The following is a 57,671-nucleotide window of genomic DNA, read 5'->3' as shown; positions in this document are numbered from 1 at the left end:
GGCAGCGCATCGGCATCGCACGCGCGCTGTACAAGGAAGCCCAGGTGTTGGTGCTCGACGAGGCGACCAGCGCGCTCGACAATTCCACCGAGGAATCGGTCATGGAGGCTATCCGCGGCTTGGGCACCGAGCTCACGATCTTCATGATCGCGCACCGGCTTACCACCCTCAGCGTCTGCGACACGGTGATCGAGCTCGACCACGGAAAAATCACTGCGATCGGCAGCTATGACGAAATTGTCCAGCAGCGCCTCCACCGGCCCGCGGCTTGATGCCGGCGAGCTGCAGGCGATGACGCGCGAAGAGGTCCGGGCCTTCCTGGCCGGCATTGCGGACGCCGTATCCGCGGCGATGCCGCAGATCGAGGCGACGCGCTACGACATCGTTTTCAAGGAGGACGACAGCCCGGTCACCACCTCGGACGTGTTCCTCGAGGAGCTGGTTACCGCGCATGTCACGCAGCGACTGCCCGGCGTCACCTTCATCGGCGAGGAAAGCTATCGCCCGGGCAGCCCGATCGGCGACGGCTATGTCGCCGTGCTGGACCCGATCGACGGTACCGAGAATTTTTGTTCCGGGCTGAAGGAATGGGGCCTGGCGTTCAGCCTGTGGCACGGGGGCGTGCATCTCGGCTCGATGCTGATGCTGCCGGAACTCGGCGAGGGGCTGATGACCGGCGATGCGATCCGGCCGATCCGTTCGCGCATCACCGGCTTTTCCTCGTCGGTCTCGCCCGCGCTGTTGCAGGCGATGGGCGAGGCGGGCGAATGCCGGATGATGGGCTGCGCGGTCTATAATCTCTACAATGTCATCCGCGGCGCGTATCGCCGCTTTTGCAACCCGAAGGGCGCCTGGATCTGGGATCTGCTGCCCGGGCTGATGCTTGCGCTCGAACACGGGTGCGAGGTCGAGGTAGATGGTGAGGCATATGATGGACGGTTTCTCCAGCCAGATCGAAAATATCGCATCGACATACGTCACCGATACGATCTTCATCCTGGGTAAGGGGCCCTCGATCGATCAGATCCGTCCGGAGACGTTCGCGGGATCGCTGGTGATCGGTCTCAACGATGCGGAACGCATCGTGCCGGCCGATATCTCGATCTTCCATGCCGATTGGGTGCAGGCGGCGCTGGCCGAGTCCGGCTTCCAGTCGCAGCTCTACGTCACCTCGACTAACTTCCACCCGCTGCGCGGGCGGGTGGCGCGCGCGCCCTATGTTCCGATGTCCCAGGATTCGTCGGACCTGATGATGCAGCGCTTCCTGACCGACGAGTTCGTGATCGAGGACGTGTTGTTCCTGTCTGCGCTGAAGATCGCGCGCATGGTGGCCCGGATCCGCAAGCGGCCGCAGGCGGTCTATATGGTCGGCTTCGATTTCTCGTCGGGCCAGGGATACAGCCACGCGATCGATCGCGATTTCGCGCTGGACGATGCCGAGGAAAAGTCGGCGCGCATCTCGCTTCAGGAATATTTCTTCGTCAACACGCTGTACTTCCTGAAGAACTCCGATCTGAACGTGATCCACGTCGGCGATCGGCCCTTTTCGGTCATGTCGCCGGTCGAACTGAACGCGCAGTTCGGCCCGCCCGCGCACCATCATGCGGTGGATGGCGGCAGCCGCGCCGCGATCGTCGCGGAACTGACGACCAATCATTTCGGCGATCGCACGCGGCTTGAGCGGATGATCCGCGCCGCGCGCGCGGCCGGCGCCGATTACGTCAAGCTCCAGAAGCGCGATGTCGAGAGCTTCTACAGCAAGGAGCAGCTTGATTCGGCTTATGTCTCGCCGTTCGGTCCTACGTTCCGCGACTATCGCAACGCGCTGGAACTGTCGCTGGAGGACTTCGGCTTCGTCGATGATCTCTGCAAGTCGCTGGGGATCAAATGGTTCGCCTCGGTGCTGGACGAGCCTTCGTTCCGCTTCATGCTGGAAATCGATCCGGGGATCGTGAAGCTGCCCAGTACCATTTCGGAGCACACCGACTACCTCGCCTATGTCGCGCGCAACTATCGCGGCGAGGTCGTGCTTTCGACGGGCATGACCGGACAGGAATATGAGCGCTGGGTGCTGGACACGTTCGTCCATTCGCCCAAGCTGCACCTGCTCCAGTGCAACTCCGCCTATCCCACCCCGCACCGGGATTGCCATGTCGCGGTCGTGCGCCACTATCACGAGCTGTCGCGGACCGAGCCGCGCATCGTGCCGGGCTATTCCAGCCACGATCACGGCTGGCTTGCGTCGGCGCTGGCGGTGGCCGCAGGCGCGCAGATGCTGGAGAAGCACGTCAAGCTCGGTAACACCGAATGGGCGCATTTCGATGCGGTCGCGGTGGACCTGACCACACCCGCCTTCAAGGAATATGTCGATCGCGTCCGCGAGGCGGAGATGATCGTGGGGCGCGAGGAGAAGCAGGTCACCGAGAGCGAACACCACAAATATTTCCGCAGGGCTTGATCGCACATGGGCGCAAGGGGTTCAGAACCAGTCATCGGCTTCGTGCCCTGCCGCGCGGGCAGCGAGCGCGTGCCGCGCAAGAACATGCGCCCGTTCGGCGGCCATGAGAACGGGCTGATCGAGCTGAAGCTCTGCCAGCTCCAGGCGATGCCCGAGCTCGACAAGATCGTTGTCTCCTCGAACGACGAGGAGGTGCTCGACTATGTCGATCGCTTCGCGCGCGCGCACGACAGCCGTTTCGTCGCCTCCGAACGCCCCGACGAGCTGGGGCGCAGCAGCACGTCGATGGACGATTTCATCCTCTACATCGCCGAGATGGAGCGCGAGGGGCTGATCTTCTGGACCCATGTGACGTCGCCCTTCGTCACCACCGAAGTCTATCAGGCCGGGCTGGCCGCCTATTATGCCAAGCTGGCCGAGGGCTATGACAGCCTCGTCTCCGTAACCGCGATCCACAAGTTTCTGTGGGACGAGAACGGGCCGGTCAACTACGACAACAAGGTCGAGAAATGGCCCCGCAGCCAGGACATCCGGCCGCTGTTCGAGATCAACCACGCCATGTACGTCATGCCCTATGCGCTGATGCGCGAGATGGGCGATCGTATCGGGCGCCGGCCCTATTTCCATCCGCTGCCCGAACAGGTGGCGATGGACATCGACTGGGAAGACCAGTTCACGCTGCTCGACCGCATCGCGCATATCCGGCGCGCTGCGGGGGAGCTGTAGGTTGGCGGCCAAGCCCAAGGGATTGGCGCGGCTGCTGCGCAAGCTCGACAGCATCTCCACGCGCCTGGGAATGCGGCTCAAGCGCCGCTACCTGCTGGCGCTTGGCCAGACGGCCATCGCTGCGGATGCCAGCGTCTCCTGGTCCGCCAACATCAACCTGCGCTGGTCGTCGAGCGGCGGTACGGTGCTCAAGATCGGCGGCCGCACCAAGATCCGCGAGAACACCTATCTCAGCACGCGCGGCGGATCGATCACGATCGGCAAGCGATGCACGGTCAACCCCTTCTGCGTCATGCTCGCCGAAGGCCCGATAACGATCGGCGACGACGTGATCATCGGCCATTCCAGCAGTGTGATCGCGTTCGATCACCGGTTCGACGATCCGGAGACGCCGATCGCGCAACAGGGCGATATCGCAAAGCCGACCACGATCGAGGACAATGTGTGGATCGGCGCCGGTGCGCGCATCCTGGGCGGAGTAACCATCGGCCGCGGCGCGATCGTCGCGGCGGGCAGTGTGGTGACCAAGCCTGTTCCCGCAGGGGCAATCGTCGGCGGCGTGCCGGCCAAGGTGCTGCGCAACCGCCTGCCTCAGCCGCCAGCCTCGCCGGAAGATTGACGAGATGCCAAACCTGACCCCGCCGTGGACGGACGATTACCCCGCCTCCCGCAAGCCGCTGGCGTGGCTGCGCTATAACCTGCGCAGCCTGCGTATCCGCGGACTGAAGCTGCGCGATCCGCGGCTTACCGCGCTGCACGACAAATACCGCGGGCGGCGCTGTTTCATCATGGGCAACGGCCCCAGCCTGATGAAGCGCGACCTGACCGCGTTGAAGGACGAGATCACGTTCGGCGCCAATGCGCTGTTCAAGCATTTCGACGAGCTGGGTTTCGTGCCCACCTTCTGGTGCCAGGTCGATATCAGCCAGGCCGAGGATTGGGCCGATGAGCTGAATGCGGCGCGGGGCTTCACCAAGTTCGTGTCGCTCAAGAACAGCTTCGCCTATGCGCTCTCGCCCGAGGTGATAACGCTGAACAGCAAGTTCACGACGCGCCATGACGATCCGGACGACCCCGGCGAACCGATGTTCTCAAAGAACGCCGCGGCCGAGGTCTATCATGCGCAGACGGTGACCTATGTCGCGCTCCAGCTCGCCTATTACATGGGCTTTTCGGAGGTTTATCTGATCGGCGTCGATCACGACTACGGCATTCTTCCGGAGCTGTTCCCCACCGGCAAGCCGATCATCACCGCCGAGAATATCGAGCTGGCGAACAAGTTTCACTTTGCCGGCAACCACTACAAGATCGGCGACCGGCTGGGCATTCCCAAGTTCCACATCATCGAGGCTGGCTATCGCCTGGCGCGGAAGGTCTTCGAGGCTGACGGCCGCCGCCTCGTCAACATCACCGATGGCGGCAAGCTGGAAATATTCGAACGCGATTCGTTCGACGCCGTGCTTGCCCGCCCGGCTCCCACCAACACCCAGGTCGAAGGCATAACGGCATGAAGAAGACGCTTCGCAAGGCCGCGGGCCGCATCCTGCGCAAGGCGGGGCTCGATACGGGCACGGGCACCCGCGATCTGGCGATCAAGCGCGGCGGCAAGACCACCGGCGATGGCCCGGTGTTCGAGGCTTCCGACGGGCGCCGCTACACGATCAGCACGAAGCAGCGCTATGGGCTGAAGCCCACCTGGCAGGTGATTTCCGGCCTGTCGCTGCTCCAGGAACTGAAGGGCCGCGGCCTGCTGGACGAGGCGGGAGAGGCGCTGCTCGTCCGCCTGCGCGGCGAATATACGATCACGGCGCCGATCGAGGAGATCAACGCGGCGGTCGCACCCTATGTGGAGCGGCATCGCGACATCATCATCGGCGGCGGCATCTCGAACATCGGCAAGCGGGTGCTGAAGCCGCTCCGCGAAGAGGTGGAGGCCAAGATCACTTCGAGCACGGCCAGCCATCGCCGCCGGCTGGAGGAGTTCGCCGCGATCGGCCGTCCGGTCGATCCTGCCGCTTCCTCGGTGCTGGAGATCGGCTTCATCTCGGGCGGGGAATCGATCGTCGCGTTCGATCGCATGGGATTTCGCGCCTCCGGCCTCGACTATTTCTATGACGGCGCTTTCGACACGGTCTCGCGGTTCCAGGAGGTGCGCGAGATGACACAGACCGGCGCGCGCTTCGCCTTCGGCGACCTGACCAAGCGCACCGAGTTCGAGGAGGGCGAGTTCGACGTCATCTATTCGGCGCAGGTGCTCGAACATATCGTTGATCTGGGCGCGGCGTTCCGCGAGATGTACCGGCTGCTGAAGCCCGGCGGGGTGATGTTCCACAACTGGGACCCCTATTTCCATCCCCTTGGCGGCCATTCCTTCGGTACGCTCGATTTCGCCTGGGGCCATCTGCGGCTCTCGGAAGCCGATTTCGACCGTTATCTGGCGGAACTGCATCCGCATGAGGCGGAGCATGCCGCACCGTGGGTCCGCGGGTCGCTCAACCGCTGCAACAGCCAGCAGGTGATCCAGCGGCTGCTGGTGGAGGCTGGCTTCGCGGTGCGCCGCTGGCGGACGCTGCCGATCCCCAGCCGCGCCGGCATCGTGCTGGACAGCGAAGTGGTGCGGGACTGCCTGGAAAAGAACCCGCATGTCGCGCTGGACGATCTGACTACCCAGGCCGTACACCTTATCGCCGAGAAGCCGGCCTGAGGCGTCAGGCCAGCCCGTCGAGCACCAGCTCCGCGCGGCCTTTCCAGGTATAGTGCGCCTCGAACTCGGCCTGCGCGCGCGCGCCCATGGCCTTGCACGCGGCGGGATCGGCGAGCAGCGCGTCGAGCCGCTCCGCCCATGCTGCCGGATCGTCCGGCGGGCATAGCGCGGCCGTATCGCCGTCGCGCAATATCTCGCGGATCACGGGCAGGCCGGATGCCATGATCGCGCGGCCCTGGGCCATATATTCGAAGATCTTGAGCGGCGACATCCAGCGGGCCACGTCGGTCTTGCCGTCGGAGACCTGGACGCGGGCCGAATAGGGCGCCAGCACCACATCGCAATCGCCCAGGTGGCGGGGCACGTCCGCATGGGGAACCATGCCGCGGAAGAACAGGTTGGACTGCCCCTGGGTCTGGGCGGTCCACCGGGTGATATCGTCGGGCCGGCCGCCCAGCACGACGAAATCGACGTTCGGCCGCATCGCCGCCAGCGCGGCGATCGTCTCCATCCCCTTGCCGGGATAGAGATGCCCGGCGTAGCCTGCGCAGGGCCGGCCGGGGTTGGGCCGCGTGATCGGGACAACGCCTTCGCCTGCCGGATCGGCGCCGTCATGGGCCACGATCGTCCGCCCGGCCGCGGCGGGCCATTCGGCGGCCAGATCGTCGGCCAGCGCCTGGGAGATGACCACGATGCGCCGCAGCCGCGGGCTGGCCAGCATGCGTGCGAACGCGCGGCGCTGCGCCGGCTGATCGGGGCCGATCAGCGTGTGCAGCTCAAGGACCAGGTCGAGCCCCAGCCGCATCGCGGGGAGGAGCTGGATCGGCTTGCGGCCATAGACGATCGCCGGGCGGGCCGCGCGCATGATCGCGGCGGCGGCGAGCGAGAACAGCTTCTTGCGCACGCCGAGCCGCGCCGGAAGCGGCACCGCGACGGCGCGGAACGGATGGGACAGATGGTAATGCGCGCCGATGCCGCCGCCGGAGCCCTTCAGGTGGACCAGCAGCGGCGCATGCCCGTTGGCGGCGAAGGCGGCGCACATCTTGGCGACGTTGACCGTGCTCGCCTCCGGCCCCGGCATTTCCGAATCGTGGATATAGCCGATCCGCATCAGCGATCGCGCCCGAGCAGGTGGTCCGCAAGGCGATAGGAGACGGCCGCGATCGTCAGGAACGGGTTGGAATAGCCATAGGTCGGGAACACCGACGGCCCGGCGATATAGAGGTTCGCGGTGCCATGAACCTTGCAGTCGGCGTCCACAACGCCCTGGCGCGGATCGTCCGCCATGCGCGTGGTGCCCATGAAGTGGGAGTGGATCGCGGTGATCGGCCAGTCCCCTTGCGCCTTCAGCCCGCCGAACTCGACATGGCCGATGCCGCGCGCGCGGACCACGCCGTCGAGCAGCTCGAAGAAGCGCAGGATGGAGGCGCGGTCCTCCTCGGTCAGCCGCCAGGCGATGTCGATCAGCGGCACACCGTTCGCGTCGCGCTTGCCGGAAAGCGTGACGCGGTGCGTGGCGTCGGGGATCTGGTCCAGGAAGCCGCGCAGGATGAAGGTGCGCGCGCGGAGCTGAAGCCCTGCCAGCTTGCCGATCGCTTCGAACGCCAGCAGCCCGAGGCTGGGCAGCAGCTTGCGCATCACCTTGTTCTTCTCGATCAGCGGCGACGCGATAGCGCTGGAGCCCCGTGCCCGCTCGAACGCCTTGCTCGACTGGAATTCCAGGAGCGGGGAGAGCTGGACATAATGGTTCGGGAGCTGGTGGCGGCGCTGGAACTCCGCGGTAAAGCCGATTCCGGCGCGCGCGAGCGTGGGGCCGATCCGCTGATCGCTGTAGAGCGGATGATGCACGCCCACGCCGCGGCGCAGAACCAGCGCGGCCATATCGGCCTTGGGGTGGGTCGAGAAATAGCGTCCGACCAGGTCGTGCGCGTTGCCGATGCCGGCTTGCCGGACGTGGTTGGACGCCAGCAGCAGGCGCGGCACCTCCAGCCCGCCGGCGGCGAGCACATAGCGCCGGGCCTGGATGCGCGCGCGCGAACCGTCCGGCCGTGCGACTTCCGCGAATTCGATAGCGGTGGCATCCGCATTCTCGCGCAGCGCGACGACGGGCGCGTCGAGCATCAGGCGCGGGCCGCCGGGCCGATCGCCCTTGGCCTTCACGATCTCACCGATGTTGAACGGCGGCTTTGACCAGGCGAAGCTCTTGAGCTCGAAGCCGTCGCTGGCGATGGCCTGCTTCAGCCCCTCGGGCCGTTCGGGAACGGTGATGCCGGGGTCTTCGGCCAGCCCCATCAGCGCGAAGGCGCGCGAATAGCCGCTGGCCAGCGCATCGCGCGAAAAGGGCCAGCGGGTATCGGCCATCCATTCGCGATGATCGAAGTCGATCGCCTCGAACGGCGCGACGCGGCCCGCCCACAGGTTCGACGAGCCGCCGACCTGGAACGCGCGGCCGAACTGGAGATCGGCGTTGCCTGCGACATCCAGCCGGTCGATCGTCGCCTTCGCGGCGGCACCCGGATCGCGATTGCCCGCTTCGACGAGGAGCACGTCCTCGCCCGCGGCGGCCAGCTCGAGCGCGACGATCGCGCCCGCCGGCCCCGATCCGATCACGCACGTCCCGCAGGTGACCGGTTCGTTCATGCTGCCCTCCGATCGCGCGGCCTGGCGCGTTACTTCACCGCCACGGCGTGCATGTTCGACGGCAGCATCGAATCGGTCAGCGTCGTGCGATCACGCGGGCTCACCGTGTTGTACTGCGCGATCACGAACAGATCGAAGAAGCGCATCGTGAGCGACATCAGCGCGACGATCGGCCGCATCGGCGGAAAGATGTCGCACTGCATGTTGATCCGCTGCAGCAGGATGCCGATCGTCTCGAACGGCTGGCTGGCGCCGCGCAGCATCTCGATATGATCCCAGTCCTTGAACAGGAGCCGGAAGCCATAGGGCGTGAAGTGGAAGAAGTTGTCCGGCGCCTCATGGAAAGAAAAGATTGCACTGGCGCCCAGGATCAGCTTGCCGCCCGGCTGAAGAATGCGGTGGAATTCGCCGATCAGCACCGAAGGATCGGGCACATGTTCCAGCAGGCCGGTACACAGGATGACCGGATAGCTTTCCGACGGGATCTTCGACATTTCCAGATAGTGGATGTCGACATGCATGTCGGCCGGAACATCCCGGCGCTTCGTCACCGTATAGGCGTTCGGGAAATAGGGTGCGTAGTCGACGTCTTCGGAATGCACGACCAGCGTCCGCTCCGTCGTCGCGAAATCGCGGCAGAGACGGTCGAGATTGCGCGTCGATAGCTTGCCCTTGTTCATCGGAAGCCGGCAAAGCTTCCGCCAAATCTTGTTCTTCGGATAGGTGTCCTTAACCGGCGGGATGGTTGCTGTCACGGTCCGGCTGCCCCCTGGATGCTGCGCTGCGATACCAGCGATGACATCCCCTCGCGCGATCGTCAACCGGGCTGTTCCGGCGCATTTGTGCAGATTTCCGGCGATCCGATGCTGCACACCAAATTCGTAGGAATAGGGGGTTCGTGCTGCTATGCAGAATCATCAAAGAGTCGCAGTAACGAACCTCGGGAGTAAAACCGGATGGGGTCGAACGAGCGCGCAGGCGGGCTTGCCGTCAAGGTAGAGGAAATCGCGAAGCATCGCGATCGCGATTGGGCGGTGAAGAATTTTCAGCGCACCGTGATCGATCTGATCGGCTGGAGCGGAGCCAGCTCGGTGCTCGAGGTCGGCGGCGGACGCAGCCCTTTCCTGAAGCAGAAGACGATAGAGCAGCTCGGGGTCGCCTATACTTCCAGCGACATTCTGGCCAGCGAGGTCGCGCTCGCGCCCGATTGGATCGAGAGCATCGTCCTGGACGTACAGACGCCGGACAAGTCGCTGATTGCGCCCTATGCCGGAAAGTACGATTTCGCCTTCTCCAAATGGGTGATGGAGCATGTCGGCAACTACAAGCGCGCCTACAGCAACATCTATGACATATTGCAGGAGGGCGGCATCTATATCGCGCTCCACCCGATCCTCTATTCGTTGCCGTTCGTGGTGAACCGGATCGCGCCGGACTCCGTCACCGCGCCGGTGCTGCGGCTGTTCTTCCCGCACCGTAACGATGCGGAGACGCCGAAATTCCCGGCGCTCTATTCGGGCTGCCGGATTTCCGGGCGGGTGCGTGAAGACATCCGCGCGATCGGGTTTCGCCAGGTTTGGCAACTGCCCTTCTATGGGCATAATTACTATTCGAAGATCCCCGTGCTGCGGGAGATGCACCGGGCCGTCACCGCCGGCGTGCGTGGCCTGAACCTAACGCCGATGGCTTCCTTCGCTTATACGATCGTGCAGAAGTAGCGGGGGCTGTCGGCGGGGCGATCCGCCGTCGAAGGGTCAGGACCGACGAGGCCGATCACGCGGTGCCCGGCGCGGCCGCTAGCTGGTTCGAAGCACGGGCCGTTGCCGCGTTCCAATGCGGACGACGCCCAGGCAGAAAGCGAATATCAGCAACAGCAGAATGGTACGCGCCAAGTCGACGAAGTCCTTCGTCGAGCCGTCGAACTCGGACAGCATGATTATGTATACGACCCAGAAGAACGGAACGCCGCGATAGACGCTTGCGGCCCTTGCAAGATGCTGGTGCAGCATGCCGAGAAGCCCAAACACCAGAATCACGCCAAGATAGGAGAAATTCCAGAAGGCCTCGGTGACCGCATTGACCGGGAAGCCATAGAAGGACACGTCATCGAAGGTGATGTTTCGTGAAAAGCCCCTGTAGTTATAGATGTAATTGTAGGAGTCGGCGGAGCGGGGCTTGTCCGGCCATATCGCGCGCGGCACCCAGAAGGAGACGGCGTAGACATAGGTGGTACCCCAGAGCAGGCCGTCCTTGTTGGCACCGGCGAGCGCGGCGAGAGTGGAATCCTCCTGGCCCCGGTTCTTGATATCCTCCAGCGCCCTAGAGAGCGTCGCGCCATAGTTCAGGGGGTTGAATGCTTCGGTGTTGACGGTGTCCGACGAATAGTCCTGACGGATCGCGCCGAACCCGCCCAGGATCAGCAACCCGAGCAGTGCGGCCCCCATCGTCGGCAGAATGAGGACCTGGCCCCTTCGTTTCCACCACAGAAGAATGATCGACAGCACCGCTAGAATCGCGCCGCTGCGCGATCCCGTGGTGATGATGCCAAGGACCACCGACAGCGCAATGGCGGCTAGTAGAAACGGGTTCTTCCATGGCTGGTCCTCATACATGAACCAGACCGCGACGATCGAGATCATCGCGGCGGCGGCGAACAGATACTGGCCGGAGCCTTCGAACAGTTCCGATCGCCCGCCGCGCATTGCCACCAGCAGCGTGTTCACGCCGCCCTGGCTGAGAATGAAACCAACGACGATCAGAAAAAGCGTGCCCGCAAAAGCGATCGACACCATTCGCACCCGCTTTGGCCGGTAGAGGGTTAGCAGCGGCACGGTGATCTTCGGCCCGAACAGGAACGCCGCCAGATAGGCGGCCTGCGCCAGGCACAGCAGCAGCGTATATTGGAGATTGAGCCACGCAAGGTCGATCAGGGGAAGCTGCATGGTGACCGCGCGGCTGATGCTGGCGACCGACAGGTCCACCACCGGGCTGTCAAACGGGAAGAACAGCGAGAAGGGGTTCTTCGTCAGGCTCTTGCCCAGGTTCAGCACCAGCGGCAGGACCAGCGGATGCAGCCAGCCATATTCGCGCTTGGCGAACAGGAACGGGTAGGCGAGCAGCAGCGCGTAGACGAGCTCGGCTGTCACCCGCAGGCCGAGCAGCGGCTGGGCGTCGGGATTGAACATCGCGGCGGCGAAGGGCAGTACCACGCGGTAGATCAGCAGATATGCGACGATCAGGATTCTGACCGCGGGCGAAATCGGCAGGAATATGTCGGATCCGCTGAGCTTTCCGGCGATGCCGCGGCGGATGCGTATCCGGAAATTAGGCTGAAATTCAGTCGCTTCGCGGTCGATGGCCGATGTCACCTTGCCGCCTCCGCCGCTAGCCGGTCGAGCAAATCCCCATAGGCGGTAGCATTGGTGTCCGGTGCGAACAAGCGCGCGGTAAGCAGCGGTCCCGCCGCCCGATAGCGGGCGAGCCGCGCCTCGTCGGCGAGCAGGGCGGCGATCGCGTCGGCCAAAGCGGCATAGTCGCCCAGCGGCACGGCGACGCCGCAATCATGCCCCTCCACGATCTCGCGGACCGAGCAGACCGCGAAGCTGACGAAACCGCTGCCGCACGCCAGCGTCTCGATCATGCAGCGCGGCAACCCCTCGCGGCGCGATGCCAGAGCGACGATGTCCGCCGCGCGATACCAGTCGGCGACGCGATCCGAATATCCGGCGAAACGCACCGAATCCTGCAGGCCGTGCTTCTCCACCTCGGCCAGGCAGGCTGCGGCATAGGGATCGCTGCCGGGCTCGAAATCGCCGACGAAATAGGTGATCGCCCGCGGCGCGCGATCGCGCAGCGCGGGCAAGGCCTGGGCGATGAAATCGAGCTGCGCCTTCTTGTCGTCGAAACGGCCGACATAGACCACCGCCGGCCGATCCGGATCGATGCCCAGCGATGCGCGGATCGCCTGCCGCTCCGGCTCCGGCACCGGGAAATAGCGCTCTGGATCGACGATCGAATAGAGATGGGCGAACTTGTCGCGCTGTCCCGGCTCTTCCGAGGTCGGGTGCAGGTCGGCGCGCCAGGCCTCCTCCATCTCGCGCGAGAGCACCAGGAAACGGTCGCACAGCCGCAGCGCGCGGTGCCAGCGCGGGCCGGCGTGCTGCTGGTTGCTGGTATCGCGGACGTTGTAGATCACGGGAACGCCCGCCAGCCGCGCGCCATATACCGAGTTCCAGAACGCGCGCTGTTCGTTCGCATGGACGATGGTGATGCCGTGGCGCTTCACCGCGCGGAAGGTCCGCCAGTTGTTGCGCAGCCGGGACAGGGCCTGGCGCAGGCGATAGAGCGGGGAGGGCGATCCGTCGCGATACGCCCGTTCGGTCATCTCCCACATCTCGACCGGGGCGGCCGCGCGCAGCATTTCGGTCACCGAGCTTTCGCGGTTGGTGACCACCAGCCGGTCGATCGCGGGCGTCGCGCGGACGATCTCCGCGATGCTGCGGATGCCGCCGTCGGCGCCGCTGCCGATCTGGTGGATGACGAACAGGACCTTGCGGGCGCGGGTTCCGGTCATGTCAGATCAGGCCGCGCGCCTGGAAGAGCTGGCGATAGGATTCGGCGATGCGATCGAGCGAGAAATCGGCCGCCCGTTCGCGGAGCTGGGCGGGATCGATCTTCGAATCGATCGCCTCGCCCATCGCGCGGGCAAGCGCAGCTTCGTCGCCGATCGGCACCAGCGTGCCGTGCCGCCCGTTCTCCAGGATCTCCGCCGGGCCGCTCGGGCAATCGGTGCTGACCACCTTAGTCCCGCAGGCGAGCGCCTCCGCCACCACATTGGCGAAGCCTTCCCAGCGCGAGGAAAGGACGAACACGTCGCTGGCGGCCATGGCGGAGAAGGGGTTGCTCGAAAATCCGGGCATCAGCAGGTCGTCGCTGATCCCCAGCGTGGCGGCGAGCGCCTCCAGCGCGGGGCGATCCGGCCCTTCGCCCAGGATGATCAGCCGCGCGTCGCGCTCCTTGCGCAGCAGCGCGAAGGCCTTGAGCAGCGTGGGCACGTCCTTCTGGCGGACCAGCCGGCCGACGGCGAGGAGGACCGGTGCCTTCTTGTCGCGGAGCCAGGCATATTCGGGCTCGGACGCCGCCTTCTCCTGTACGCTCGCGATATCGACGGGGTTGTTGATCACCGGAACCGAACCCGCAGGCCGCTTCATGATCCGCTCCACGTCCTGCGCCACGCCTTCGGAGATGCCGTTGATCGAGGCGGCGAAGCGATAGAGCGTCCGGATCAGCGTGGGCCAGTGGCGGGCGATCGCGTCCTGCGACACGCCAGCGCTGGCGCTGGGCGAGTTCTGGACGGAGATATGGACCTTGCTGTCCCAGCGGAACAGCGCCTTGCCGAGCAGCACCAGCGCATCGGTGCCCACGATCGGCGAGACGATCAGCCGGGGCTTCGCCGCGCGGACATAGCGGTTGAGCGGAAACAGCGCCTTGCGCAGCTTGCCGGCGCCCAGATCGACGATGCGGATCGCGGGATCGATATCGTCGAGGAAGGGGCCGGTCTTGCGCACCAGCGCGATCTCGACCGAAATCCCGCTACGCGCCAGGCAACCAGCGACTCCGATCATCGCGCGCTCGGCACCCCCGCCGTTCGCTGCCGGCAACACCACGCTTATATCTACCAAAGCGGCTCCCCCGATTCACGCAGTTATATTGCATTGCAGCAGAGCCTTCGCACTAACTGCCTCGCGGCAAAGATTCAACGGGCGCCGCGGACCCGGCGGAACGCAGACGGCTATTGGATCGCGCCGATGTCCGGAACAACCGGCGCGCGCCCGGCGATCTGCACATTGTCGAGTTGGATGGTTGCGCTGGAGCGGGTCCGCGCGGTGCGCAGCGTCAGGCTCTGGGCGGTACAGCCGCTTGCGGGAACATCGAAAACGATCGTCTCGGTCGTCCAGCCGGGAGCCGATGTGCTGCGGACCGGGGCCTTCATGATCACGGTGCCGCTGTCGTTTCCGCAGTTCAGCCGCCAATTGAACCCCGCCCGTGATCCTTCGGTCAGCGAAACCTCATAACGCAGCGCGTGGCGCCCGGGGGGCAGGAGCAGCGTCTGGCGCGCGGCCACGACCTCGCGATCGCCCGTCGCCGCGATCTGCAGAACCGGATCATTGCTCAGATCGTTGCGCCAGGGCGTCGATATCGCCACCCACTGGTTTTCGCCGACGCTCCAGCCGAACGGACCCCAGCCGGCGAGGTCCGCCGAAGAGAGGCCGTCGAAACCGCCGTCAACGATCCCTTCGCGTGGATCGCCCGGGACGTTGCCGGCTGCTCCGCGCCAGATCTGGACTGTTTCCACGAGTTTGCCGTTGGACAAAAGATAGCCGAACATCGGAGCCACCGCGTCCCGTGGCGGCCGCACCCCGGCCTTGGCGGAACCGACGATCAGGGCACCCAGATTCGTCGCATCCTGCGTATCGGCCGGCCGGAACGCCCGGAAGAAGCGCGGTGCCCAGGCCGGACGGTCGACAAGGCGGCGGACAAAGGCGGCGCGGCCGTCTTCGGTAGCGATCAGCCGGTGCAGCGCCTGCTCGGCCACGTCCGAATGAAAGCCGGTGCGCAAAAGCGCGTCGGCTGCCAGCGCGGCGGTGCCCAGATCCTTCGTCTCCAGCGCACGGTTCAGCACGCGCTCCTGCGCGAAGCCGTCGCGCCAGCCCAGCCGCGCGGCTAGGATGATCGCGGTGGCGGCCACATCGGCCTGGCCATTGCGCTCCGCGACCTGCGCCAGAACCCGCAGCGCCTGCGATTGTTGCCCCGAAAGCTCGATCGCTCGCACTGCCAGGGCCTTGGCGCGCAGGAGATCGTTCTTCTGAAGCGCGTTCTCGGCGCTCTGGGCGGCTGCGGCGGCGGATCCGGGCCAGATCGAGAAAGCTGATTCCGCCTGGTTGTTGCGCAATGCGATGCCGGCCCAATTGACCCGCACGACGATGACCGCGAGCGCCAGGGCGACGACGATGCCCAAGCCAACGCGAACCGCGCGCCGTGGCAGCAGCACCCTGGCCGGCCCGTCGCTGCTGCCGGGGGCGCCGGCCACTAGCCGTTCTTGCCCGCGTCTTCGAGCTTGTACCCGTGGCCATAGCCATAGCCATAGCCGTAGCCGTAGCCGTAGCCATAACCGTAGCCATAGCCGGCCGCCTTAGCATTGAACTTGGTCAGCACGACGCCGAGCAGGCGCGATCCGATGATCGAGCTGAGGCGGCGCACGGCGCTCTTGGCGTTGCCACCATGCCCACGGCCCGCCTCGACCACGAAAATGACGTTGTCGGCCTGGCGGGCCAGCAGCATCGCATCGGCGAGGCCGGGGAGCGGCGGGCCGTCGATCACGACCAGATCGTATTGCGACCGCGCCTCATTGAGGATCGAGGCAAGGATTTCGCCCGACAGCAGGTCGCTGGGATCCGGCGGAAGCGGGCCGCACGCGATCGCGTCGACGCCCTCATATTCGGTCACCTGGCGGACCTGCGCGATCGTGGCCTGATTGGTGAGCAGGTTCACGAAGCCGGCCTTGGCGCTCAGCCCGAGCAGATAGTGGATCGACGGCTTGCGCAGATCGCCGTCGATCACCAGCACGCGGCGCCCCAGCCTGCCGAAGCTGCGGGCGATCGCCGAAACGGTGGTCGACTTGCCCTCGCCGGGCTCCGTGCTGGTGACGAAAATCGAGCGCGGTGCGCCGGTAGAGGTGGAGAATTCCAGCGTCGTGCGTAGCGTCTGGAAGGCTTCGGAAATCTCCGATCGCGTCTGCTTGAGCTCGTCCCAGGTCGAGCTGTCCTTCGGCGCCGCCGGGATCGTGCCCAGCAGGCGCGCGCGCAGCTTGAGCTCGACGTCGTCCGGCACCCGGATCGCGTCGTCGAGCTGTTCGCGCAGGAACACCAGAACTGCGGCCACGCCGACGCCGACGATCAGCGCCAGCAACAGGTTGACGAGCAGCTTGGGAGAGCTGGGCGAGCCGGCGGGGCGTGCCTGATCGATCACCGATACGTTGTTCGCAGCGTTGCCGGCCACCGCCGCCAGCTCCTTGTAGCGCTGCAGCAGCGCGTCATAAAGCTCGCGGTTGGTGTTCACCTCGCGCTTGAGGATGTTGTACTGGACGAGGCGGCCTTGCTCCTCCAGCGCGCTTTCGCGAAGGGCGGTCACCCGGCCCTGCAGCGCGGTCTCCTGCTGCTGCAGCGTGAGGTAATTGTCGCGAATGTTGTTGCGGATCGCCGCGGCCTGGGTCTGGAGATCGCTCTCTACGACCTTGAGCTGCCGCCGTGCCTCCTCCACGGCAGGATGGCCCGCGCTGTAGCGGCCTTCAAGCTGGGAAAGCTCCCCCATCTGCGTCGAACGGCGCTGAAGGAGATTCTGGATCATCGGGTTGGAAACCACCTCGGCCAGCGACATGAGCGGGGTGGCGCTGGCGATTCTCCAGCGCTGCTCGGCTTCCACCCGCTTCGCGTTGAGCTCCGCATAGGCCTGGTTGAGGCTCTGGAGGTTGGCGATGGGCAGGGTAACGGCGCCGGCGTTCTCGCCGCCCGCGTTGGCGGTGTCGATCAGCCCCTTCTCGCGCGAATAGGCCAGAAGCTGGCGCTCGGAATCCTCAAGCCGCACCCGCATCTCGCTGATCTGGCGCTGGAGGAATTCGCGGGCATAGGCGGAGGAGTTGTAGCGGCGCTCCAGGCTCGACCGGATGTAGCTGGCCGCATAGGCGTTGGCGACATTCGCGGCGACGCGCGGATTGGGGCTGGCGAACGTCAGCGTCGCGACCATCGATCCGGCCGGCAGGTCGACCGTCAGATTGCGCTGGAGCAGGCTCAGCACCACCTCTTCGCGCCGCGCCTTCACGGCCGCGTCGTTACCCACGATCTCGTCGCGGCCCATCGCCTTGATGAAGTCGTTGTTGTTGGCAAGGCCGAGCGCGTCGGACACCCGTTTAGCCAGCGCGCGGCTTTCGAGGATCGTGATCTGGGCGGGAAGGTAGCGCGAAGCCTCGCTGCCCGGAGCGAGCTGCGCGTCGTTGCCCGGCAGGATCGGCGCGACCTGCTGCTCGATCTGGATGCTGGTGCGCGATGTATAGATCGGCGTGGTCAGCAGCGTTACGCCCACGCCGGCCGCCGCGGCCACCGTCAACGTGCTGACGATGATCAGCAGGTTTCGGCGCACCAGCGCGATGAGGTCGAGAATCGAGAAGCCGCCGGCTGCCGCGCCGGGATCCGCCACGTCCTGGACTGCATAGCCTTCGTCGGGGACGTAGAGCTCCTCGAGCTCCGAGGCCTCCTGCGAGGAATCACGCTGGGGACGGTTCGGTAGAGGTGAGCGATTCAATTCTGGTCTCACACTTCGTGTTGGCGGCCTTGCGGCGATGCGGGAACGCTACGGCACGTGTCGTTTATGCTGACCGGTGAGCAGCCCCAAATCGGTTTGATGCTGCACTGCGATCACCGGGAAATCAATCGAATTGCGCCCTCCACGGGCCTGTCGTGGCTTTCATCATGGTCGCTTTCCTGCCGGCCCGGGCCGTTCCGCCCGCGCTATCATCCTCCGGGAATGGCTCATCCCCGGTCCCGGGGCCGCAGCTTCACGATGCCGGCCGGCTGGCCGCCGTCGCCCTGGGGCGCACGGCCCGCCGCCGCGCCGCGCTCGTCCCCCGGCCGGTAAAGCAGCCCGCAGAGCATCCCGAACACCGTGAGCAGTGCATAGGTGCGAATCGGATAGTCCACGAACGAGTGAAGGAGCAGCGCCATCAGTGCCACCAAAGCAGCGCGTGCCGCCGTGTCGCCATATTCGACGGGCCTGCGCCGCAGGGTCGCGATCGCCCGCGCGCCCAGCAGCGCCAGGAAACCCGCCAGGCACAGCAGCGCGACTACGCCGCCCTCCAGCAACAGCTCCAGATAGTCGTTGTGCGCATGATTGATGAAATGGTCGCCGACCATCTGCAACGATTCCATCGACTGATAGGATAGCACGAAGGTGCCGAGGCCCGAGCCTGCGGGGAAATAGGCAAGCGAGGCGTAGAACACGTCCGGCCAGAAGCCGAACCTGCCGTCCGACGCGGCTTCCGCGAAACGGGAGATGCCCGATCGCACGACGCCGCTGCCGCTGACGAGCAGGACCACGCCGAGCAGACCCACTACCGCGCCGGTCACCGCGACCCGCTTGCCCAGGATCGGCAGGAACATCAGCGCCGAAAGCGCCATGATCATCACCAGCAGCGTCATGCCCGCACGCGATTGCGTCGCCGCCAGTCCTGCGGTGAGCACGATGATGGCGCCCAGCAGCATCAGCCGCACCGGCGACACATTCGACCGCGCCGCCAGCAGGCCGATCGCCAGCGCCACCGAAATGTAGAGGAGCGAGGCCTGATGGTTGCGGTTCGCGAACAGCCCGATGAAGCGCGTGAGGTGCGACGTCGGGAACGGCACCAGCCAGGGGCTGCCGATCGCGACCTGGGCGATGCCCAGCGCGACGCTGAATATCGCGACGCCGATCAGAATCCAGGCGAACAGCTTGCGCTGCGCCTCGCTGGCGCCCAGCGTCGCCCAGAACATCGCGACGGGCAGGAGCAGGGACAGCCAGGTCTTGATCGTCGCGCCCGGATCGAGCGTGAGCGGTCGCCAGCCCAGCTCACCGATGAAGGCCGATTGCGCGGCCGCCTGTTCCCGGCCCGGCAACTGCGACCAGATATCGAAAGGCAAAGGCACGAGCTGAAGCAGCGGGACCGCGAGCAGCACGCCCACCGCGATCTTCACATGGCGCGGCACATGCGGGCCGCGCCAGAACAGGAAGTTGAGGATCAGCGTGACGATCGCGAGCAGTTCGAGCACCATCACCCGTCCCGGCACCTCGCCGGAGGTGCCGCCCAGCAACGCCGCCAGCAGGAGCAGCAGGCCGCCCGCGAGGGCGCCGGGATTGCGGAGCCAGGGTGCCACCTGCCGGTTCATCCGGCCCGCCGATCCGCAACGCGGAAGGACGCAGCCGCCACGCGCGGCGCGGCGTGCCTGTGTGCGGAGCGGGTCTTGCGATCGATCCGGTCGAAAGGGTCCGGCATGTCCAAAAGGTTCGGTTGAACCACGTACCTCCCAATTGTTGTACGGCCTGCCCGGTACGGACCGGAGGGCCCGCCGAGATTCCGGCCGGACGCTGGCCGGCGCCGGTGCGCGGCGAGGCGTGTTTCAATCATGGCGAAATCGTCCGGGCGAGAGCCGGTCCTGAAAGGAAATGCCACCTCAATATGCGTTCCGGTGGACCAGAACCCTGAACGTCATAAACAGGATCTTGACGTCCTTCCAGATCGACCAGTCGTTGAGATATTCCAGGTCCGCCTGCAGCCGGTCGGTCAGGTCGCTTTCCTGCTCGGTGGTGCCGCGGTAGCCGCGCACCTGGGCCAGCCCCGTCAGCCCCGGCTTGGCGGCATGGCGATGCCAATAGCGGTTGTCGATCTCCCAGAACAGCCGGCTGCCGGCGCGCGATCCCAGCGCGTGGGGACGCGGCCCGACGATGCTCATGTCGCCGAGCAGCACGTTGATGAGCTGGGGCAGCTCGTCGATGCTGGTCTTGCGTATGATCGCGCCACAGCGGGTGATCCGGTCATCGTCGCGTCCGGTGGAGGCGTGGCCGTGACCATCGCTTCTTTCCGCGCGCATACTGCGGAACTTCAGCATGCGGAACATGCGGTTGCCCTGACCGATGCGGGTCTGGACGAAGAAGACCGGTCCGGGGCTCTCGAGCTTGATCGCGATCGCCACGACCAGCATCAGCGGCGCGAAGACCACCAGCGCGCCTGCGGCGACCACGAAATCGAAGCAGCGCTTCACCAACTGGTCGAGCTTGTTCAGAGGGCCGTCGGCGACGATGACCGTGGGAAGGCGGCGCCAATTGCCCATCGCCAGCGGTGCGAGCGCCTCCAGTTCGGGTGCGTAGATCTCGCTCCGCACATTGGCGCCCTTCAGGATGCGCACCCAGTCCTGGCGGCGGGCGGCGGGGCAGGCGACGACTACCCGGTCTGCCGCTTCGAGGGCGCGGGCCAGCCAGTCGAACATCGCCGGGCTGTCGCTGTCGAGATCGAAGTCGGCACCGATGTGCAGGACGGTGGCGTGATCGCCCCGCGGGATTTCGGCATCCTGATCGATGATCAGCGCGACGCTGTACGATATCTCGCCGAGCACCCGTTCGGTAATGCGCAGGCAAAGCGCGCGGGCAGTCGCGATCAGCAGTGCGCTCACCCCGAAGCCGAGCATGAGCGTGACGCGCGAGAAACTGTCCGTCGCTTTCAGGCAAAAGGCGATCAGCAGGAACAGCCCGCCGGCGATCAGCAGCGCCCGTAGCGCGCGTGCCACCCCTGACCAGAAATCGCGAAGTACCTTCGCCGAATAGGCCCGCGTGTTCAGCGCCACGATGGCGTACAGCGGCATGATCGTGCTGGCGCTGAGCAGCCATTGGTCGGGCTGGATGCCGGGGGGATAGAGCTGACCGGCGAGGAAGAAGCCGTAGAGAATCGCCAGCGCTTCGGCGATGGCCAGGCCGCCGTACAGGCGAAGCCGGCTGCGCGACCGCGAGGATATGCGCCCCGGCCGGCGGGAAAGTTCGGCGACCTCCAGATCGCGCTTGGTCAATATCTCGACTCTCATTCTCTCACCGCTAACCCCACAGCAGTGTGCGGCTCTCGTTTACCCGGACCCGGCAGATCAGCCAAGAGTGTTTTGTGCAGCGCAATATGGCGGCTGCGGCGTCGGAACGGGCCGCAAGCGTAACCAATATGGAGGAAAAGCGCGGGCTCAGCAAGCGACAGGCCCGCTCCGCTTTGCCGGGCATGGCCGCCTTCTCGGCGTTGCCGCCGGGGCCGGGGGGCGTGTGGACGCGATTCCCGGGCGTGGATGCGGGGTTCGCGACACCGCGCTTCCGGCGCGCGGTAACGCTGCGGCGGAAGCCGCGGGCTCGCTCGCCGGCGATCCGGCCGGGATTAGCCAAGCGGCGATTCGGAACCGTGCCCCGCCACACCGCACCGTATCGTTTCAGGCGCCTCTATGGCCGTCGATACTGCACCAGAATGGGACGATCTGCCCGTCGCGCAAATCTTCGCGCGCGCGGCGACAAGGGTACAGCGCAAGGGCCTCATTGACGACCGGAATTCGGAGCAGGGGTTCAGCGGATCGCGCCGCATCTGCGCCGGTCCCCTCTAACGCTTCGCGTGATTCGATCATGTGGATGCGGCGGCCAGGGAACCGGATAGGCCCGGCTGCGTTATCACTCGCAATCAGCCGAATCACGGCGTTGGGGGGAGACATTTTTGTTGCGATGCACGGCGGAATGCGGGCGCTTAATTCGTTGATCCTCCGCAGGGTTTCCGGGTCGTTCGGCGGGCAGCTTGTCCAATTTTGGGGTGTCGCGGGGCGGGGTTATTTTGACGCCGCGGACAAATTTCCGAAACACTTGGGCAATAACGGCTCGTTCCGGATCTGGTGTTCGAATTCGCCGCGCCGGCTCCTGCGCCAGCAATGCCGGTTTCCGCAAATGGTTGTGTGCGCGACGTGGTTGACACGTTGTTAACCCCAGAGCGGATAGGTGATGCGGGGTTTGTTTCTCTTGCGTCACGGCTTGGCCGGTTTGGACCTGGACCCGCCGGGCATGGACTATCGGCACAGGTCCGTAACGGTGCTTGAATTGGCGGTGTCATTGTGGCATCGCAACACGTAATTGCCGCAGGATAGCGGCAGAGTATAGGGTGGGTCGCGGATCTAGGGATAAAAGGGGTCTGGCATTGCCTCGCGTTTGATGCCGATCCTTATCGATGCCGCTTCGGCGGACGTTCGAAAAGCCACTCCCGACGCACCCCGGACTGAGAAATTTGATTGTTCGAGTTGAATTCGTACTCGAATTGTGGCAATGCAGCATAAAGCCCTTCCCGGGCTTGGGACGGACAAAGGGAGATTGGCCGTGAGTTTCAAGAAAGTAGCATGTGGAATCGGTGCCGCCGCGTTGCTGGCGTCCTCCACGATCGCGGTTGCGGCCGCGCCGATCCGTCCCTTCTCGGTCAAGCTTGCCGGCGCCAAGTCGGTTGCGCTGACCGGCAGCAGCCTCAGCGGCCGTGTCGGCGCGCAGATCGATGACGCGAACAACCTGACCTACGCTGAGTGGATCGCCGCTCTGCTGGCGGCGCTCGCGGCCGGTTTCGGCTTCCAGGAACTGCTGGATAACCCGGTGCCCGCGCCGACGCCGACGCCGACGCCCACTCCGACGCCGACGCCCACTCCGACGCCGACGCCCACTCCGACGCCGACGCCCACTCCGACCAGCCCGAACTGATCGGATTTCAGAGACGGCCAAATATCAAGGGCGGTGGGTTTCCCCCACCGCCCTTTTTGTTTGCGCGCGACAGGCGGGAGGACCGCCTCGGGCTTGTCGGGCGATATGCGTCGCCATGCCGTGACGGCCTCCCGGGGCATGCTCGTGGCGACGAAGCGGGCTGGGCACCGACAAGGCTGTGACGGTTGGCGTGGTAGCGGCATCTTCGCGAACCGGCGGGATAGCGGGCGGGGCCGCGCCCGATCGCCGCGTTTCGGCGGTGCCATCGCCGGGATATCTCGGCTGCCGGGATCGCGGCTCCGCCCAGAGATCTCCGCTCCGCCCGGCATCGCGCCCACGCGCCCGGGGACTAGAAACGCTTAATTATGTTGCGATTGCAAATGCTGCGCTTGCGAAATGTTTCTGGGCGGCATCTAATGACGGCGAATCGAAGCGTCGGATGCCAGGAGGCTGAAAAACAGCCGGTCCGGTGCATTGGGTGAGGCCTGGTGGGGGTTGGGCCACTGCAAGGGCGCCCGTTTTGGGCGTCTGCGGGAGCAGGCGAGGGGTCGCGATGAGCTTTTGGGGAGCTTTGATGTGCAGGGTCGGACGCCATTCGCGTTCGAAGCGGCACGTCCATCACAACGGCATCGATTTCGTCTCGGTATGCCGATACTGCCGTAAGCCCATGGTCCGCGATGACGATGGCGTGTGGCGTGTCGGGGAAGCGCGCGGCGAGCGGACGCCATAGCCACCCATTGCCGGCGGCCTTCGCCGCCCCGGCCACAATCCTTCCGAAGCGGGTGCGATATCCGGCGTGGTCCCGGCGCTTCAGCGATAACGCCGGGCGCGCCAAGCAGCGATTCGATCCCGCCGTGGGCGCTTTGCCGGTCCGGAGGCGCCGCTTACGTGACTATCGCGCCATCGCGGCCTGGATCACGCGCTGTTCGCGTCCTTCCAGCGCCAGCGCGGTGAGGACGCCGGTGGCATAGGCGCCGGTATCGATGCCGATCCGGTTGCCCGCGAAATCGGGCTCGCGGCGCACGGTGTGGCCGTGCACCACCATCAGGCCGTGGCTGCCCTCATGCTCCAGGAATCCCTCGCGGATCCACAGCAGGTCGCCGCGCGACTGGCGTTCCAGGCTGCGCCCCGGCCGGATGCCGGCATGGACGAACAGATAGCCGCCCAGCACCAGCATCTCCTCGAAGCCTTCGATGAAGCGCAGATGTTCCTCCGGCACATAGCGCCGCAGCTCATAGGATAGCTGGGCGCCGTGCAGCTCGAACACGTCCTCGGGCACGCCATAGCTGGCCAGCGCCTCGTGCCCGCCGAAACGCAGCCAGCCGCTTTCGCGCGGGTCGGCGTCATGGGCCAGGCTGGTCAGCATGGCATCCTCATGGTTGCCCGCCAGGAAGTGGAAGGTGGCGAAGCCGGGGCGCTGGTTGAGCAGTAGCTCGACGACGCCGGCGGAATCGGGGCCGCGATCCACCAGGTCGCCCAGCATCACGACGCGCGTATCCGCGGCCGGGCGGGCGGCGTTGTCCGCCTCGATATGCGCCAGCAGGTCGCGCAGCAGCGCCAGCTCGCCATGGACGTCGCCGATCGCATAGACGCGCATCCCCTCCGGCAACACCGGTTCGGCAGGCGGCGGGGAAGGCTTGCGGCGGAAAAACATGCTGCAATGCAAGACACGCCCCGCCCGCCGCGTCAATGCCGCGCTGCGCCCGAAGGGCAGGGGAAACCGGCCAAACTGGTTTCTAGGTATGATTACTGAGGAAAAACCGGCTGTGGTTAGCAGAGTGTTTACCATGTGCGCCTAAACCGGACCGGCCGAACAGTTTAATTTGACGCGGTGGCTGGCTCCCGGGGTGGGGGAGACGGGAGCCCCCGAGTCCCGGACGGTTAGGGAGACTCTGTGATGACCACGATCAATACCAATGGCGCCGCGTTGCGCGCCGGAAATGCGATGAATTCCGCCAACAAGATGCTGGGCACGGCGATGGAGCGCCTGTCGACCGGCAAGCGCATCAACAGCGCCAAGGACGATGCCGCCGGTCTCGCCATCGCTTCGTCGATGTCGGCCGCGATCACCGGCATGAACCAGGCGATCCGCAACGCCAACGACGGCATCTCGATGGCGCAGACCGCGGAAGGCGGGCTGAGCGAGGTGACCAACATGCTCCAGCGCATCCGCGAGCTGGCGGTCCAGTCAGCCTCGGGCAGCTATTCGGACGACGATCGTTCGAACCTGCAGGCCGAGGTGACCGAGCTGACCTCGCAGATCTCGGACATCCTGGCGAACACCAAGTTCAACGGCGTGGGCCTGTTCGACGGATCGGCCGGCGATTCGGGCGACGTGACGATCCAGGTCGGCTCGACCGCGGACGAGACGGTGACGCTGTCGCTCGCCGAGGTCGATCTGGAAGACGCGATCGACATCGACATCTCCGACGCCGAGGACGCTTCCGACGCGCTCGAGACGCTCGACGACGCGCTCAAGACGATCGCCGAATCGCGCGCGACGCTGGGCGCGGCGCAGAGCCGTCTCGAATCCGCGATCAACAACCTGACCACCAACGTCTCGAACCTCACCGATGCGCGCAGCCGCATCGAGGACGCCGATTACTCGACCGAGACCGCGGCGCTGGCCAAGGCGCAGATCCTGAGCCAGGCCTCCACCGCGATGCTGGCCCAGGCCAACCAGAGCCAGCAGAACGTGCTCTCGCTGCTCAAGGGCTGATCGCCCGCCGGCGACACTATCGGGCTGAGCGCATTCCATCATGCGCGCAACCAGCGCCCTCCGGCCCCCAAGCAGGCCGGAGGGCGCCGTCGTTTCGGGCGATGGCCGGGGAGGCGCCGGTCTGGGCCGTGGGAGATACGGCCGCGAACCGGCGCCGGTGCCCCCGCGGCCGGGCCGCAGGGGCAAGCACGTGCCGGAAGCCGGGGAGCGGGCAGGGTGCCGCCCCGGCGCCGGGATCAGGCGCCGGAATCAGGCGAAGGCGTTGACCAGCGACTTCACTTCCATGAACTCGGCCAGGCCATATTTGCCGAACTCCCGGCCGTTGCCCGATTGCTTGTAGCCGCCGAAGGGCACGCTGGGATCGGGCGAGCCGCCGTTGACATAGACCTGCCCTGCCCGGATGCGCGGCGCCACGCGCCGGATCGCCTCGGGCGAGCCGAACACGGCGGAGGACAGGCCGTAATCGGTGTCGTTGGCGATGCGGATCGCGTCTTCCTCATCCTTGTAGGGGATGATGGTGACGACCGGGCCGAAGATCTCCTCGCGCGCGATCGCCATGTCGTTGGTCACGTCGGTGAACAGCGTCGGCTTGACGTAATAGCCCTTGTCCTTGCCCTCGGGACGGCCCGGGCCGCCCGCGATCACCCTGGCGCCCTCGGCCACGCCCCTGGCGATAAGGCCCTGGATCTTCTCCCACTGCGCCTTGTTGACCACCGGGCCGATGTGGCGGCCCTCGGTCATCGGGTCGCCGGTCTCGGTCGCCTGCATCATGCCGCCGGCGATGGCGTTCACCTCGTCCAGCTTGTCCTCGGGCACCAGCAGGCGGGCGGGCGCGATGCAGCTCTGGCCGGAATTCAGCAGCACGCCCATCAGCGCGCCCGGAACCGCCTTCGAAAGATCGGCGCCCTCCAGGATGATCGCGGGCGATTTGCCGCCCAGTTCCTGATGCACGCGCTTCACCGTGTCGGCGGCGTTCTTGGCGACCGCGATGCCGGCGCGGGTGGAGCCGGTGAAGCTGATCATGTCCACGCCCTTGTGCTGGGCCAGCGCGGTGCCGACGCCGGGGCCGTCGCCCTGGATCAGGTTGAACACGCCCGCGGGCACGCCCGCCTTGTCCATCACCTCGGCAAAGATCGCGGCGGAGCCCGGCGCTTCCTCGCTGGGCTTCAGGATCATCGTGTTGCCCGCCGCCAGCGCCGGGGCGACCTTTGCCAGGATCTGGTTCATCGGCCAGTTCCACGGCGTGATCAGCGCGACCACGCCGATCGGCTCATGGACGACCAGGCTGTTGTTGATCCGCTCCTCGAAGGTGAATTCCTTCAGCGCGTTGATCGCTGCCATCAGGTGGCCGATGCCGCTGCCCACCTGCGCGGTGGCCGCGATCGAGATCGGGCAGCCCATCTCCAGCGCGATCGCCTCGGCGATGTCGCCCGCGCGCGCCTTATATTCCGCGACGATCCGTTCCAGCAGCGCCAGCCGCTCCTCGCGGGTGGTGCGCGAGAAGCTGTCGAAGGCGCGGCGCGCGGCGGCCACCGCCTTGTCGACGTCCGCCGCGGTGCCCAGCGTGATCTCGCTCACGGGCGCCTCGGTGGCGGGGTTGATCACCTCGTGGCGGCGCCCGCCCTCGCTCTCGACCCACCGGCCGTCGATATACTGCTTCAGATAGCTGCGCATCCATGCCTCCAAGGGAACCCATTATCGTTGCCGGTTAGATGGCCGGAGCCCGGAAACCTTGCAAGGTTGGCACCAGCGATGGTGGCGGGACTACCCGGATAACTCTTGGCCGGACAATATTTTGGCCGGACAACATTTGGCCGGATAAGCACCGGACCGGCCCGATCGTCGCACATGGGCAACACCCGCGGGGAATGTTGCGCGTGCGAATAACTGTCGCTGCAACGCAATGCAGATGTCACGAAGCCGCGCCACGGGCAGGGCCAGGGAGGCACCTGGGCCTCCGCCAGTGGGGGTTTGAGTTGATGACTGTCCGTGTGTTGCTGCTCGCGCTTGCGAGCCCGTTCGCCCTTGCCGCCGGCGCCACCGCCGCCTGCGCGCAGGATGTCCCCGCCGAGGCCCCGGCCCAAGACGGCGAGATCACGGTCACCGCGCAGCTTATCGAGCAGTCGCCGATGGAGGTGCCGTTCGCGCTCACCGCCTATTCGGGCGAGTTTCTGGAGACGCTGGGCGTCACCGAATTCGACAAGCTCGGCCAGTTCGTCCCCGGCTTCGACGTGCAGAACCAGTCGCCCAACAACCCGGGCTTCGTGATGCGCGGTATCACCTCCGATTCGGGCACCGCCTATAACGAACCGCGCGTCTCCGTCTTCCAGGACGGCGTGTCGATCTCCAAGTCGCGCGGCTCCTATGTCGAGCTGTTCGACATGGACCGTATCGAGATCGCCAAGGGCCCGCAGTCGACGCTGTACGGCCGCGGCGCGCTGATCGGCGCGGTCAACCTGATCCAGGCGAAGGCCGATCCCTCCGCGCCGCTGTTCCAGGCGCGCGCGCAATATGGCGATTTCGACGGCTATCGCTTCGACGTCGCCGGCAACCTGCCGCTCGGCGACACGCTGGCGGTGCGCGCGGCCGGGCGGATCAAGCACCGCGACGGCTATGTCCAGAACCTGCTGGGCGGCGAGGATTTCAACGGCATCGACACCAAGGCGGTGCGCGGCAGCCTGCGCTGGGAGCCGGGCGCCTTCACCCTGGACCTGATCGGCAATTATCAGAAGGACGAGGCCACCGGCACCTCGTTCAAGTCCGCCAACTGGAACCCCACCGATCCGGTGACCGGCGCGGTGCTGGGCGATCGCGGGCGCAACAGCGGCGCGGCGCTGGCGCCGGGCGCTGGCTTCGAGGGCGGCAAGCCGCTGGGCCTCGATCGTGAGGTGTGGGGCGTCACCGGTATCGCCAACTATGAATTCTCCGACCGGCTCTCGCTCAACGCGATCGGATCGTACCGCGAATTCTCCGCGCTGGAGGTGTTCGACGCCGACGGCATCTCGCTGCCCGCGCTGACCGCGGCCGAGGACGCGCAGGGCGAGCAGACGATGGCGACGCTGCGCCTCACCTGGGCCGATGGGGATCGCCTTACCGCCTTCGCCGGCGCCACCTATTTCCGCGAGACCGGATCGACGCGCACGCCCGCGCAGTTCGACGAGCGCGTGGCGCTGGCGCGGCTGGTCGATTTCGGCGCGCCGGGCACGCTGGCGGGCGGCGGGCTGATCCCGGGCCGTCCGGCCTCCGATCCCGCCCCGATCTCGCTGTTCGGCAACACGGCCTTCACCGCCGCGCTGCTCCAGGGGCTGGCGGGCGCCTATGGCTATGCGCTGCCGGCTCCGCTGGCGAACGGCATCGCCGCCAACCTGAAATCGAACCATCTGGAGACCAGCACCAACTTCGCCGAGACGACGAGCTGGGACCTGTTCGCCGACGTCAGCTTCAAGCCCATCGACGCGCTGGAGATCGGCGCGGGCGTGCGCTGGAGCCATGACGACAAGAGCACGGGATACAGCTCGGCCGTGGTCAACGGGCGTTCGGTCCTGGGCGGCTTCGTCGGCGCGCTGGCGCAGGCCCCGGCGACGCGCGACGCGCTGCTGGGCGGCCTGGCCGTGCCGGGCGCGGCGACCATCCCGCCGTCCGCGCTCTATCCGGTGCCGCTGTTCGGCCTGGGCCTCCAGCCCACCGGCACCAACGGCCAGCGCTATGACCTGGACCATAACGACAGCGGGCTCACCTGGCGCCTGACCGCGCGTTACGAGCTGTCGCCGGATGCCAGCCTCTACGCCAACTATGCCCGTGGCCGCCGGCCCGAGGTTCTGAGCGTCCGTCCGCCCGCGGCGCCGGGCGGCGCGGCGCGTTTCGATCTGCTGCCGTCGGAGACGGTGGACAGCTTCGAAGCGGGTGCGAAGACCGCGCTGGCGGGCCGCACGCTGTTCCTGGACGGCGCGCTCTTCTACTATCGCTACCGCAACTTCCAGACGACCGAGCAGCAGGGCACGACCTTCATCACGGTCAACGCGGGCGAGGCGACCAGCTATGGCTTCGAAGGCCAGTTCACCTGGAAGCCGGCGGAGTGGATCGACCTGTTCGGCACCTATGCCTGGAACCACAGCCGCTTCACCACGGGCGCGCGCGACGGCAACCGCTTCCGCCTGTCGCCCGATCACAGCGCGTCGCTGGGCGCCACGCTGCGCGGCGACCTGGGCCCGGTGAAGGCGGATTTCACGCCGGTCCTGGGGTGGCAGTCGAAGACCTTCTTCGACGACGACAACGACCTGCCGGCGCTGCAGACGGGCAACCTGATCCCGGATGTGGTGCAGGACGAATGGCAGAAGGGCTATGCGACCGTCGACCTGCGGCTGGGCGTCAGCACCGCCGACGGCGTGTGGCGCGTCGAGGGCTTCGTCACCAATGTGTTCGACCAGCAATATATCAAGGACGCGGGCAACACGGGCGACAGCCTGGGCATGCCGACCTTCATCGCCGGCGAGCCGCGCATCTTCGGCATTGCCGCCAGCGTGAAGCTGGGCGGCCGCTGAGCCGCGCCGCGGGGCAGCCTGCGGGTAATGGAATACGAGGGGAGGGGCGTCCGGAGCGATCCGGGCGCCCCCTTCCTTTTGGGCGACCTGGCCGGGCGGGAAGGGACCTCCCCATCCTCCCCCGCCAGGGGGAGGTGGCTGGCGCTTCCCGCGCGGCGCCATGCCAAGAAACGAAAGGGGCGCCCGGACCTCCCCAGGTCCGGACGCCCCCTCTTGCCCCCGCCTGCGCGGTAATCAGGCGCTGTAGTACATGTCGTACTCGACCGGGCTGGGAGTCATCTCCCAACGCGCCACGTCGGCCCACTTCAGCTCGATGTAAGCTTCGATCTGGTCCTTGGTGAACACGTCGCCCTTCAGCAGGAAGTCCATGTCGGCCTCGAGGCTCTCGAGCGCCTCGCGGAGCGAACCGCACACGGTCGGCACCTCGGCCAGCTCGGCCGGGGGCAGATCGTACAGGTTCTTGTCCATCGGATCGCCCGGGTGGATGCGGTTCTGGATGCCGTCCAGGCCGGCCATCAGCAGCGCCGCATAGGCGAGATAGGGGTTCGCCAGCGCATCCGGGAAACGGAACTCGACGCGCTTCGCCTTGGCGCCCGCGCCATAGGGGATGCGGCACGAGGCCGAACGGTTGCGCGCCGAATAGGCCAGCAGCACCGGCGCCTCATAGCCCGGTACCAGGCGCTTGTAGCTGTTGGTGGTCGGGTTGGTGAAGGCGTTGAGCGCCTTGGCGTGCTTGATCACGCCGCCGATGAAATAGAGGCACATGTCGCTGAGGCCGGCATAGCCGTTGCCCGCGAACAGCGGCGTGCCCTGGTTCCAGATCGACATGTGGGTGTGCATGCCGCTGCCGTTATCTTCCTTGATCGGCTTGGGCATGAAGGTCGCGGTCTTGCCATAGGCCTGGGCGACCTGATGCACGACGTACTTGTAGATCTGCATGCGGTCCGCGGTGGTCACCAGCGTGCCGAAGGTCAGGCCCAGCTCGTGCTGCGCGGCGGCCACCTCATGGTGGTGCTTGTCGCACGGCAGGCCCATTTCCATCATCGTCGAGACCATCTCGCCGCGGATGTCGACCAGGCTGTCGACCGGGGCGACCGGGAAATAGCCGCCCTTGGCGCGCGGGCGGTGGCCCAGGTTGCCGCCCTCATAGGACTTGCCGGTGTTGGTCGGCAGCTCGATGTCGTCGATCGCGTAATAGCTGGTCGCGTAGCTCGTCTCGAACTTGACGTCGTCGAACACGAAGAACTCTGCTTCCGGGCCGACGTAGATGGTGTCGCCGATGCCGGTGGCCTTCACATAGGCCTCGGCGCGCTTGGCGCACGAACGCGGATCGCGGGCATAGAGCTCGCCGGTCGAAGGCTCGACGATGTCGCAGAACAGGATCAGCATCGGCGTGGCCGAGAACGGATCGACATAGACCGCGTCGAGGTCCGGCTTCAGGATCATGTCGGACTCGTTGATCGCCTTCCAGCCCTCGATCGACGAACCGTCGAACATCAGGCCGTCGGTGAGCTCATCCTCGCCCATGACCCCGGAGACCATGGTGAGGTGCTGCCACTTGCCCTTCGGATCGGTGAAGCGGAGATCAACCCATTCGATCTCCTGGTCCTTGATCATCTTGAGGATATCGCTGGCCGAGTTCGCCATGAAACGCCCTTTCCTTTAGTTTCCCCCGCCCGACGACTCGGGCAACAAAATTATGCTCGCGCGTGCAGCATCCACAGAATGCTGCGCCGCGTCAAACCACGGTTCAGACCGCGGCTTCGTTCCGCTCCCCGGTGCGGATGCGCAGCGCGGTCTCCACGGGGATGACGAAGATCTTGCCGTCGCCGATCCGGCCGGTCTGCGCGGCGGCGGCCACCGCCTCTACCACGCGCTCGGCGACCGCGTCCTCGACGACGACCTCGAGCTTAACCTTCGGCAGGAAATCAACGACATACTCGGCGCCGCGATAGAGCTCGGTATGCCCCTTCTGGCGGCCGAAACCCTTGGCTTCGGTAACGGTGATGCCGGAAACGCCCACCTCGTGCAGCGCCTCCTTCACCTCATCAAGCTTGAACGGCTTGATGATGGCCTCGATCTTCTTCACGGCTGATCCAATCCTTCGTCTTGATGATCCCAATGCCGCGCGTCTGGCAACATCCGTGCCAGAGCGGGACTCGGCGGCCTCTCTCGGGTCGCACGCCCGGCGCGGGTTAACAAGTGCCTAGTAATTGGGCAGACGCGCTGGCGATGCCCGCTCCGGGGGCAGGGCGGAAACCCGCCGGAAACCTCGATGCCTGCGAAATCATGCAGGGAACCGGGCCGCGCCGCGGGCGTTAGCGTTGCGGACACGTGATGATCTTTTCCGGAAAACTGCCGCCCATGAACCTGCCCGCCGAAATCAGAAGGCTGGAGGATGCCGGAGCCGACGGCGCGCCGCCGCGCGAGCTGGTGGTCGCGCGCGGCACGCTGGTGATCATGGCGCACGGGCTGCTGTCGCTGCCGCCCTGCCAGCGCGGCGGGCTGTGGATCGAAAGCGCGGCGGGCCGGATCAGCGCGGACGAGGCGGAGGCGATGCTGCGCTATTGGCGCGAGGGCGCCCCGCCGCCCGGTCAGGCGGCGTAGGGCGGCCGGTCAAGCCCCTTGGGGCTGGTCGTGAATATCTCGCAGCCGTCCTCGGTGATTCCGATCGAATGTTCGAACTGCGCCGACAGCGAACGATCGCGCGTCACCGCGGTCCAGCCATCGTCCAGCAGCTTCACGTCGGGGCGGCCGATGTTGATCATCGGCTCGATCGTGAAGAACATGCCGGGTTTCAGCATCGGGCCGGTTTTGGGGCGGCCGACATGCACCACCTCCGGCGCGTCGTGGAATACCTGGCCCAGCCCATGGCCGCAGAAATCACGCACCACGCCGAAGCGGTGCTTCTCCGCATGGGTCTGGATCGCGTGGCTGATATCGCCCAGATAGTTGCCGGGCCTGGCCTGGGCGATCCCCAGCATCAGCGATTCATAGGTGACGTCCACCAGCCGCTTGGCCTTCAGCGCCACATCGCCGACCAGATACATGCGGCTTGTGTCGCCGTGCCAGCCGTCGACCATCGGCGTCACGTCGATGTTGACGATGTCGCCGTCCTTCAGCGTCCGTTCCGATGGGATGCCGTGGCACACGACATGGTTGATCGAGATGCAGCACGAATGGGTATAGCCGCGATAGCCCAGCGTGGCGGGTACGCCGCCGCCCGCCAGCGTCATCTCGCGCACGATATCGTCCAGCTCGGCGGTGGTGACGCCGGACACGACATGCGGCACCAGCGCGTCCAGTATCTCCGCCGCCAGCCGGCCGGCGCGGCGCATGCCGGCGAACCCGTCCGGCCCATGCAGCTTGATCGCGCCGGTGCGGGCGAGGGGAGTGTCGGCGGTTACGGCAACATATTCGGTCATGGCCGCGATATAGGCCAAGCCGGGCCGCTTTGCGAGGGCGGAAGGCTGGGCTATGCGGGCGGCATGTCAGAACGTGTGTGGACTGCGGCGCTGGTGATCATCGGCGACGAGATACTTTCGGGCCGGACGGCGGACCGCAACATCGGCCAGGTCGCCGTGTGGCTCAACGCCCAGGGTATCCGGCTGGCCGAGGTGCGCGTGGTCGCCGATCGCGAGGAGGCGATCGTGGAGGCGGTGAACGCGCTGCGCGCGCGCAACGATTATTGCTTCACCACCGGCGGCATCGGCCCGACGCACGACGACATCACGGTGGACGCGATCGCCGCGGCGCTGGGCGTGCCCGTGGTGATCCACCCCCAGGCGCGCGCCACGCTGGAGGCCTATTACGGCAAGCGCGGGCAGGAGGTGACCGATGCGCGGCTGCGCATGGCGCGCGTGCCCGAGGGCGCCGAGCTGATCCCGAACCGCATGTCCGGGGCGCCGGGCATCCGCATCGGCAACCTCTTCATCCTGGCCGGCGTGCCGCATATCGCCGCGGGCATGCTCGACGCGCTCACCGGAACGCTGGAGGGCGGGTTGCCGCTGCTGTCGCGTACGATCGGCTGCTGGGTGGCCGAGAGCGAGGTCGCGGACCTGCTGCGCGAGGCGGAACGTTCGCACGAGGGCGTGGCGATCGGCAGCTATCCGCTGTTCCGCGAGGGCCGCACCGGCGCCAATTTCGTGATCCGCGCGACATCGCAGGCGGTGGTCGACGCCTGCGGCGATGCGGTCGCGGCCGGGCTGGCCTCGGCAGGCTTCGAAGCGGTCGAGGGCGGGATCTGAATGGCGCAGGGAGCCGATCAGTTCCGGTCGCTGCTGCAGGATGCCCGCGCGCGCATCGCGGCCGGGGATACCGCGGGCGCGCATCCGCCGCTCCGCCGGGCCGAAGCGCTGGCACCGTCGCCTGCGGCCTGGCGCGCGATCGGCGATGCCTGGCATGCGGCGGGCGATCCCGATGCGGGCGGGCGGGCGCATCTCAGCGCGGTGAGGGAATCGGTGCGCGATCCCCAGTTGATCGAGGCTGCCGACGCGCTGCGCCGCGACGCGCTTTCCGCGGCCGAGCCGTTGCTGCGCGAGCGGTTGAAGGCGCATCCCACCGATGTCGCCGCGATCCGCATGCTGGCCGAGCTGGCGACGCGGCTGGGCCGCTATGGCGATGCGGAGAACCTGCTCGTCCGCGCGCTGGAGCTTGCGCCGGGGTTCACGCCGGCGCGCCACAATCTGGCGGTGGTGCTTCACCGTCAGGCGCGGTCGGAGGAGGCGCTGGCGCATGTCGCCCTGCTGTTGGAGGAGGACCCCGCCAATCCGGCCTACCGCAACCTGAAGGCGGCGCTGCTCGTCCGCATCGGCGACTATGACGGCGCGATCGCGCTCTATCGTGCGGTGCTGTCGGAACTGCCCAACCAGCCCAAAGTGTGGATGAGCCTGGGCCATGCGCTCAAGACCGTGGGCAAGGTGCCGGAGAGCATCGAGGCCTATCGCACCAGCATCGCCCAGCTTCCTTCGCTCGGCGAGAGCTTCTGGAGCCTGGCCAACCTCAAGACCTTTCGCTTCGCGGATGCCGACATCGCAGCGATGGAGGCGCAACTCGCCCGCGCGGACCTGACGCCCGATGATCGCTTCCACTTCGAATTCGCGCTGGGCAAGGCGCTGGAGGACGCGGGCCGCTACGAAAGCTCCTTCGCCCATTATGCCGAGGGCAACCGGCTGCGCCGCGCCCAGCTCAGTTACGACCCGGCGGAGCTGAGCGACCAGCTCGCCCGCGCCCGCACGCTGTTCACGCCGGAGTTCTTCGCGGCGCGGACGGGGGGCGGCAACCCGGCGCCCGATCCGATCTTCATCGTCGGGCTCCAGCGTTCAGGTTCCACGCTGGTCGAACAGATACTGTCCAGCCATCCGCTGGTGGAAGGGACGATGGAGCTGCCCGACCTCCCCGCGATCGCGCGCAAGCTGGGCGGGCGAAAGCGGCGCGGCGAGGAGACGCGCTATCCCGAGGTGCTGGCCGGGCTGGACGCGGCGGAACTGCGCGCGCTGGGCCAGGAATATCTCGACCTCACCCGTATCCAGCGCAAGACCGATCGCCCCTATTTCATCGACAAGCTGCCCAACAATTTCGCGCATGCCGGGCTGATCCACCTGATCCTGCCTAACGCGCGCATCGTGGACGTCCGGCGGCATCCGATGGGATGTTGCTTCTCCTGCTTCAAACAGCATTTCGCGCGCGGTCAGGCGTTCAGCTACGACCTGGTCGAGCTGGGCCGCTATTATTGCGACTATGTGGGCATGATGGATGTGATCGATGCCGCGCTGCCCGGCCGTGTCCACCGCGTCCGCTATGAGGCGCTGGTCGCCGATCTGGAGGGCGAGGTGCGGCGGCTGCTCGATTATCTCGGGCTGGCGTTCGACCCCGCCTGCCTGGCCTTCCACCGTACCGAGCGCGCGGTGCGCACCCCCAGCGCGGAGCAGGTGCGCCAGCCGATCTACACCGACGCCACGGATCAATGGCGCAACTACGCGCCCTGGCTCGGCCCGCTGGAAGCCGTCCTGGCCCCGGTGCTCGCCACCCTCCCTGATGCGCCTTAGCAACAGCCGTTGCACGATCGTACAGTAGCATTGTGCAGCGCACAGGAAACCGCTTGACACCGCTATGGCCGCGTAACAGCCTCGTCACATAGCCAGGGAGGCCGGCCATGAACGCAGGGGGTTTTTCGAAGTCGCTTTGGATCGCGGGGCTGCTGACGTCGACTGCGATGTCCGCCGCGCCGGCCTGGGCGCAGGACAACAGCGGCTATAACGACGAGATCGTCGTCACCGCGCAGAAGCGCGAGGAGAACCTTCAGGACGTTCCGCTCTCGATCACCGCGATCGGCGCCGAGAAGCTCGACCAGCTAGAGGTCTCGGATTTCGACGACTATGCCCGCTACCTGCCCTCGCTGTCGTATCAGACGGCGGGTCCGGGCGCCTCGGTGGTCTATTTCCGCGGCATCGCCTCGGGCGAGACGATCAACCACTCGGGCCAGTTGCCCAGCGTCGGCACCTATCTGGACGAGGCGCCGATCACCACGATCCAGGGCGCGCTCGATCTCCATGTCTATGACGTGGCGCGGATCGAGGCGCTGGCGGGTCCGCAGGGCACGCTGTACGGCGCCAGCTCGCAGGCCGGCACCGTGCGCATCATCACCAACAAGCCCGATACCAGCGGCTTCTATGGCGAGGTGAAGGGCGAGGTGAACTGGGTCGCCCATGGCGAGATGGGCTATGTCGGCGAGGGCTTCGTGAACCTGCCGATCAGCTCCAGCGCCGCGTTGCGCGTTGTCGGCTGGTACGACAAGAAGGGCGGCTATATCGACAATATCCCGGGCACGCGCGTGTTCCCCACGCTTTCGCCCGGCGGCGACATCCCTGGCACCAACACGGTGACCAACGCGGCGCTGGTTGAGGATGATTATAACGACGTCACCGTCTACGGCGGCCGCGCGGCGCTGAAGCTCGACCTGGACGATAATTGGACGATCACCCCGCAGGTGATGGGCCAGATCCAGAAGACCCAGGGCTATTTCGGCTATGAGCTGGGTCTCGGCGCTTACAAGGTCCAGCAGTACAATCCCGAATATTCGAAGGACAAATGGTATCAGGCCGCGCTGACGATCGAGGGCAAGATCGGAAGCTTCGACGTAACCTATGCCGGAACCTACCTCGATCGTCTGGTGACGAGCGCCAACGATTATTCGGATTACGCCTATTATTATGACGCGCTGTTCGGGTACGGCGCCTATTATGTCGATAACAACGGCGATCCGCTCTCGAACCAGACTTTCTACGGCCGCGACGCCTTCACCAAGCAGAGCCACGAGCTGCGCTTCAACTGGGAAAGCGGGCCGGCGCGCCTGATCTTCGGCGGCTTCTACCAGCGCCAGACGCACAACATCCAGCAGGTCTATGTCATTCCCGGCTTTGCCGATGCCTATGAGGTGCCGGGCTGGAACGACACGATCTGGCTCACCAAGCAATATCGCGTCGACCGCGACTATGCGGTGTTCGGCGACCTCACCGTCGATATCTCGCCGAAGGTGAGCGCGACGCTGGGCACGCGCATCTTCAAATACGACAACACGCTGGTCGGCTTCTTCGGCTACGGCGCCGGCTTCTCCAGCGGCACGGGCGAGGCGGCCTGCTTCGCCGCGGCGGTGGTGGCGGGCAGCCCCTGCACCAACCTCGACAAGCAGTCGAAGGACTGGGGCTTCATCCACAAGGTGAACCTCACCTGGCGCCCGGTGGACGATGTGATGTTCTACGCCACCATGTCGCGCGGCTTCCGCCCCGGCGGCATCAACCGGCGCGGCACGCTCGAGCCGTTCGGTCCGGACTATGTCGACAATTACGAAGCGGGCTGGAAGACCAGCTTCGGCCCGGTCCGCTTCAACGGCGCGATCTACCAGCTCGACTGGACCGACATGCAGTTCTCCTATCTCGGCGCCAACGGCCTGACCGAGATCCAGAACGCCGGCAATGCGCGCGTGCGCGGTATCGAGGCGGAGCTTGCCGGGCGCTGGGGCGGCCTCACCGCCTCGGTCTCGGGCTCGTATAACGATGCCAAGCTTGCGTCGCCCTATTGCCGGATATCGGGCACGGCGGATTGCTCGATTCCGGCCGGTAACGTCGAGCTCGCGCCGAAGGGCGCGCGGCTGCCGATCACGCCCGAGTTCAAGGGCAATGCCCAGCTTCGCTATGAATTCCCGATCGCCGGCGGCGACGGCAAGGCCTATTTCCAGGCCGCCGCGGTCTACCAGACCTCGGTGCTGTTCGATCTGCGTACCGCGGCGCGTGCCGCCTTCGGCAAGCAGGATGGCTATGGCACCGTCGATTTCTCGACCGGTGGCGAACTGGCGGGCTTCTCGCTCGATCTGTACGTGCGCAACGCCTTCGACGTGGTCGGCGGCACCTTCCGCACCGCCCAGTGCGGCGTCGGCACCTGCGGCGGCACGCTGTACAGCTATCCCGTCCAGCCGCGGACGATCGGCGTGAAGATCGGGCGCAAGTTCTGACGGGCTTTACCTCGCGTCCGCGCAGGTCCAGTCTCTGCGCGGACGAGGGGTGGGGAGCCGGAATTTGAGCGACAAGCGCGAGCTCGGCTTCTGGACCTGCCTTGCGCTCGTCGTCGGCAACCTGATCGGATCGGGGGTCTATCTTCTCCCCGCCAACCTGGCGCCGCTGGGTCCCAATGCGCTGCTGGGCTGGATCGTCACCATCGCGGGCGCGATGTGCCTGGCCTTCGTCTTCGCCCGGCTGAGCGCCCGGCTGCCGCTCGCCGGCGGGCCCTATGCCTTCGTCAACGCCGCCTTCGGGCCGGTGGCGGGTTTCGCGGTGGCGTGGAGCTATTGGGTGATGCTCTGGTCGGGCAACGCCGCGGTGGCGGTGGCGGCGGTAAGCGCGCTCAGCCTGGCCTTTCCCGCGCTTCAGGCGCCGCTGCCCGCCGCTGCCACCGCGCTGGCGATCAGTTGGTCGCTGATCCTGGTCAACATCCGCGGCGTGGGGCTGGCGGGCATGGTGCAGCTCGTCACCTCGGTGTTGAAGCTGATCCCGCTGGCGGGGGTTGTGCTGCTCGGCGCGTGGATATTGCTGCGCGACGGCACGGCGGCGGTGCAGCCGATGGCCGCGGTTCCGGTCAGCGCGGGCGGGATCGCGGCGGCGGCGGCGCTGGTCTTCTGGGGCTTCCTGGGGCTGGAGAGCGCCACCGTTCCCGCCGACAAGGTGGAGGACGCCGGGCATGTCGTGCCGCGCACCACGCTGCTCGGCACGATGGCGACGGGGGTGATCTATCTGGCGATCGCGGCGGCGGTGGGGCTGCTGATGCCGTGGCAGGTCACCGGCGCGTCGCCCGCGCCGCTGGCCGAGTTCCTGGGCCGCGAGCTGGGATCGGGCACGGCGCAAGTGATCGCGCTGTTCGCCGCCATCAGCGCGATCGGCACGCTCAACGGCTTCACGCTGGTGACGGGCGAGATGCCCTGGGCGATGGCCAAGGGCGGCGTCTTCCCCGCCTGGTTCGCCGGGGAGACCGCGCAGGGCACGCCCGCGCGCGCGCACCTGCTTTCCGGGGCGCTGGCGACGTGCGTGCTGCTGCTAAACTATACCGGCGGATCGGCGACGCAGCTCTTCGCCGATGTCGCGACGATCAGCCTGGCGGCGGGCATGGTGGCCTATTTCGCCAGCGCGCTCGCCGCGATCCGCCTGCTGCCGGGGGACCGGACGCTGACATTGCTCTCGCTGGTGTCGGTCGTGTTCGTGCTGTGGATGATCTGGGGGCTGGGGACGCGGGCGTGCCTGTGGGGCATCGGCCTGATCGCGCTGGGTTTGCCGGTGTATTTCTGGGTCCGCCACGGCACATCGACAGCGGACCCGGCATAGCGGGTTTCAGCAGGATGTGTTTAGCCTGAGCCGCTCGCCCTGATCTGCCCCGGTTTCGTTTATGTTTCACGCAAAGGCGCGAAGGCGCTAAGATTCCATGCGAATTGGGTTCGCGCCGAAGGAGCCCCTCCAACCGCCCGCGCACGGTGGCGCTGGAATGGAGCGCCGCTATCGCGGCAAATCCCCCTTCGCGTCTTCGTGCCTTCGCGTGATTCAAATAGGGATGGCCCAACGCTCCCGCCCAAGCGCCGCCGTCTCGTCGCTACAGAAGAGTCCCGGTATTCAGGCGAAGAACGCGACTCGGATTTGCGGTGCGACAGCCTAGCCGAACAGCTTGCCCATCAGCGTCTTGTCGCGCAGGATTTCGTGCGCGGCGTTGTGGCCCGGGGCGCCGGTCACGCCGCCGCCGGGATGCGTGCCCGATCCGCACATGTAGAGCCCCTTCACCGGCCCGCGATAGTCGCCGTGGCCCAGGATCGGGCGCGAGGCCCAGAGCTGGTCCAGCGTCATATGGCCGTGCATGATGTCGCCGCCGATCAGCCCGAACTTGCGCTCCAGGTCCAGCGGCGAATGGATCTGCACGCCCAGGATCGACTTGCGGAAGTTGGGCGCGTGCTTCGTCACCGTATCGATGATCACGTCCGCGGCCTTTTCGCGCTCGTCGTCCCAGCTCCGGCCGTCCGGCAGCACCGGTGCGAACTGCTGGCAGAACAGCGAAGCGATGTGCATTCCCGGCGGCGCCAGCGTGTCGTCCACGCTGGTCGGCAGCTTCATCTCGACGATCGGCTCGTCGGACCAGCCCTTGGCCTTCGCGTCGACGAACGCCTTGTCCATGTAATCGAGCGTGGGGGAGATGATGATGCCGGCGGTGTGATGCTCGGCCTTCTCCTTGCCGGGCAGCACGCTGAAATCGGGCAGCTCCGAAAGCGCCACGTTCATACGGAAGGTGCCCGATCCCGCCTTGTACCCGTCCATGCGCCGGGCGAAGGCCTCGCCCTGGTCGGCGCGGTCGACGAGCTGGCGGTAGAGCAGCGCGGGGCCGACATTGGCGGCCACCACCTTGGCCGCGATCTCCTCGCCGCTTTCCAGCTTCACGCCGGCCACCTTGCCGCCGTCCACCAGCACCCTGGCGACGGGCGATTCCAGACTGATCTCCACGCCCATGTCGCGGCACGCCTCGGCCATATATTGCGTGATCGCGCCCATGCCGCCGACCGAATGGCCCCACATGCCCTTCTTGCCGTTGATCTCGCCGAAGACGTGGTGGAGCAGGACATAGGCCGATCCGGGCGTGTCCGGGCTGGCATAATTGCCCACCACCGCATCGAAACCGAACGCCGCCTGGATGTACGGATCCTCGTACCAATGCTCCAGGAAGCTGCGCGCGGATTTGACGAACAGGTCCATCACGTCGCGCTGCGCCTCGATATCCATCGACGCCAGCCGCCGCCCCTGCGCCGCCGCCGCGACCAGCGAGCGCAGCCCGCCGCCGACGTTGGGCGGGGTCTTCAGCGCCATGTCGCGCAGCACCTCGGCCACGCGCTCCAGCGCCTCTTCATATTTGGGGAAGGTTTCGGCGTCCTTCCGGTTGAAGCGCGCGAACTCCGCCTGGGTGCGCGCGGTGCCGCCGCCGAGCTTGAGGTAACCGCCCTCGTGCGGGAAGAAGTTGCTGATCGTCCGCTCGATGATCTTCCAGCCGCGCTCGTGCAGGCGCATGTCCTTGATCACCTGGGGGCGCAGCAGGCTGACGGTGTAGCTGGCGGTCGAGTTGCGGAAGCCGGGGTGGAACTCCTCGGTCACCGCCGCGCCGCCGACGATCGCGCGCCGCTCCAGCACGCGCACCTTCATCCCCGCGCGGGCGAGGTAGAAGGCGCAGACCAGGCCGTTGTGCCCGCCGCCGATGATCACTGCGTCATAGTTCTGGGTCATTCTGTTCCGCCTTCTGGCCCTCTCCCGCCTGGGGGAGAGGGTTGGGTGAGGGTGTGCCGGGGAAGGTGTCTGCCGTGGTCCGGGCCTGCCAGGCCATCGCACCTAGCCCTCACCCCGGCCCTCTCCCGCGAGCGGGAGAGGGGGAAGTTCATATCGCCGCGCGCGGCCGGCGCGACCAGCCGGGGGCGGGCGCGCGGTGCAGCCGGGCTTCGGGGATCAGCCCGCGGATCTTCCGCGCGAAGCTGCGCAGGCACACCTCGCTGTCGCCGATCGGGCCGACGGTATAGCTCTTCGAAGCCATGCCCTGCTGCACATTGGTGATCAGCCAGGTGTCCTCGGCGTTCACCACGCGGTTGATCCGCCAGTTGGCGTAGCGGACCAGCTTCATCGTCCGCCGCTCGTCTTCCGCAAGCCCGTCGTCAGGCAGCGCGAACGCCATCTCGCGCAGCACGCAGGTGGTGGGGCTGATCGGCAGCCACTGCATGAAATCGATCTGGTCGGCGTAGATGTCGAACGCCTGGTTGGGCCACAGCTTGTAATAGAGCCACAGCCGCTGGTGGCTGTCGGGCAGGTGCTCCACGCGCGGCAGATGCTTCTGGTACACCGCTTCCCAGAAGTTGGAGCGCGGATTGTCGTCCAGATAGCCGGACATCCGGTCCACCCAGTCCTGCGCCTCGATGCCATAGCTCCTGCCGAACAGGCGGGTGAGCCCGGCATGCGCGACAGGGATGTGCAGCCCGTCCGAATAATTGTCGCCCACATTCTTCCAGTTCACCTGGCGATCACGCAGGCGGACCGGGCTGATCGTGCGCATATCCTCGAAGCGATAGGGCGCGACTTCGGCCTCATAGGGCGCCATCATTTCTGCAACGGAGGGGCCGCCGCGATCCTCCAGCCGCACGAACACGAAGCCGCGCCACAGCGCCACGTCCACCGCGGCCAGCCCGTTCTCCTTCATGTCGAGCGTCGAGTAATCGGCGCGCATCGGTACGCCGGTCAGCCGCCCGTCGGTTTCATAGGCCCAGGCGTGATAGGGGCAGACCAGTTTCTTCGCGCAGCCCGTGGGGCCGTCCACCAGCCGCATCGCGCGATGGCGGCACACATTGGTGAAGCCGCGGATCGCGCCGTCGTTGCCGCGGATCGCGATCACGCTCTCGCCCAGATAATCGAGCGTGTGATAGTCGCCGGGATTGGGCAGGTCGCTCTCGTGGCACATGATCTGCCACGAAGGGCGGATCACGCGATCCATCTCGACCTCGAAATACTCCGGGTCGGTGTAGAGCCAGCCGGGAAGGCTGAGGTTGTCGTCCGGATCGGTGCCGGCCGCGTCCGCGAAACGATGCGCCATCGAATGCCCCTGGTGTTGTTATACGATCGTATAACAGAGCGCGGCTGCCCGCGCAATCGGGGTTATACTGCTTTCCCCCGCCCGGCGGTTTGTTACAAGCCGGGGGATGACCCGTCCCGCCTATCGCCGCGCCGAACCCGATGCGCGCCGCCAGAGCCTGATCGAGGCGGCGGCGCGCGTGCTGGCCGATCGCGGCGCGGCGGGCGCTTCGGTGCGCACCATCTGCGCGGAGGCGGGGGTCTCGCCCGGGCTGCTGCGCCATTATTTCGACGGCATCGACGCGCTGATCGCGGAGACCTATGCCTGGGCGGGCGAGCGCGTCAGCCGCGCGCTGGAAGAGGCGGTGGCCGATGCCGGGCCGGAGCCGCGTGCGCGCCTGACCGCCTATGTCACCGGCAGCTTCCGCGCGCCGATCGCCGATCCCGATCTGCTGGCGACCTGGATCGCCTTCTGGAGCCTGGCGCGATCGAATCCGGCGATGGAGGCGATGCACCGCCAGGTCTATGCCGATTATCTGGGGCCGCTGGAGGCGCTGCTGACCGAATGCGGCGTGCCCGCGGGCGCCGCGCGGATGCAGGCGGTGGCGGTCACCGCGCTGGTGGACGGCATGTGGCTGGAGCTGTGCCTGGCCCCCGGCGTCTTCTCACCCGAGGAAGCGAGCGCCACCGCGCGCGACTGGATCGCCCGCCTGCTGGGGTGAGCTTGCTGCGGCTGCGCCAAAGCTGTACCATAATGGCAATCTGTATAGATCGGAAAATCTGTCATGAACGCCCAACGCGGCAAGCTCGTTTCCGGAGGCAGGCTCCAGGTTCCGGCGGAATTCCGGCGCGCGCTGGGGATCGACGACGGCGATACGGTGATCATGGAGGTGAAGGACGGCGAACTCCATGTCCGGCCATACCGCGAGGTGCTGCGCCGCGTGCAGGACCGGCTGCGCCGCTATGTGCCCGAGGGCGTGTCGCTTTCCGACGAGCTGATCGCCGAGCGGCGGGCGGAAGCCGAGCGTGAGTGACGCCTATGTCCTGGATGCATCGGCGGTGCTGGCGGTCCTTTTCGGGGAGCCGGGCGCGGAGAATATCTACCCGCTGCTTCGCCTCTCGCTGATCAGCGCGGTCAATCTCTCCGAAACCGTGGCCAAGGCGCAGGAGCGCGGCGTTCCCGATTCCGAAATGGAATTAAGCCTGAAGGAATTTCCGCTCGCGGTGGTTCCGTTCGATGCGGAGCAGGCGGTGGCTGCGGGGCGGCTGCGGGCGGCCACGCGATCGCTTGGCCTGTCCTTTGGCGACCGCGCCTGCCTCGCGCTGGCGATGGCGAAGGGCGCGGTCGCGGTCACGATGGACCGGAGCTGGGCGGCGCTCGACCTGCCCGTCGCCGTGCAGGTCGCGCGCGCCTGATTACTTGGCCAGATCGGCCAGCAGCGACTTGTAATAGGTGATCGACGGCCCAAGCTCGCTCAGCGGCGTGCGCTCGTTCAGGCCGTGGGCGAAGCCGTCCGACGACTTCATGAAGATCGGGCTGATGCCATAGCTGGGCACCCCCGCCGCGCGGAACCACATCGAATCGGTCGCGCCCGCGGACATCACCGGCACCACCGGCACCTTGGGGAAGCGCGCGCGCACCGCCTTGGTCACCGCCTTCATCAGATCGGGGCGCAGCGGCGATGCGTCGCTCGCCCGCGATCCGCTGTCCAACTCGACGATCGTCATCGAAGGATCGCCCACCACCTCGGCCAGCGTCTTCTGCACATCGGCCACCTTCACGCCCGGGAAGATGCGGCAGTTGATGTTGGCCACGGCCTTTTGCGGCAGCGCGTTGCGGGCGTGGCCGGCGGTGATCATCGTCGCCACGCAGGTGGTGCCTGTCTGGCCCACATAGCTGGGATCGTCGCGCAGCGTCTTCAGCGCTTCCTTGTCGTCGGGATTGGCGACGAAGCGGCGCATCGCATCGGCGAGGGGGGCAGGCGCGTTCTCCGCCGCGGCGAGCAGCGACGCGCGGGTGATCTCGTCGATCTGCGCCGGAAATTCATAGGCGCCGATGCGCGAGAGCGCGCGCGACAGCGAATAGATCGCGTTCGTGCGGCGCGGCGCGCTGGAATGGCCGCCGGGGTTGGTGAAGGTCAGCTCGAAATCGGCATAGGTCTTCTCGGCGCCCTGCACGCCGAACACGATCGGCTTGCCGGCCTCGTCATATTCGCCGCCGCCGCCATCGATGTTGAGCAACAGCTCCGCGTCGTGGAACTTGTCGGCCAGCGCGGCGGTGGTCTTCATGCTGGTCTCCTCGTCGCCGGAGAGCAGCAGCAGGATGTCGCGGCCGGGCTTGAACCCCTCGCGCTTGAGCTGGAGCAGCGTCGCGACCATCGTCGACAGGTCATACTTCATGTCGCTGGCGCCGCGGCCCCAGATATAGCCGTTTTCCACCACCGCGGTGAACGGATCGCGCTCCCAGTCGCTCGGCTTGGCTTCCACCACGTCCATGTGGCCGGAGATCAGCAGCGGCTTGGCGCCGTTCTTGGCCTTGCCCGTGCCGCGATAGCGCGCCGCCAGCCAGGCGGTGTCGCCCAGCCGCTCCACCGTCACGTCCTCGTCGGCGAAGCCTCCCGCGACCAGCACCGACTTCAGATAGGTCGCATATTCGAAAGTCTGGTTGCCCTCGCCGGCCACGGTGCGGAAGGCGATGCCGCGCTTCAGCAGGTCCAGCGCCTGCGCCTCCGCCTGGGTGGCCGCGGGGGACTGGGCCTGCGCCCATGCCGCCCCGGGGGACGTGGCAACCGCCATCGCGAGAAACGCCGCATACATCCGCCGAGCCATGGCTTGTCTCCTTGTTGAACGAGCGTAAAACTAGCGTCCGAGTGTATCAGGTCAACCGGGGGACGCGAGATGTTGCGACGCTTTCTGGGATGGATCGCCGCGCTGACGATGCTGGCCGCCGCGCCGGCGATCGCGGGCGAGATCCGCTATGTCCGTGCGGGCAAGCTGGTGGATGTGCTGGCGGGCCGCGTGCTCAGCGATCAGGTGATCCGCATCGACGGCGACCGGATCGTCTCGGTCGGCCCCTGGACCGGGGTGCCGGCGGATGGGCCGGTGACCGACTGGTCCGAATATACCGTGCTTCCCGGCCTGATCGACATGCACACGCATCTGGCCGATTTCGCCGATTCGAACCCCGGATCGGTGCTGATGCACTCGCCCGCGGAGGCTGCGCTGAAGGGGGCGGAGAATGCGCGCGCCACGCTGATGGCGGGGTTCACCACCGTCCATGACGTGGGCGCCTATCGCGGGCTCACCGATGTCGCGCTGCGCGACGCGATCGACGCCGGCTGGGTGCCGGGGCCGCGGATGAACGTGGTCGGCGCCTATATCACCGTGCCCGGCGGCGGTGGCGACGTAACCGGCTTCGCACCCGACGTCGGCGTTCCGCCCGACATGCGCTACGGCGTCTCCGCCACGCCGGAGGATGTGACGCGCGCGGTGCGCTTCCTGTTCCAGCGGCGGGTGAACTCGATCAAGCTGATCGCGAGCGGCGCCGTGCTCGCGGTGGGCAGCGAGCCGGGGCGGCTGGAGCTGAGCGCCGAGCAGATTCGTGCGGCAGTGGCCGAGGCGCGGGCCAACGGCGGCTATGTCACCGCCCATGCCCATGGTGCGGAAGCGATCAAGGTGTCCATCCGCGAAGGCGTGCGATCGATCGAGCACGGCAGCCTGATCGATGCCGAGGGGATCGCGCTGGCCAAGGCGCGCGGCGTGTGGCTGGTGATGGATATCTACAACGGCGACTATATCGATACCGAGGGGCGCCGGCTGGGCTGGCCGGCCGAATATCTGCGCAAGAACCTGGAGACCACCGACGCCCAGCGCCAGGGCTTCGCCGCGGCGGTGAAGGCGGGGGTGAAGATCGCGTACGGCACCGATGCCGGCGTCTATCCCCATGGCGATAATGCGCGCCAGTTCGCCTATATGGTCCGCTATGGGATGAAGCCGATGCAGGCGATCCAGAGCGCCACCAGCGTCGCCGCCGAGCTATTGACCTGGGAAAAGGACGTCGGCGCGATCGCCCCGGGCCGCTATGCCGACATGATCGCCGTGAAGGGGGATCCCCTGTCCGACATCCGCGTGCTGGAGAAGGTGGACCGCGTGATGAAGGGCGGCACGCTGGTGAAGTGACGCTGGGGGCGCGTGGCGGCTGGAGCGGGTGAAGGGAATCGAACCCTCGTCGTAAGCTTGGGAAGCTTCTGCTCTGCCATTGAGCTACACCCGCGAAACGGCGGAAAACTGCGGCTTTGCGCGGTCCTCCACCCGTTGGACCGCCCCGGTTTACACTTTCGGTTTACACCGCCGCGTTGATCCGCTCGCCGATTGCCACAACGATCGCTGTCTGGTCAACGTAGACATGGCGGATGCGTGAAACATTGGCCGCCGACCAACCCATATATTCTGCGACCTGCTGATCGGTCAGTTTGCCGGTGAGCATGAGTTTCGTCGCGAAGGTTCCTCGCGCATCGTGGAGGTGCTTCGTCCGGCGCTGCCCCGTCTCGGGATCGACATGGGCGATGCCCGCATGGTCGCGAACCTTGGCGACTGCCTTGGTGAGCCGGTCGAGATGCCACGGCTTCCCGCATTCATCGACCAGCACCGTTGCCGTGTCGGAAGCGCGCCGACGGGTCTTGAGGTCGGCAAGGACTGCTTCGAGTTCCGGGACGCGAGGGAGCCTGACGAAATGCCGCTCACCACGGCTGCGCTTCTTCGCCTTCTTCACGATGGCGCTCGGGCCGATCTCATCCCACGTCAGCGTCGCCAAATCTTCTCGCCTCAAACCCGAAGCCACGGCCAGTCGGAGCGCATCCCATGCTGGCAGCATATCCAGCTCAACGACGGCTGCCTGAAAGCGGGTGAGGTCGTCGTCGGTCCAGATGATCTCTGCCCTATCGGCGTGGTTCTTGCCGCAGAGGGAGGGGATGCCGTCCGCGACATTGATCAGCACCTTGCCGCGAAGCGTCCCGAACTTGAGCAGCGCCTTCAGCACGGTCACGCCGATGTCCGCGCCGCGCGGTGTGGAGGATCGGCTATCCCGCCACTCGACGACCTTGGCCTTCATCCGGGGATCGCTGAACACCGTGAGGGGCACATCACCCCACTTTGCTTCAATCGCGTCGAGGGCGGCACCCCACGTCTTCTTCGTCGTGGCGGCGAGCCTATGCCATTCCGGGCTGGACGGCCTGTTGGGGTTCTCCGACCGCCACAGGCGGATCAGGGATCGAAGCGTGGCCGCCTCCTTCGTCGCGCTCGCTTGCCGTTCAGCCTGTGCTTCGGCGATCTTGTTGAGGATGTCCGGGGATAGCTTCTTGGGCTTTGCAGGCCCGTCGATGCGGGCGACCTGCGGTCCCCCTCGCCAAGCATAGACATACCAGACCAGCCCGCTCGCCAGTTTCTTGGGAACGACGTGCGCGCCGGTCGCTACAGGCGGCCTAGCCATTTCTCGAACTCATCTTGCGGCGGGGAGGGTGCCATCGCGTGCGCACTGGTCACGCGGATCGTGCCGTCCGGGGCAACCTCCACGCATCCCGGTTCATATCCGCACTGACGCAGTGCTTCGACGGCGCGGCGGACATCGACTTTGCTGATGGAGCGTCGTTTGGGCTTTCGCTGAGCGGGCGGAGCCACGGGAACGACAGTAAGCGGGGGTTGTATCGGTCTGATCATGTCTTTCGCCGAAAAGAGATGATCAGGAACAATAAGCCCGAAATAAGCCTGTGCAACAACAGAATTTTGCAACCAGTTGCAAGGCACATAACAAGAACATTTCTTCACATGAGACGGGTTTCAACGTCAACTACGGTGGCTTCTGGTAGCGCTATTTCTCCTCAAATAGGGACGACGTATATCCACTCGCAGCCGATTTCGGCATTTAATGGTCGATCCGCATCAGCGCGTGCCAACGGTTCAGTCGTCAGAGAACGCGATGAACGCCTAGCGCGTCCTTTGTCTTGAGGCTGGCAATCGACCCATCGTTCGCGCGCACGATGCACTGATATTTTCCTGAGAGCGTACCTCCGAAGGCATTCTTAGCGCTGTAGTCGCGAACGATGGTGGCGATGCCGCCCTCCTCATCCTTCGCGACCGTCCACAGGCCTTCGCCGCTGAATGAGCCCCGATCGACCGCCGCCCGCTCCAACGCACTCTCGCAGGTAACGACCGCCAAGCCTTCATCGAAGGGCTTCCACATGGCGCTCACAGGTTGAGCGATGGTGACGAGGGCGGCGAACTTCTTGCGGTCCTCCAATGTCGCGTTCGGATCGAACTGGGCTCGAACGCTCCGTGCCTGATCTTCCGGGATCAGGAAGACCTCCTTGTTCGTGCACACAATCTTCCACAGGAGCGCCGCTGGCGTCGCCTTCTCGGACAGCGACACCCACGCCACATTGTCGCAGGCATCGCTCTGTGAGGCCGCCAGAGCCGCCCATCGCCGCAACTCATTGGCGCTGCCGAAGGCTCGCTTGCCGACCTTGTCGTAGCTGACCGGATCATCGTTGCGCTCCAACGGGTTCGTGAGCGACTGATCGACCTTGGCGTTCATGGCCTTCCACTGGGTGTCGTGGTCCAGCGTGGCCATTTGCTGCGGTCCCTTCACACTAACGACGGGAGGTGAACTTGCCGTTTTTGTGTCTTTCCCGCCGTTGGGAAAGAGCGCAGCGCCGACGATCGCGAGTATCACACCACTGATCGCACGCTCTTTGCCGGATAGCGTGGGTTTTCCCTCTGCGGCATTTTCGTCAAAAACCCGTGACCAGCCCATTAGGGCGGCAAGGGCGAATGCTATCGCCGACAGGATGCCGCCAAAAACAAACAGCGAGACTGCGGCGTAGATCAGCGCGCCCCATGCCAATATTCCCGGCCACCTCACGCGTCGAGGCGAGTTCGTTGTCACTGGCTCCATGCGATCCCCCAGAATGCCTGCTATGTATCCCTTAGTCTACAAGAGGTGGGGCGCGGGGCAAGCGCGCATGTAGCCGATGGGCTGTCGTTCTATGATCTGCATTGTGGTCGATGCTACCCGATGGACATTCGGGTACGCTTCGGAAGGAATGTGCGGGCTCTGCGCGCCGAGACCGGGCTCTCGCAGGACGAGTTCGCCGACAAGGTTGGTGTCCACCGAACATACATGAGCGGCATCGAGCGCGGGGTCCGAGCACCGACGATCATCGTGGTTGAGAAGATCGCGAAGGCGCTGGGTGTGTCAGCCGGAAAATTATTCGATTAAACTCGGACTTTTTTCCTCCGGGGAAAACGAAATGAAAATCATCCCGGCCAAATCTCGATTTGGCCGGTATTCTATATGATACTGTATTCTTATCCCTTCTATTCTACCGTTCTATAGGGTCTACACGGCAGACCGATCTGGTCCACTTGGTGGACTAACCAGTCCGTATCTGACACCGGTTAGTCCATTAGGTAGACTGGTTTAAGCTTTGTTCCCAGAGCGACGGGACATAACCTTCATCGTCGGGCTCCCATTGCTCCTCAATATCAGTCAGGGCTGGGCGATGCGGTGGTGTCCAGTCGAGGTTGATCAAGTAGTCTTTCATCTGGGAATGCACCGGACTGCGTCGCCGTTCGATTATTCCCTTGTCCTCCAAGCTGCGAAGCGCCTTCATCAACGACGCCTTTTTGACGGCGTGCCCGATCCCGGCATAGTGTCTGCCACCGGATAGTATGTTTGGAATTCCGATGGTGCGGTTCATGCGCTGCCAGCCAACGGTCCTGTCCAGTATCTGCATCAGTACGGTGAACTCAATCGCGGTTAGCTCTCTCATCCAATGTCGGATTACCTTCTGATACTGTTGCAGTGCCCAGAGTAGCGCATTGTCTTCTTGCGTAGCGTTGAAGGATGGGCGCTCACCCTGTTCACTCGGACCGCTCACCAAGTTCCTCCGAATAACGGGGTTTAGACAGGAAGGGCCAATATCAGTTTCCGATCGGACCTACAAAAGGCCGAGCGTCAGTGGCATTGCAGGCGGCGGTAGTCCATCGACGTATGTCTCATGGAATGGCCGCCACTGCGAAGCCGGATCGAGCGACAATAGCGTGAACCAAAGACCCGGACCGCCATGTGCCCGAAGTACGTTCTCCCATCGCTCGGGATCATCAAAGCGGGAGTGCAGCGCGGCATGGCAGGGCTTGCAGCAGCCGTAGACTGCCAGCGGTTGGCGGTAATCCTCAAGATGAAGGAAGCGATAGTCGCGGCCTCGTGGTCGTTCGCTACGGGCGTCGCCACAGATGCAGCACCCGGTCGGGCGCACGAGCCGCCCGCTGCGGATCGCAGCGTTCTGGATCGAAATGACCGCACAGCGCTGTGCCCAGCTAAATCCGTTATAAGGTCGCTCCCAGTGGCGCGGTGGCGGCGTCATAGCTTCTTGCCCACCCCCGCTCCGATCGCGATCAGCGCCTTGTCGAGCCGGACGATGCCGGGGCGAAGGCTGGCGGCAAGCGCAAGCTGGACCTCTGGCGGGTTGTCGCGGCGCTGCCCTTCGACGGCGACGCCGTGCAGGTCTTCCAAGAGCGCGGTAACATCCGCGAACAGGTGCGGGACCGACTTGCTCATGCCGTCCGTGCCTCCGCCAAGATGCGATAGACCGATGCCCGGCTAACATTCAGGCTGGCGGCGATGGCGGTGGGCTTCGCGCCCCTCGCCTTCATCTCCAGCACCTTCGCGGACTGGCGGAGCGCGGTCGGGCTCCGCCCCCGATATTTGCCGTCTGCCTTGGCTTTCGCGATACCCTCGCGCTGACGCTGCAATAGAAGCTCGCGCTCGAATTGAGCGACCGCGCCGAACATGGTGACTATGAGCTTGCCCGAAGGCGACTTGGTATCAACGGCCTGCCCGCCGAAGTCGAGGATACGCAGCGCCACGCCCTTCTGCTCCAGCATGTCGATGATCGCGAGCAGGTCCGCCGTCGAGCGCGCGAGGCGATCCAGCCGCGTGACAACCAGTGTGTCGCCCTCACGCACGAAGTCGAGGGCCGCGGAAAGCTGGGCGCGCTGCGCGACCGACGACACCTGCTCCGAGAATAGCTTCGTGCAACCCGTTGCACGCAAGTCCCTGTCTTGCGCTTCCAATCCGGCGACCTGTTCGGTCGTGGAGGTGCGGGAGTACCCCACTAGCATATTGATTTCCTTAGATTTTTCCAAGGAAATCTCCCACAAGATAGCGCGTAAGTCACGGGAAAAGCTGCGTTTTTCTGAAAAATAGCACTCGCGTGCAGCCAGCGATGCGGAGAGGGGCGGCCCTGATCTTCGCATGTTGTGCGGAGATTAGGCATCGGCCCGAGGGTCGGCCAAGAGATCGGCCAATCCTGAGCCATGTCGTGTCCAGCTATGTAAAGAAACCTTGAAAAATCCCAGCTTTTATGAGCCTAGAGCTTGGCTATCATCTGGCGAAAGATCGGCCAAATCATGCCAATCATCGAGGACGTGCAGCAGATTGAACCCGCCCTGCTGGAGGAAGCGATCCCGACCCGGATCACGGACCTCATCGCGGACCTCACGGCTGCGGCGGCGGGGCTCGGGCGTGCGTTGCATCCGCGCTCGGCGGCCAATCTCGCCGATGCCGTCAGGATGATGAACACCTATTACAGCAATCTGATCGAAGGTCACAACACGCGCCCGCGCGATATTGAGCGGGCACTGAAGGGCGACTTCGACAACGACAAAGATCGCCGGAACCTGCAACTGGAAGCGACGGCGCATATCCGGCTGCAAGCCGAGATAGATGCGCTGTCGGTGTCAGGGGTCTTGTCGGAACCTGCGTCGGGTGATTGGCTGCGATCGCTGCACCGGGAGTTCTACAAGGATGCCCCCAAGGAAATGCTTGTCGTTCGCGGCGCGGAGGGGAGCAAGCGTGAGATCATGATGGTCCCCGGCGAATGGCGCTCGTCAGCCGAACAGGATGTCGAGGTGGGGTTGCACCTGCCGCCATCGAGCGAGCGCGTCGCCGCGTTCATGGAGCATTTCGAGCGGCGCTTCCGAATGGAGCGCATGGGCACCGGGCAGCGTCTGATCGCGATGGCCTGCGCGCACCACAGGTTCAACTACATCCATCCTTTCCCGGACGGGAATGGCAGGATCAGCAGGCTGATGAGCTATGCGATGGCGCACAAGGCCGGGATCGGCGCGCATGGCCTGTGGTCGATCTCGCGCGGCTTGGCGAGGGGGCTGGAGAGCCGCGCCGAATACAAGCGATACATGCAGCACGCCGATAGTCCGCGACAGGGTGATCGCGACGGGCGCGGCAATCTGTCGCTGGCGGCGCTCACGGACTTCACCGAATGGTTCCTGAAGGTCTGTCTCGACCAGATCACGTTCATGGGTGGCCTATTTGAACTCGGTGCGCTGGCTCGGCGGCTACGTCGCTATGCCGATTTGCAGGAATGGAAGCCGGAGGCGGGAGACCTGCTCCAAGAGGCCCTGATGCGCGGGGAGTTCGATCGTGGCGACGCGCCGCGCATCACGCGGCTACCCGAACGCACCGCGCGGCGCGTGCTGAAGGAAGTCACGGACGGGGGGCTGCTCGCTTCCGATACGGAGAAGGGGCCGGTGTCGCTGCGGTTCCCGGCCAAGAGCTTGGATATTCTGTTTCCCGCGCTCTACCCGGAGGCATAGTGCTTGGTGCAACGGTTGCACCGTCTCATTGAAGTGTAGGAGCCTGCGAGAGGCCGTCTCATTGGGCCTGCGACTACTTCAGTGAGACGGGTTGGGCGCGGCGGTCAGCGTCTCACTAGGGCAGGGCTCAATGAAACAGCGCTATCGCGTCCAACATCATTTTTTCTCTATCAGATGAAGCTCCACCGGGAACCCCATGCGACTGATCCGCTCTGCTGCGGCGCGTAGGGCGACTTTGCTGAAGAACGGAAGGCCGACCTGCCCGCTTGCAGCATAGGGGTGTCGCATCACGCCGAAGACAATCGTGTAGTCGCCGGGGACTGGCTTCGTCCGACCATCCGGGAGTAATCCAGCGAAGCCCTGCTTTTTGAACTTCTTCTCACGCTTCTGGGCCGCCGCCCTGAAGCCTTTGCGGAATACCTCATCGGATACGAACGCCTCCGCCGATACCACCCCTTGGTTCCAGAGGTGGCTCAAAGGCGCGGAAGAATGACCATCCTTGAGGTGGATGAGTTGCTTGGTTTGCGATAGGAAATCGCAGGGTTCGAGAGCGGCGTTGGCTGCCCCCTTTGGGGCAACCTTAGTTTGATCCATTGAGATAAGATTGGCTTCGCCTTCAAGCTCGGTGATCAAGGCGCGCTCATTGTCGGCAGTTGTCTTCACGCGGAACGCCGGTTTCAACAGCGCAGTGTATGCGTCCTCGATCTCTTTGTGGTAGTCCTTGCTGACACCAAACCACTGACCGTCAAACAGGACATAGATGTTGTTGCGCAGCGTCACTTCGTGGACGAAGCAGGTATATAGCTTGCGCTTATGGCTCCGGTCGCCCTCACCGTCTGCAACGACCCTGATCTCATGGCTGCCTTTGAGGGCAGCCATGTCTGCGATCTGGCCGAAGTCTCCCTTCTGAAGTTCGACGACGTAGTCCTCGATAGCAAGCTCGCCATACGCTGTCTTTGGCCCGGGAGAGAGGCCGGTTCCGAAGTATCCGATTTCCAAGGCGGCGTCAGGGGAGAGAATGTCTGGAATAGCGAGATGCAAGTCTGATGGATTGCCTTGGACCATCGCTTTGAGGTCCTGAAAAACAATAGTGTCCAGTTCCTCGGTCAGCACCCGCTCTCCGACCGGCTGAACATAGTCGATAAACGCAAAGTCCGTCTTGTAGTCGGTCGCTTCATACAGCTTGAGCGCCTTCTCACAGTGCTCAACGAGCTTGTCCGGGTCCACAGCCGCGCGAAAATGTAGCGCGTCTTTGCCCGCCAGTGCCTTTGCAAAATCGCCGCTCTTGGGAGTTCCCGATGCCAACCGGAGTAGGTTGCGGTTGGCGTCGAGATCGAAGGCGCTCAAGTCGCTGTCGCGACTGGCCTGAACGCGGCGCTGCATGACAGTGGTGTCGAGGCTTGCGCTGTCCAACGTGCGCAACTTGCCGCGCGATACGCTGTTGAGCACCACTCGAAGCCCGAAGCCGCGCTGTATCGCATCCTCATCAAGGGCGTGGTGGCCCTGTCCAAAGCACAACGCAAAGAGACGCTTTTTTTGCTCTTTCCCGACGTCGATCAGCATCGCTGCTGAACAACTCTGGGTACGCAGATTGACGATCCCATCAGGCGTATAGTGTGCGAGGAATTTTGCCCAGCTTGGAGGAATGGCCGGGCTTTGTCCGACGAACAAGCGCCCCGCTGTGCTGTCTATCTCTTCCAGACCATGATCGTCCTTCAAAGCGCCTTCAGCGGTGATGCCATTTCGTAAAAGTCGAAGCGTCAGGCTTACAGTAGGTGCCTTCGCCACCGTGCCTACTCCCCAAGCATCGCAGAACACACAATTGCGCGATCAACCTTTCCAATCGAGAAAATCTGCTACAATTTCGTGCTGATGTCTATCTAGCCATTGCTTCGATGCGGACCAGTCCGGCGACGCTATCGAAAGCAGGTTCCAGAACTCGGGGCCATGGGAGCGGTGTCGCAGGTGCGCCAGTTCGTGCAAGACGACATATTCCAGTACCTTTCTCGGTGCGAAGATCAGGTGCCAGTTTATCAGAATATTGCCTTCCGGCCCGCACGATCCCCAGCCGGTAGCAAAGTCAGCGACACGGATGGATCGGGGCTGTAGGCCGAAGCGGCTGGCATAAATGGCGGCGATCTCCTTTACATTGCGCCGGGCACGCTGCTTCAGCCATAGCTTGAGTTCGCTCGCGACGAGCCGGTCTGTCTCGCGGCCTGCCCATACTGGAAGATCGACGATGAAGCCGTTGCGATAGGCGATCTCGATCCGCTCGGCGTCGCTGCGCCGGACGGTCAGCGGCATGTTGCGGCCCCGATAGGGTATCTTGGAGCCGGTCATGAACCGGGGCACGGCGTGGCGGGTTGCGGCGATCCGCTCCATCTCGCGCACGGTGTCGAGCAGCCATTGCCGCTTGCGGTCCAAGAAGCCCGCGATGGCGTCGTCGTCGTCGGTGGTGAGCGCCAGCACTTCGACATGGCCGGGCGTGACGGTGATCCGGCGTTCTGATGCAGTCGCCGAGCGACGAAGCTCGTAGGATATGGCCGTCCGCCCGATACGCAACGCGTGCGTCACTGCCCGTCCCCGTAGGCGCTGACGGCGAACTCCTCGACGGCGTCGCGGATGGCCTTGGTCTCGCCGATGTCGTGCTCCGCGAGGACACGCCGAACCTGCTGGCGAAGACTGCGGAGATATTCGGGCATGTGCGGGAACGCGGGCTGGCTTGCCTTCGCCTGCGCGTACACCGCGCCAATGGCAATGGCGGCGTCCTGCAACACCGCGTGATCGGTGTCGGGCACGATGGCCTCCATGATGCGCAGGATCGAAAACGCATTCTCGTCCATGCCAAGTTCGGCGTGCGCGCCCTGCTCGGTTTCGATGTCGCCGGTAAGCCCCTCGAACTCGCGCAAGCCCTCGGCGGCGGCGATCTGTCCTGCCTCGAAGCGGCGGATGATCTCCAGCACGCGCTCGGAGAAGCGACCATATTGGGCCGGGTTCCGGTCCACCAGTTCGCGGGTGACGCGGCGAAGCTCGGCGGACTTGCGCACGAAGGCTTCCTGCAACTCGGGCTCGGATTTCTCCTCGGTGTCGAAGTCGTCGGCGAACTCAGGATCGGTGATGCTGCGCAACCGGATCGTGGTGGAGAGCCCGGTCACATGGACGTGCTGCTCCAGCATGTCCCTGATCTTGCCGGAGTAGCTGCGGTGATCGAGGCTTTCGTCCTTGGCGATCACCTGTGTGGCGAGCCGGAGGAATGCGGCGGCCCATTTCGCCTCGCCTGTGAAGTCCAAGATAGCGGGATCGGGGGAGAGGTCGCCATAGACTTTGATGAAGATGCGCGCGAGCCGCTGGAGGTCGAACCACTCGTCCTCGCGGCCATTGCCCACGATCTCGCGGAGCGCATAGGCCGCCGCCTTCTCGTCCAGCCCTTCCAACCCCATCGCCCGCTTATGGACACGATAGCGGGCGTGTGCTTCCTTGAGGTCGTTGCGCAGGATGGCGATGTCGCGCAGCGCGTTCTCGACATCCTCGGAGCGATAGGATTGCAGCGCCTCGTCGAGGTGGCTGGTGACACCGATATAATCGACAATGCGCCCGTGCGGCTTGGCGATCTCACCGCCGTCCGGCAGCTTGATCGAGCAGGTGCGGTTGGTCCGGGCGATGGCCTGCAACAGGCCGTGCTCCTTGAGCGGCTTGTCGAGATACATGACATGCTCGATCGGCGCGTCGAACCCGGTCAGCAGCTTGTCGCATA

The 57,671-nt window shown here is 65.5% G+C and carries 49 protein-coding genes and 1 tRNA gene (2 of these 50 running past the window's edge); 23 read left to right on the top strand and 27 right to left on the bottom strand.

Annotated elements, in window-relative coordinates; genetic code table 11:
- The 7 genes in view from OM513_RS13810 to OM513_RS13780 are tightly spaced (at most 6 nt apart) and all read left to right on the top strand, a layout consistent with a single transcriptional unit that may run on beyond the window.
- Positions 1–272: the 3' portion of an ABC transporter ATP-binding protein gene (locus tag OM513_RS13810; protein ID WP_264945040.1), read on the top strand. Its footprint begins 1,567 nt before the window's first position; only the last 272 of its 1,839 coding nucleotides appear in the window; its start codon lies beyond the left edge, outside the window; it ends in the stop codon at positions 270–272.
- Entirely contained in the window at positions 229–1,005 is a 777-nt protein-coding gene (locus tag OM513_RS13805; RefSeq protein ID WP_264945039.1) for an inositol monophosphatase family protein, read from the top strand. The genes OM513_RS13810 and OM513_RS13805 overlap by 44 nt, the downstream gene beginning before the upstream one ends.
- A complete protein-coding gene (locus OM513_RS13800) occupies positions 932–2,458 on the top strand; it encodes an N-acetylneuraminate synthase family protein (RefSeq protein WP_264945037.1) in 1,527 nt (508 codons plus the stop codon). The genes OM513_RS13805 and OM513_RS13800 overlap by 74 nt, the downstream gene beginning before the upstream one ends.
- A 6-nt stretch (positions 2,459–2,464) precedes the next feature.
- A complete protein-coding gene (locus OM513_RS13795) occupies positions 2,465–3,184 on the top strand; it encodes an acylneuraminate cytidylyltransferase family protein (RefSeq protein ID WP_264945036.1) in 720 nt (239 codons plus the stop codon).
- Between the two features lies 1 nt (position 3,185).
- Complete coding sequence (locus OM513_RS13790; protein ID WP_264945035.1) at positions 3,186–3,803, top strand: acyltransferase; 618 nt, start codon at positions 3,186–3,188, stop codon at positions 3,801–3,803.
- 4 nt (positions 3,804–3,807) lie between these two features.
- A complete protein-coding gene (locus OM513_RS13785; protein WP_264945033.1) occupies positions 3,808–4,695 on the top strand; it encodes a 6-hydroxymethylpterin diphosphokinase MptE-like protein in 888 nt (295 codons plus the stop codon).
- Positions 4,692–5,888 carry a class I SAM-dependent methyltransferase gene (locus OM513_RS13780; protein WP_264945032.1) on the top strand — a complete coding sequence of 399 codons (1,197 nt, stop codon included), beginning with the start codon at positions 4,692–4,694 and terminating at the stop codon, positions 5,886–5,888. Before OM513_RS13785 ends, OM513_RS13780 begins: the two co-directional genes overlap by 4 nt.
- 4 nt (positions 5,889–5,892) lie before the next feature.
- Here OM513_RS13780 and OM513_RS13775 read toward each other — a convergent pair whose 3' ends face one another.
- Genes OM513_RS13775 through OM513_RS13765 form a run of 3 tightly spaced genes read right to left on the bottom strand, consistent with a single transcriptional unit; the run spans position 5,893 to position 9,208 of the window.
- Positions 5,893–6,999, bottom strand: coding sequence for a glycosyltransferase family 4 protein (locus tag OM513_RS13775; RefSeq protein WP_264945030.1), 1,107 nt, complete (start codon positions 6,997–6,999; stop codon positions 5,893–5,895).
- Positions 6,999–8,528, bottom strand: a complete 1,530-nt coding sequence (locus OM513_RS13770; RefSeq protein WP_264945028.1) for a GMC oxidoreductase — start codon at positions 8,526–8,528, stop codon at positions 6,999–7,001. The genes OM513_RS13775 and OM513_RS13770 overlap by 1 nt, the downstream gene beginning before the upstream one ends.
- Before the next feature lie 29 nt (positions 8,529–8,557).
- Complete coding sequence (locus tag OM513_RS13765; protein WP_264945026.1) at positions 8,558–9,208, bottom strand: class I SAM-dependent methyltransferase; 651 nt, start codon at positions 9,206–9,208, stop codon at positions 8,558–8,560.
- 276 nt (positions 9,209–9,484) lie between these two features.
- Between OM513_RS13765 and OM513_RS13760 the strand changes: the two genes are divergently transcribed.
- Positions 9,485–10,246 carry a class I SAM-dependent methyltransferase gene (locus OM513_RS13760; RefSeq protein ID WP_264945024.1) on the top strand — a complete coding sequence of 254 codons (762 nt, stop codon included), beginning with the start codon at positions 9,485–9,487 and terminating at the stop codon, positions 10,244–10,246.
- Positions 10,247–10,324: 78 nt separating this feature from the next.
- Here the strand turns inward: OM513_RS13760 and OM513_RS13755 are convergent, their stop codons facing one another.
- The 7 genes from OM513_RS13755 to OM513_RS13725 all read right to left on the bottom strand — a co-directional run bounded on the left by OM513_RS13755 (position 10,325) and on the right by OM513_RS13725 (position 21,172).
- The gene (locus tag OM513_RS13755; protein ID WP_264945022.1) at positions 10,325–11,896 is read right to left on the bottom strand and encodes an oligosaccharide repeat unit polymerase; all 1,572 of its coding nucleotides are present in this window, start codon (positions 11,894–11,896) and stop codon (positions 10,325–10,327) included.
- Positions 11,893–13,101 (bottom strand): glycosyltransferase family 4 protein, encoded by a 1,209-nt coding sequence (locus tag OM513_RS13750; protein WP_264945020.1) that lies wholly within the window; start codon positions 13,099–13,101, stop codon positions 11,893–11,895. Before OM513_RS13750 ends, OM513_RS13755 begins: the two co-directional genes overlap by 4 nt.
- Position 13,102: 1 nt before the next feature.
- Positions 13,103–14,191: a glycosyltransferase gene (locus OM513_RS13745; protein ID WP_406701374.1), complete on the bottom strand. Its 1,089-nt coding sequence runs from the start codon at positions 14,189–14,191 to the stop codon at positions 13,103–13,105.
- 128 nt (positions 14,192–14,319) lie between these two features.
- Positions 14,320–15,546 (bottom strand): hypothetical protein, encoded by a 1,227-nt coding sequence (locus OM513_RS13740; RefSeq protein WP_264945018.1) that lies wholly within the window; start codon positions 15,544–15,546, stop codon positions 14,320–14,322.
- 71 nt (positions 15,547–15,617) lie between these two features.
- Complete coding sequence (locus OM513_RS13735) at positions 15,618–17,885, bottom strand: GumC family protein (RefSeq protein WP_264945017.1); 2,268 nt, start codon at positions 17,883–17,885, stop codon at positions 15,618–15,620.
- Positions 17,886–18,112: 227 nt separating this feature from the next.
- Positions 18,113–19,489: an O-antigen ligase family protein gene (locus tag OM513_RS13730; protein WP_264945016.1), complete on the bottom strand. Its 1,377-nt coding sequence runs from the start codon at positions 19,487–19,489 to the stop codon at positions 18,113–18,115.
- Positions 19,490–19,786: 297 nt separating this feature from the next.
- Entirely contained in the window at positions 19,787–21,172 is a 1,386-nt protein-coding gene (locus OM513_RS13725; protein WP_264945014.1) for an exopolysaccharide biosynthesis polyprenyl glycosylphosphotransferase, read from the bottom strand.
- A 411-nt stretch (positions 21,173–21,583) separates the two neighbouring features.
- Between OM513_RS13725 and OM513_RS13720 the strand changes: the two genes are divergently transcribed.
- Positions 21,584–21,739: a hypothetical protein gene (locus tag OM513_RS13720; protein ID WP_264945013.1), complete on the top strand. Its 156-nt coding sequence runs from the start codon at positions 21,584–21,586 to the stop codon at positions 21,737–21,739.
- Positions 21,740–22,493: 754 nt separating this feature from the next.
- A complete protein-coding gene (locus tag OM513_RS13715; protein ID WP_264945012.1) occupies positions 22,494–22,862 on the top strand; it encodes a hypothetical protein in 369 nt (122 codons plus the stop codon).
- 892 nt (positions 22,863–23,754) lie between these two features.
- Here OM513_RS13715 and OM513_RS13710 read toward each other — a convergent pair.
- On the bottom strand, positions 23,755–24,516 hold the full coding sequence (locus OM513_RS13710) for a metallophosphoesterase family protein (RefSeq protein ID WP_264945011.1): 762 nt from the start codon (positions 24,514–24,516) through the stop codon (positions 23,755–23,757).
- 243 nt (positions 24,517–24,759) lie between these two features.
- Between OM513_RS13710 and OM513_RS13705 the strand changes: the two genes are divergently transcribed.
- Positions 24,760–25,581: a flagellin N-terminal helical domain-containing protein gene (locus tag OM513_RS13705; RefSeq protein ID WP_319951618.1), complete on the top strand. Its 822-nt coding sequence runs from the start codon at positions 24,760–24,762 to the stop codon at positions 25,579–25,581.
- Between the two features lie 249 nt (positions 25,582–25,830).
- Here the strand turns inward: OM513_RS13705 and OM513_RS13700 are convergent, their stop codons facing one another.
- Positions 25,831–27,255 carry an aldehyde dehydrogenase family protein gene (locus OM513_RS13700; RefSeq protein ID WP_264945009.1) on the bottom strand — a complete coding sequence of 475 codons (1,425 nt, stop codon included), beginning with the start codon at positions 27,253–27,255 and terminating at the stop codon, positions 25,831–25,833.
- A 305-nt stretch (positions 27,256–27,560) separates the two neighbouring features.
- Here OM513_RS13700 and OM513_RS13695 point away from each other — a divergent pair, with 305 nt between their 5' ends.
- Positions 27,561–30,122: a TonB-dependent receptor gene (locus OM513_RS13695; protein ID WP_264945008.1), complete on the top strand. Its 2,562-nt coding sequence runs from the start codon at positions 27,561–27,563 to the stop codon at positions 30,120–30,122.
- A 234-nt stretch (positions 30,123–30,356) separates the two neighbouring features.
- Here OM513_RS13695 and glnA read toward each other — a convergent pair whose 3' ends face one another.
- Together glnA and OM513_RS13685 are read right to left on the bottom strand one after the other, a co-directional pair.
- On the bottom strand, positions 30,357–31,769 hold the full coding sequence (gene glnA / locus OM513_RS13690; protein WP_264945006.1) for a type I glutamate--ammonia ligase: 1,413 nt from the start codon (positions 31,767–31,769) through the stop codon (positions 30,357–30,359).
- Positions 31,770–31,872: 103 nt separating this feature from the next.
- Positions 31,873–32,211: a P-II family nitrogen regulator gene (locus tag OM513_RS13685; protein WP_264945004.1), complete on the bottom strand. Its 339-nt coding sequence runs from the start codon at positions 32,209–32,211 to the stop codon at positions 31,873–31,875.
- A 275-nt stretch (positions 32,212–32,486) separates the two neighbouring features.
- Between OM513_RS13685 and OM513_RS13680 the strand changes: the two genes are divergently transcribed.
- On the top strand, positions 32,487–32,729 hold the full coding sequence (locus OM513_RS13680) for a hypothetical protein (RefSeq protein WP_264945002.1): 243 nt from the start codon (positions 32,487–32,489) through the stop codon (positions 32,727–32,729).
- On the opposite strand, the gene map is transcribed toward OM513_RS13680, so the two are convergent.
- Complete coding sequence (gene map / locus OM513_RS13675; RefSeq protein WP_264945000.1) at positions 32,717–33,547, bottom strand: type I methionyl aminopeptidase; 831 nt, start codon at positions 33,545–33,547, stop codon at positions 32,717–32,719. The genes OM513_RS13680 and map overlap by 13 nt on opposite strands.
- Positions 33,548–33,610: 63 nt before the next feature.
- On the opposite strand from map, the gene OM513_RS13670 reads away from it, so the two are divergent.
- From OM513_RS13670 to OM513_RS13655, 4 genes are all read left to right on the top strand, one after another.
- Positions 33,611–34,369: a competence/damage-inducible protein A gene (locus OM513_RS13670; protein WP_264944999.1), complete on the top strand. Its 759-nt coding sequence runs from the start codon at positions 33,611–33,613 to the stop codon at positions 34,367–34,369.
- On the top strand, positions 34,370–36,169 hold the full coding sequence (locus tag OM513_RS13665) for a tetratricopeptide repeat-containing sulfotransferase family protein (protein WP_264944998.1): 1,800 nt from the start codon (positions 34,370–34,372) through the stop codon (positions 36,167–36,169).
- Positions 36,170–36,276: 107 nt separating this feature from the next.
- Positions 36,277–38,631, top strand: coding sequence for a TonB-dependent receptor (locus tag OM513_RS13660; protein ID WP_264944997.1), 2,355 nt, complete (start codon positions 36,277–36,279; stop codon positions 38,629–38,631).
- A gap of 64 nt (positions 38,632–38,695) precedes the next feature.
- Positions 38,696–39,991 carry an amino acid permease gene (locus OM513_RS13655; RefSeq protein ID WP_264944995.1) on the top strand — a complete coding sequence of 432 codons (1,296 nt, stop codon included), beginning with the start codon at positions 38,696–38,698 and terminating at the stop codon, positions 39,989–39,991.
- A gap of 321 nt (positions 39,992–40,312) precedes the next feature.
- On the opposite strand, the gene OM513_RS13650 is transcribed toward OM513_RS13655, so the two are convergent.
- Both OM513_RS13650 and OM513_RS13645 read right to left on the bottom strand, forming a co-directional pair.
- Positions 40,313–41,920, bottom strand: a complete 1,608-nt coding sequence (locus tag OM513_RS13650) for a phytoene desaturase family protein (RefSeq protein WP_264944993.1) — start codon at positions 41,918–41,920, stop codon at positions 40,313–40,315.
- 148 nt (positions 41,921–42,068) lie between these two features.
- Positions 42,069–43,268: an aromatic ring-hydroxylating oxygenase subunit alpha gene (locus tag OM513_RS13645; protein ID WP_264944991.1), complete on the bottom strand. Its 1,200-nt coding sequence runs from the start codon at positions 43,266–43,268 to the stop codon at positions 42,069–42,071.
- Between the two features lie 106 nt (positions 43,269–43,374).
- Here OM513_RS13645 and OM513_RS13640 point away from each other — a divergent pair, with 106 nt between their 5' ends.
- The 3 genes from OM513_RS13640 (at position 43,375) to OM513_RS13630 (ending at position 44,662) form a co-directional block, all read left to right on the top strand.
- Positions 43,375–43,968: a TetR/AcrR family transcriptional regulator gene (locus OM513_RS13640; protein WP_264944990.1), complete on the top strand. Its 594-nt coding sequence runs from the start codon at positions 43,375–43,377 to the stop codon at positions 43,966–43,968.
- A 63-nt stretch (positions 43,969–44,031) separates the two neighbouring features.
- The gene (locus tag OM513_RS13635) at positions 44,032–44,280 is read left to right on the top strand and encodes an AbrB/MazE/SpoVT family DNA-binding domain-containing protein (RefSeq protein ID WP_264944989.1); all 249 of its coding nucleotides are present in this window, start codon (positions 44,032–44,034) and stop codon (positions 44,278–44,280) included.
- A complete protein-coding gene (locus OM513_RS13630) occupies positions 44,273–44,662 on the top strand; it encodes a type II toxin-antitoxin system VapC family toxin (RefSeq protein ID WP_264944988.1) in 390 nt (129 codons plus the stop codon). The genes OM513_RS13635 and OM513_RS13630 overlap by 8 nt, the downstream gene beginning before the upstream one ends.
- On the opposite strand, the gene OM513_RS13625 is transcribed toward OM513_RS13630, so the two are convergent.
- Positions 44,663–46,075 carry a M20/M25/M40 family metallo-hydrolase gene (locus OM513_RS13625; protein ID WP_264944987.1) on the bottom strand — a complete coding sequence of 471 codons (1,413 nt, stop codon included), beginning with the start codon at positions 46,073–46,075 and terminating at the stop codon, positions 44,663–44,665.
- 69 nt (positions 46,076–46,144) lie between these two features.
- Here OM513_RS13625 and OM513_RS13620 point away from each other — a divergent pair, with 69 nt between their 5' ends.
- Positions 46,145–47,425: a Xaa-Pro dipeptidase gene (locus OM513_RS13620; protein ID WP_264944986.1), complete on the top strand. Its 1,281-nt coding sequence runs from the start codon at positions 46,145–46,147 to the stop codon at positions 47,423–47,425.
- A gap of 20 nt (positions 47,426–47,445) precedes the next feature.
- On the opposite strand, the gene OM513_RS13615 is transcribed toward OM513_RS13620, so the two are convergent.
- The 3 genes from OM513_RS13615 to OM513_RS13605 form a co-directional block, all read right to left on the bottom strand.
- Positions 47,446–47,519: transfer RNA gene (locus OM513_RS13615), tRNA-Gly, on the bottom strand.
- A gap of 69 nt (positions 47,520–47,588) precedes the next feature.
- Positions 47,589–48,734: a tyrosine-type recombinase/integrase gene (locus OM513_RS13610; RefSeq protein ID WP_264944985.1), complete on the bottom strand. Its 1,146-nt coding sequence runs from the start codon at positions 48,732–48,734 to the stop codon at positions 47,589–47,591.
- 474 nt (positions 48,735–49,208) lie between these two features.
- The gene (locus OM513_RS13605) at positions 49,209–50,144 is read right to left on the bottom strand and encodes a hypothetical protein (RefSeq protein WP_264944984.1); all 936 of its coding nucleotides are present in this window, start codon (positions 50,142–50,144) and stop codon (positions 49,209–49,211) included.
- 171 nt (positions 50,145–50,315) lie between these two features.
- Between OM513_RS13605 and OM513_RS13600 the strand changes: the two genes are divergently transcribed.
- On the top strand, positions 50,316–50,519 hold the full coding sequence (locus OM513_RS13600) for a helix-turn-helix domain-containing protein (protein WP_264944983.1): 204 nt from the start codon (positions 50,316–50,318) through the stop codon (positions 50,517–50,519).
- A 187-nt stretch (positions 50,520–50,706) separates the two neighbouring features.
- Here OM513_RS13600 and OM513_RS13595 read toward each other — a convergent pair whose 3' ends face one another.
- The 3 genes from OM513_RS13595 to OM513_RS13585 all read right to left on the bottom strand — a co-directional run bounded on the left by OM513_RS13595 (position 50,707) and on the right by OM513_RS13585 (position 52,447).
- On the bottom strand, positions 50,707–51,180 hold the full coding sequence (locus OM513_RS13595; RefSeq protein ID WP_264944982.1) for a hypothetical protein: 474 nt from the start codon (positions 51,178–51,180) through the stop codon (positions 50,707–50,709).
- A 482-nt stretch (positions 51,181–51,662) separates the two neighbouring features.
- Positions 51,663–51,860: a hypothetical protein gene (locus OM513_RS13590; RefSeq protein WP_264944981.1), complete on the bottom strand. Its 198-nt coding sequence runs from the start codon at positions 51,858–51,860 to the stop codon at positions 51,663–51,665.
- Positions 51,857–52,447, bottom strand: a complete 591-nt coding sequence (locus OM513_RS13585) for a recombinase family protein (protein WP_264944980.1) — start codon at positions 52,445–52,447, stop codon at positions 51,857–51,859. Before OM513_RS13585 ends, OM513_RS13590 begins: the two co-directional genes overlap by 4 nt.
- A 231-nt stretch (positions 52,448–52,678) precedes the next feature.
- Here OM513_RS13585 and OM513_RS13580 point away from each other — a divergent pair, with 231 nt between their 5' ends.
- Complete coding sequence (locus OM513_RS13580) at positions 52,679–53,917, top strand: Fic family protein (protein WP_264944979.1); 1,239 nt, start codon at positions 52,679–52,681, stop codon at positions 53,915–53,917.
- Positions 53,918–54,073: 156 nt separating this feature from the next.
- Here OM513_RS13580 and OM513_RS13575 read toward each other — a convergent pair whose 3' ends face one another.
- The 3 genes in view from OM513_RS13575 to OM513_RS13565 are tightly spaced (at most 42 nt apart) and all read right to left on the bottom strand, a layout consistent with a single transcriptional unit that may run on beyond the window.
- Positions 54,074–55,705 (bottom strand): DUF6119 family protein, encoded by a 1,632-nt coding sequence (locus tag OM513_RS13575; protein WP_264944978.1) that lies wholly within the window; start codon positions 55,703–55,705, stop codon positions 54,074–54,076.
- 42 nt (positions 55,706–55,747) lie between these two features.
- The gene (locus tag OM513_RS13570; RefSeq protein WP_264944977.1) at positions 55,748–56,491 is read right to left on the bottom strand and encodes a M48 family metallopeptidase; all 744 of its coding nucleotides are present in this window, start codon (positions 56,489–56,491) and stop codon (positions 55,748–55,750) included.
- On the bottom strand, positions 56,488–57,671 hold the final stretch of the coding sequence (locus OM513_RS13565; RefSeq protein WP_264944976.1) for a type I restriction endonuclease subunit R. It continues 1,861 nt past the right edge of the window; the window shows 1,184 of its 3,045 coding nt (coding positions 1,862–3,045); its start codon lies beyond the right edge, outside the window; the stop codon is at positions 56,488–56,490. The genes OM513_RS13570 and OM513_RS13565 overlap by 4 nt, the downstream gene beginning before the upstream one ends.

Origin of the sequence: Sphingomonas canadensis (genome assembly GCF_026013525.1) — a bacterium.
Classification (GTDB): domain Bacteria; phylum Pseudomonadota; class Alphaproteobacteria; order Sphingomonadales; family Sphingomonadaceae; genus Sphingomonas; species Sphingomonas canadensis.
This window is presented reverse-complemented; position numbering and strand designations above follow the sequence as displayed.

Bases quoted from the DNA above. Each gene is read 5' to 3' on its own strand.
- OM513_RS13760 (WP_264945024.1), top strand. From the start codon at position 9,485: ATGGGGTCGAACGAGCGCGCAGGCGGGCTTGCCGTCAAGGTAGAGGAA.
- OM513_RS13610 (WP_264944985.1), bottom strand. From the start codon at position 48,734: ATGGCTAGGCCGCCTGTAGCGACCGGCGCGCACGTCGTTCCCAAGAAA.
- glnA (WP_264945006.1), bottom strand. From the start codon at position 31,769: ATGGCGAACTCGGCCAGCGATATCCTCAAGATGATCAAGGACCAGGAG.
- OM513_RS13700 (WP_264945009.1), bottom strand. From the start codon at position 27,255: ATGCGCAGCTATCTGAAGCAGTATATCGACGGCCGGTGGGTCGAGAGC.
- OM513_RS13785 (WP_264945033.1), top strand. From the start codon at position 3,808: ATGCCAAACCTGACCCCGCCGTGGACGGACGATTACCCCGCCTCCCGC.
- OM513_RS13645 (WP_264944991.1), bottom strand. From the start codon at position 43,268: ATGGCGCATCGTTTCGCGGACGCGGCCGGCACCGATCCGGACGACAAC.
- map (WP_264945000.1), bottom strand. From the start codon at position 33,547: ATGACCGAATATGTTGCCGTAACCGCCGACACTCCCCTCGCCCGCACC.
- OM513_RS13635 (WP_264944989.1), top strand. From the start codon at position 44,032: ATGAACGCCCAACGCGGCAAGCTCGTTTCCGGAGGCAGGCTCCAGGTT.
- OM513_RS13705 (WP_319951618.1), top strand. From the start codon at position 24,760: ATGACCACGATCAATACCAATGGCGCCGCGTTGCGCGCCGGAAATGCG.
- OM513_RS13780 (WP_264945032.1), top strand. From the start codon at position 4,692: ATGAAGAAGACGCTTCGCAAGGCCGCGGGCCGCATCCTGCGCAAGGCG.
- OM513_RS13770 (WP_264945028.1), bottom strand. From the start codon at position 8,528: ATGAACGAACCGGTCACCTGCGGGACGTGCGTGATCGGATCGGGGCCG.
- OM513_RS13720 (WP_264945013.1), top strand. From the start codon at position 21,584: ATGGCCGTCGATACTGCACCAGAATGGGACGATCTGCCCGTCGCGCAA.
- OM513_RS13670 (WP_264944999.1), top strand. From the start codon at position 33,611: ATGTCAGAACGTGTGTGGACTGCGGCGCTGGTGATCATCGGCGACGAG.
- OM513_RS13590 (WP_264944981.1), bottom strand. From the start codon at position 51,860: ATGAGCAAGTCGGTCCCGCACCTGTTCGCGGATGTTACCGCGCTCTTG.
- OM513_RS13650 (WP_264944993.1), bottom strand. From the start codon at position 41,920: ATGACCCAGAACTATGACGCAGTGATCATCGGCGGCGGGCACAACGGC.
- OM513_RS13795 (WP_264945036.1), top strand. From the start codon at position 2,465: ATGGGCGCAAGGGGTTCAGAACCAGTCATCGGCTTCGTGCCCTGCCGC.
- OM513_RS13640 (WP_264944990.1), top strand. From the start codon at position 43,375: ATGACCCGTCCCGCCTATCGCCGCGCCGAACCCGATGCGCGCCGCCAG.
- OM513_RS13680 (WP_264945002.1), top strand. From the start codon at position 32,487: ATGAACCTGCCCGCCGAAATCAGAAGGCTGGAGGATGCCGGAGCCGAC.
- OM513_RS13765 (WP_264945026.1), bottom strand. From the start codon at position 9,208: ATGAACAAGGGCAAGCTATCGACGCGCAATCTCGACCGTCTCTGCCGC.
- OM513_RS13710 (WP_264945011.1), bottom strand. From the start codon at position 24,516: ATGTTTTTCCGCCGCAAGCCTTCCCCGCCGCCTGCCGAACCGGTGTTG.
- OM513_RS13750 (WP_264945020.1), bottom strand. From the start codon at position 13,101: ATGACCGGAACCCGCGCCCGCAAGGTCCTGTTCGTCATCCACCAGATC.
- OM513_RS13805 (WP_264945039.1), top strand. From the start codon at position 229: ATGACGAAATTGTCCAGCAGCGCCTCCACCGGCCCGCGGCTTGATGCC.
- OM513_RS13800 (WP_264945037.1), top strand. From the start codon at position 932: ATGGACGGTTTCTCCAGCCAGATCGAAAATATCGCATCGACATACGTC.
- OM513_RS13695 (WP_264945008.1), top strand. From the start codon at position 27,561: ATGACTGTCCGTGTGTTGCTGCTCGCGCTTGCGAGCCCGTTCGCCCTT.
- OM513_RS13665 (WP_264944998.1), top strand. From the start codon at position 34,370: ATGGCGCAGGGAGCCGATCAGTTCCGGTCGCTGCTGCAGGATGCCCGC.
- OM513_RS13625 (WP_264944987.1), bottom strand. From the start codon at position 46,075: ATGGCTCGGCGGATGTATGCGGCGTTTCTCGCGATGGCGGTTGCCACG.
- OM513_RS13600 (WP_264944983.1), top strand. From the start codon at position 50,316: ATGGACATTCGGGTACGCTTCGGAAGGAATGTGCGGGCTCTGCGCGCC.
- OM513_RS13620 (WP_264944986.1), top strand. From the start codon at position 46,145: ATGTTGCGACGCTTTCTGGGATGGATCGCCGCGCTGACGATGCTGGCC.
- OM513_RS13775 (WP_264945030.1), bottom strand. From the start codon at position 6,999: ATGCGGATCGGCTATATCCACGATTCGGAAATGCCGGGGCCGGAGGCG.
- OM513_RS13660 (WP_264944997.1), top strand. From the start codon at position 36,277: ATGAACGCAGGGGGTTTTTCGAAGTCGCTTTGGATCGCGGGGCTGCTG.